The sequence below is a fragment of the Streptomyces sp. NPDC006711 genome, assembly GCF_042869775.1.
Classification (GTDB): Bacteria; Actinomycetota; Actinomycetes; order Streptomycetales; family Streptomycetaceae; genus Streptomyces.
Genome location: NZ_JBIAGO010000031.1, coordinates 1 through 52,419 on the forward strand (window position 1 = coordinate 1; position 52,419 = coordinate 52,419).

Below are 52,419 nucleotides of genomic sequence, written 5' to 3' on the forward strand. Positions count from 1 at the left end.
CCCGTCATGGGGGTCCCCCCTGGCCCTTAAGGCCTTGGGGGAGATTGAGGACGAGGCCGTTCAGGCCGAACGGGGTCTGGGGCGGAGCCCCAGGGTCTTTCACCCCCGGCGGGTTTAGGGGAGGGGCGGGGAGGGGCCAGGCCGCGCTACGGGACCGTGACGAAGTCGATCAGGTGCTCCACGGAGCCGAGCAGCGACGGATCCAGGTCGCGATAGGACCGCACCCCCGAAAGGATCCGCTGCCACGCCGCCCCCGTGTTCTCGGCCCACCCCAGCGCCCGGCACACCCCCGTCTTCCAGTCCTGCCCCCGCGGCACCACCGGCCACGCCGCGATCCCGACGGCCGACGGCTTCACGGCCTCCCACACGTCGATGTAGGGGTGCCCGACCACCAGCACGTCCGGATGCGTCACGGACGCGGCGATACGGGACTCCTTGGAACCCGGCACCAGGTGGTCGACCAGGACACCCAGCCGCGCGTCCGGCCCCGGCGCGAACTCCGCGACGATGGCGGGAAGATCGTCGATGCCCTCCAGGTACTCCACGACGACGCCCTCGACGCGCAGGTCGTCCCCCCACACCTTCTCCACGAGCTCCGCGTCGTGCCGCCCCTCGACGTAGATCCGGCCCGCCCGCGCGACCCGCGCCCGCGCCCCGGGCACGGCCACCGAACCGGACGCGGTGCGCGCGGGGCGCACGGGCGCGGGCGCGACCGCCGAGGGGCGTACGAGGGTGACGACCCGGCCCTCCAGGAGGAAGCCGCGCGGCTCCATGGGGAAGACCCGGTGCTTGCCGAAACGGTCCTCCAGGGTGACGGTCGGCCCCTGCGCCGTCTTCTCGCAGCGGATCACCGCCCCGCAGAACCCCGTGGAGACCTCCTCGACGACGAGATCGGCCTCGGCGGGAACCTCGGGAACAGGCGCCTGCTTCTTCTTCCAGGGTGGGGTCAGGTCGGGGCTGTAGCTGCGCATGCGTCAGACGATACGGGCGGCCGGCGCTACGACACGCCGAATCTGACGGCGAGTTGGTCACGCTGGGCGCGGACGAAGGACGCGTCCACCACCGCCCCGTGCCCGGGCACGTACACCGCTGCCGGGCCGCCGAGCGACAGCAGCCGGTCCAGGGCGGCCGGCCAGCGCGTGCCGACCGCGTCCGGGCCCGCCTGCGGCTCGCCCGACTCCTCCACGAGGTCGCCGCACAGGACGATCTCCGGCGACCCGCCACTCGCGGGGATGAGCACCACCAGGTCGTGCCCGCTGTGCCCGGGTCCCACGTTGGCGAGCAGCACCTGGCGCCCGCCCAGGTCGAGCGTCCACTCGCCGGACACCGCGTGGTGGGGCAGCACCAGCAGGTCGGCCGCCTCGGCCGCGTCCCGCTCGGGCACTCCCTGGCGTACCGCGTCCGAGCGCAGCTCCTCGGGGTCCAGGGCCCGCTCGATGCCGACGGCCCCGTACACCTGGGCGCCGGAGAAGGCCGCCGTGCCGAGGACATGGTCGAAATGGGGGTGGCTGAGCGCGATGTGGGTCACACGGCGGCCGAACAGGGCCTGCGCCTGCGCCCGCAGTTCGGCGCCCTCACGCAGCGTCGCGCCGGTGTCGTACAGGAGCAGCGCGTCCTCGCCGGCGACCAGCGCGGCGGTCGCGTCCCAGCCCGGCAGGCGTCTGCGCCCCACTGCGTCACCCAGGCGCTCCCAGCCGAACTCTTCCCAACGGATGTCCATGAGGCGACGCTATCCGCGATCCGGGAGCGACGCCGCGAGGTAGCGTGGTCGGCCGCCCTTGCTAGGGGCGTACCGGTCGGCCGTACACTGGCCGGGGATTGCTGGCACTCGAACACAGTGAGTGCCAAACGGACGGCTACTGGAGCTACTGGAGGTGTGCGCGATGCTCAGTGAACGCAGGCTCGAGGTGCTGCGCGCCATCGTCCAGGACTATGTCGGCACCGAGGAGCCGGTCGGGTCGAAGGCCCTGACCGAGCGGCACGCGCTGGGCGTCTCACCGGCGACCGTGCGCAACGACATGGCGGTCCTGGAGGAGGAGGGCTTCATCGCCCAGCCCCACACCAGCGCCGGCCGCATCCCGACCGACAAGGGCTACCGGCTCTTCGTCGACCGGCTCGCGGGCGTCAAGCCCCTGTCGTCGCCCGAGCGCCGCGCGATCCAGAACTTCCTGGACAGCGCGGTGGACCTGGACGACGTCGTGGCCCGTACGGTGCGGCTGCTCGCGCAGCTGACCCGGCAGGTGGCGGTCGTGCAGTACCCGTCGCTGACCCGCTCGACGGTGCGGCATGTGGAACTGCTCTCACTCGCCGCGGCCCGGCTCATGCTGGTGCTGATCACGGACACCGGCCGGGTCGAGCAGCGTATGGTCGACTGCCCGGCGCCGTTCGGCGAGGCCGCGCTCGCGGACCTGCGGGCCCGGCTCAACGCACGGGTGGTGGGACGCCGCTTCGCGGACGTGCCGCAGCTCGTGCAGGACCTGCCGGAGTCCTTTGAACCGGAGGACCGGGGAACCGTCTCGACGGTCCTCGCCACCCTCCTCGAAACCCTGGTCGAAGAGACCGAGGAGCGGCTGATGATCGGCGGCACCGCCAATCTGACCCGCTTCGGACACGACTTCCCGCTGACCATCAGGCCGGTGCTGGAAGCACTTGAGGAGCAGGTCGTGCTCCTCAAGCTGCTCGGCGAGGCCAAGGAATCGGGCATGACCGTACGCATCGGGCACGAGAACAACGCCCATGAAGGACTGAACTCCACGTCCGTCGTGTCGGTCGGCTACGGTTCCGGCGGCGAGGCGGTCGCCAAACTCGGCGTGGTCGGACCGACCCGCATGGATTACCCCGGAACGATGGGAGCGGTACGCGCAGTGGCACGTTACGTCGGACAGATCCTGGCGGAGTCGTAAGTGGCCACGGACTACTACGCCGTACTCGGCGTGCGCCGCGACGCATCACAGGACGAGATCAAGAAGGCGTTCCGGCGCCTCGCACGCGAACTCCACCCGGATGTGAATCCGGACCCGAAGACGCAGGAGCGCTTCAAGGAGATCAACGCCGCGTACGAGGTCCTGTCGGACCCGCAGAAGAAGCAGGTCTACGACCTCGGCGGGGATCCGCTGTCGTCGTCGGGCGGCGGTGGCGGGGCCGGCGGCTTCGGCGCGGGCGGCTTCGGCAACTTCTCGGACATCATGGACGCCTTCTTCGGCACGGCATCCCAGCGCGGCCCGCGCTCGCGGACCCGCCGGGGCCAGGACGCCATGATCCGCCTGGAGATCGACCTCAACGAGGCGGCCTTCGGCACCACCAAGGAGATCCAGGTCGACACCGCCGTGGTGTGCACGACCTGTTCGGGCGAGGGCGCCGCCCCCGGCACCTCCGCGCAGACCTGTGACATGTGCCGCGGTCGCGGCGAGGTGTCCCAGGTCACCCGGTCCTTCCTCGGTCAGGTCATGACCTCGCGGCCCTGCCCGCAGTGCCAGGGCTTCGGCACCGTGGTGCCCACACCGTGCCCGGAGTGCGCGGGCGACGGCCGCATCCGCTCGCGGCGCACCCTGACCGTGAAGATCCCGGCCGGTGTCGACAACGGCACCCGCATCCAGCTCGCGGGCGAGGGCGAGGTCGGCCCCGGCGGCGGCCCCGCGGGCGACCTGTACGTGGAGATCCACGAGCTGGCGCACGACGTGTTCCAGCGGCGCGGCGACGACCTGCACTGCACGGTCACCATCCCCATGACGGCGGCGGCGCTCGGCACGAAGGTGCCGCTCCAGACGCTGGACGGCATGGAGGAGGTGGACATCCGCCCGGGCAGCCAGTCCGGCCAGTCCATCCCGCTGCACGGCCGCGGCATCACGCATCTGCGCGGCGGCGGGCGCGGTGACCTCATCGTGCACGTGGAGGTCCTGACCCCGAGCAAGCTGGACCCGCAGCAGGAGGACCTGCTGCGTCAGCTGGCCAAGCTGCGCGGCGAGGAGCGCCCCACGGGCCAGTTCCAGCCGGGCCAGCAGGGCCTGTTCTCCCGCCTGAAGGACGCCTTCAACGGCCGGTAGGCCGTACGGGAAGGGGGCCGGGGTCACCACCCCGGCCCCCTTTTCGCATCCCCTCCACGTTCCGGCGACCGGCGATTCGGTGCGGGAGCGACGTCGTGGCACGATGCAAGCATGGCTTTGACCGATCTCTGCCGGTATCCGATCGTGCAGGCGCCCATGGCGGGCGGCGCCTCCGGTCCGGCGCTGGCCGCGGCCGTGTCCGAGGCCGGGGGGCTCGGCTTCCTGGCCGCCGGGTACAAGACGGCCGACGGCATGTACCAGGAGATCAAGCAGGTGCGCGGCCTGACCGGCCGGCCCTTCGGCGTCAACCTGTTCATGCCCCAGGACCCCGGCACCGACCCCGCCGCCATCGAGGTCTACCGCCACCAGCTCGCGGGCGAGGCCACCTGGTACGAGACGCCGCTGGGCGACGCGGACACCGGGGGCGACGACAACTACGAGGCCAAGCTCGCCATCCTGCGCGAGGACCCGGTGCCCGTCGTCTCCTTCACCTTCGGCTGCCCCGACCGCGCGGTCGTGGACGCGTTCGCGAAGATCGGCACCTACACGATCGTCACCGTGACCACGCCCCAGGAGGCCCAGGCCGCGCAGTGGGCGGGGGCCGACGCGGTGTGTGTGCAGGGCGTCGAAGCGGGCGGCCACCAGGGCACCTTCCGCGACGATGCGCAGGCCGGCGGCGCGGGCATCGGACTGCTCACCCTGATCGCCCTCGTACGCGACAGCGTCCAGCTGCCGATCGTCGCCGCGGGCGGCCTGATGCGCGGCGCCCAGATCGCGGCGGTGCTCGCGGCCGGCGCGGACGCGGCACAACTGGGCACCGCCTTCCTCGTGTGCCCCGAGTCGGGCGCCAACGCGCTGCACAAACAGGCCCTGACCAACCCCCTTTTCGTCCGTACGGAGTTGACGCGCGCGTTCTCCGGACGGCCCGCGCGGGGTCTGGTGAACCGTTTCATGCGCGAGCACGGCCCCTACGCCCCCGCCGCCTACCCCCAGGTGCACCAGCTGACCGCCGGCGTGCGCAAGGCGGCGGCCGAGGCCGGCGACCCCCAGGGCATGGCGCTGTGGGCGGGCCAGGGCCACCGCCTCGCCCGCGAGCTCCCCGCGGCCCGCCTCGTCGAGGTCCTGGCGGCCGAACTGGACGACGCGGCGGCCGAGTTGACCACCAACCTGCGGAACCTGAAGAACATGAGGAGTGCGTCATGACCGCCCCGGTCTTCGTCGTCGACACGGTGCCGGGCACCGGCGCGTACGTCCTGGACGGCGCGGAGGGCCGGCACGCCGTCTCCGTGAAGCGGCTGCGCCCCGACGAGGAGGTGACCCTCACCGACGGCGCTGGCAACTGGGCCCACGCGGTCGTCGTGGCCGCCGAGGGCAAGGACCGCCTGAGCGTCCGCGTCACCTCCGCCGGGAGCGAGCCCGAGCCCGCGCTCCGCGTCACCGTGGTGCAGGCGCTGCCCAAGGGGGACCGGGGCGAGGTCGCCGTGGAGACGATGACCGAGACCGGCGTCGACGCGATCGTGCCCTGGCAGGCCGCGCGCTGCATCACCCAGTGGAAGGGCGAGCGCGGCGCCAAGTCCCTTGCCAAATGGCGCGGTACGGCCCGCGAGGCGGGCAAGCAGTCGCGCCGGGTGCGCTTCCCCGAGGTGCGCGACGCGCTGAGCACCAAGCAGGTCGCGGCGCTGCTGGCCGGGGCGGACCTGGCGGTGGTCCTGCACGAGGACCGCGACGCGGCGTCGGCCGCCCTCGCCACGGTGGAACTCCCCGCCGCCGGAGAGATCGTCCTGGTGGTGGGCCCCGAGGGCGGCGTCTCACCGGAGGAACTGGCCATGTTCGCCGAGGCCGGCGCGCGGCCCCACCGCCTGGGCCCCAGCGTGCTGCGCACCTCGACGGCGGGCACGGTGGCGGCGGCGGTCCTGCTGTCGCGAACCCCCCGCTGGACCTGACCACCCCGATCCGGCGACTCAACCCCTCCGGGCCCGGGCAACTCAGCCCGTCCGGCGGGGTGTGGCCGGCTCCGGCAATTCAGCCCCTCCGGCGTTTGAGGAGCGGGGTCCGGGGCGGAGCCCCGTGCCCACCGGAGGGCGGCCGGGGGAGTGGGCGCAGCCCAAGGGGCACCGGTCCGCGCCCGGGATGGCCGCAAGGGGGCTACCGCGCCCCGGACAGCGGTGGCACCCTGGCGCCCATGGGGGCCAAGAACTCATACCGCGTCCACCGCACCCGCCACCACACCGCGCGCCGCACGGCCTCGCGCGCGCTGCCCGCGCCGGCCGCCGTCGTCCTCGCGCTCGTCGGCCTCACCGCCTGCGACCCCGTCGGCGGCCTCAACTCCGCCGCCGTCGCCGTCACCACGGAACAGGCCGCGACCGCCGAACTCGCCCACCACCACGTCGCCATCAAGTGGCTCACCTGCACCGCCGACCTCGGCCACGGCCCCTCCGCGACCCCTTCGGCGGGCAGCACCACCCGTGATGTCGCCGCCGTCGACTGCCAGGGCGAGACCAAGGACGGCAGGCCGGTCACGGTCAAGGGCAGGGTCACCGCCGAAGTCGAGGGCCGCTGCGTGAAGGGCGACCTGACCGCGAAGGCCGCCGGGAGGACCGTCCTGCGCGCCTCCGTCCTGGGCGACTGTGCGGCCCCCGCGCCCACGGCCGGCCAGGCGACACCCCGCCCGGGCGCCACCCCCACGGTCACCGTGACGGCAACCGTGACCGTGACCGTCACCGAGTCCTTCCGCGGCAAGTAGACCGGGCCCGCACCCCACGCACCCCCGTGCCGGCCCGGAACACCGCTCTCCGCGTCCTGGTCCGAACGCGTTGAGTAGCATGCGGGTTACCTGATCAACGCGACCAAGGAGACCGGACCATGGCCGGAGAGCCGCAGGCCGACTGCCTGTTCTGCAAAATCGTCTCGGGCGATGTCCCGGCGACCGTCGTGCGCGAGACCGACACGACGGTGGCGTTCCGCGACATCAACCCCCAGGCGCCCTCCCACATCCTGGTCATCCCCAAGGTGCACCACCCCGACGCCGCCTCGCTCGCCGCCGCCGAACCCGCTGTCCTCGCGGACGTCGTACGGGAGGCCGGGCAGGTCGCCGCCGATGAGAACATCGACAAGAGCGGCTACCGGCTCGTGTTCAACACCGGCAGCGGCGCGGGCCAGACCGTCTTCCACGCCCACGTGCACGTCCTGGGCGGCCGCGGCCTCCAGTGGCCGCCCGGATAGTTCCGCGCCAGCGCCCGTCCAGCGTCCCGCACAGCAAGGCGATTTTCCGTGTCCGTACGTGAATTGGTGGTGCTCGGCACCGCGAGCCAGGTGCCCACCCGGCACCGCAACCACAACGGCTACCTGCTGCGGTGGGACGGCGAGGGCATCCTCTTCGACCCGGGCGAGGGCACGCAGCGCCAGATGCTGCGGGCCGGGGTCGCCGCCCACGACATCGACCGGATCTGCGTCACGCACTTCCACGGCGACCACTCGCTCGGCCTGGCCGGGGTGATCCAGCGGATCAACCTCGACCGGGTCCCGCACCCGGTCACCGCGCACTACCCGCGCAGCGGCGAGCACTTCTTCGAGCGGCTGCGGTACGCCACGGCCTACCGGGAGTGTGTGGAGCTCGGCCAGGAGCCGGTCGAGGGCGAGGGCGCGGTGCTGGCCACGACGGCCGCGTACACGCTGGACGCCCGCAGGCTCTCCCACCCCGTCGAGTCCTACGGCTACCGGCTCGTCGAGCCCGACGGGCGCCGGATGCTGCCCGAGCTGCTGGCCGAGCGCGGCATCACGGGCCCCGACGTGGGTCGCCTGGCGCGCGAGGGCGAACTGAACGGCGTCACGCTCGACGACGTCAGCGAGATCCGGCGCGGGCAGCGCTTCGCGTTCATCATGGACACCCGCCTGTGCGAGGGCGCCCGGGTCCTCGCGGACGGCTGCGACATGCTGGTGATCGAGTCGACGTTCCTGGACGGCGACGTCCAACTCGCCACCGAACACGGACACTTGACGGCCGGTCAGGCGGCGACCGTGGCCCGCGACGCGGGCGTACGCGCACTGGTCCTCACCCACTTCTCGCAGCGCTACGCCGACCCGGGGGAGTTCGAGCGCCAGGCCCGCGCCGCCGGATACGAGGGCGAGCTGACCGTGGCGGCCGACCTCACCCGGATCCCCGTCCCCCGACGCGCCGCCTGAGCCCCCCCCACCGGCCCGCACCGAACCACCCACCCCAGCACCACCCTTAGGACCCCCCCATGCCCCTCCCCTCCTCCCTCCCCAAAGCCGAACTCCACCTCCACATCGAAGGGACCCTCGAACCCGAGCTGGCCTTCGAACTCGCCGCCCGCAACGGCATGGAGCTGCCGTACGCCGACACCGAGGAGCTGCGCAAGGCGTACCTCTTCGACGACCTCCAGTCCTTTCTGAACCTGTACTACTCCCTGATGCGGGTGCTGCGGACCGAGGACGACTTCACGGCGCTTGCCGACGCCTATCTGACCCGGGCCGCCGCCCAGGGCGTCCGGCACGCCGAGATCTTCTTCGACCCGCAGGCGCACATGGCGCGGGGCGTGCCCATGGGCACGGTGGTGGAGGGCCTGTGGCGGGCGCTGTCCGCGAGCGAGGAACGCCACGGCATCTCGACCCGGCTCATCCTGTGCTTCCTGCGGGACGAGTCGGCCCAGTCGGCGCTGCTCACGCTGGAGGCGGCGCGGCCGTATCTGGACCGGATCACGGGCATCGGGCTCGACTCGGCGGAGGTCGGCCATCCGCCGGCCAAGTTCCGCGAGGTGTACGAGGCGGCGGCGGCCCTCGGGCTGCGGCGGGTCGCGCACGCGGGCGAGGAGGGGCCGCCGGCGTACATCACCGAGGCGCTGGACGTGCTGGGGGTGGAGCGGATCGACCACGGCCTGCGCGCCCTGGAGGACCCCGATCTGGTGGCCCGCCTGGTCCGCGACCGCATCCCGCTGACGCTCTGCCCGCTGTCGAACGTCCGGCTGCGCGCGATCGACACGCTGGAGGAGCATCCGCTGGCGGCCATGATGGACACGGGCCTGCTGTGCACGGTCAACTCCGACGATCCGGCGTACTTCGGCGGGTACGTGGGCGACACGTTTCACGCGGTGCGGGAGGCGTTGGGGCTGGGGCGGGAGCGGTTGCGGGAGTTGGCGCGGAACTCGTTCGTGGCGTCGTTCCTGGACGATGACGAGGTGCTGCGCGAGCGGTATTTGGCGGAGGTCGCCGCGTACACCTTCCCGGAGTCCTGAGCCCCCCGGCCCGGGGCGGCCGGCCGCGCAGTTCCCCGCGCCCCTGACGGGCTCGGCGCTGGCCCGCATGCGCATCCTCAGCCGGTCTGCCCTGGCAGGGCTCGCGCGGGCCCGCATGGGCATACCCAGCCTGTCCCCGCGCCCCTGACTACTCGACGCTGGCCTGCATGGGCAACCTCAGCCTGTCCGGCGTTTGAGGACGAGCGCGTTCAGCGCGATCGGGGTCTGGGGCGGAGCCCCAGGGTCCTTGGGTGCGGGCCCGTGGGTGGCTGGTCGCGCAGTTCCCCGCGCCCCTGGCGGGGTCGGCGCTGGCCCGCATGGGCATACCCGGCCTGTCCCCGCGCCCCTGGCGGGGTCCGCGCTGGCCCGCATGGGCAACCTCAGCCTGTCCGGCGATTGAGGACGAGCGCCCTTCAGGCGCGAATGGGGTCTGGGGCGGAGCCCCGGGGACCCTGGCTGCGGACCGTGGGTGGCTGGTCGCGCAGTTCCCCGCGCCCCTGAGTATCCGATGTGGGCCCGCGTGCGTATCCTCAGCCCGCCGCCCACCCCTGGCAGGGCTCGTGCGGGCCTGCATGGGCAACCTCAGCCTGTCCGGCGTTTGAGGACGAGCGCGTTCAGCGCGAACGGGGTCTGGGGCGGAGCCCCAGGGTCCTTGGGTGCGGGCCCGTGGGTGGCTGGTCGCGCAGTTCCCCGCGCCCCTGGCGGGGTCGGCGCTGGCCCGCACGGGCATAGCTGACCTGTCCCCGCGCCCCTGGCGGGATGCGTGCTGGCCCGCACCGGCATAGCCGGCCTGTCCCCGCGCCCCCGGCAGGGTTGGTGCTGGCCCGGATGGGCGAGCGGCCGCGTCAGGAGGCCAGGACCTTGCGGCGGCGTCTCGCGCGGGAGACGATCGCGATCTCCGCGACCTCCTGCTCCGGCACCCCGATCTGCGGCAGCAACCCCGCCGCCCCGGCCCCCCGCCCCGCGACCACCGCCGCAGGCGTACCACCCCGGCGCCGGATGGACCCCGGCACCAGCGGCCGCCCGGACGTGTGCAGCGCCACCGCGCTCAGCGGCGCCGCGACGAGCAGCAGCAGCGCGCACAGCGTGAACCCCATCCCGCCGTACCCCGCGTACTGCGAGAGCAGGCTGCCGGTGACCGGCCCGCAGGCGACCCCGAGCGAGGACGCCGACCCCGCCAGAACCGCCCAGCGCCCGTGCGGATCGAGCGAGGCGGACAGGCCGATGAGGTAGGAGAGCACCACCGGGTAGAACAGGTTCCACAGGATCTCGCCGCCCGCGAAGGACACGAGTCCCCGCGCGGACGAACTCACCACCACGCAGCACGCGATGATCGCCGTACCGGCGCCGATCGGCACCGCCCGCCCGAGCCGCGCGCCGAGCGCACCCGCGCCGAGCACACCGAGCAGCCCCGAGCCGAGCCCGGCCGCGAAGACCATGCCGACGGTGACCTCGCTCAGGCCGGCCTGCGTGATCCCGATCCGCCCGCTGACCCCCCACAGCGCGTTCTGCGCGAGGGACCAGCAGAGCATCGTCGCGGCCAGGACCGTACCGGAGCGCCGGTGCGGCAGCCGCGCGCCCGACGAGCCGACCGCACCCGCAGCGCCGACCGCACCCACCGCGCCGACCGCCTCCCCGGGCCGCTCCGCGCCGCACGCGCCCGGAAGCCACCGCGTCGCCGGCCACGCGAGGGCCGCCACCAGGGCGATCGAGGCGAGCGGGGTCGCGTGCCCGCCGCCGAGGTGAGGGATCGTCAGGTACAGCGCGCCCGCCGTCGCGGAGACGCAGAGCAGGCCGAGCGTGGACGCGCGGTGGGGGTCGCGCTGGGCGGCGATACCGGCCGCCGCCACCGCCGTGGCCGTGCCGGACCCGAGGCCGCCGACGACCGCCCCGGCCACGACGAGCGGGATCAGCGTGGTGAGGGCCGCGACGCCGTACCCGGTGACCGCGAGCAGCAGCCCCAGCCTGGCGAGACGGCGCGGCCCGTGCCGTTCCACCCGGGAGGCGAGCGTGAACCCGGCCGTCGCCGAGCTCAACAGCAGGGCGGAGCCGACGAGTCCGGCTTCGGCGGGGGAGAGGCCGAGGCCCGCCGAGAGACGGCCGACGACGGTGGGGAGGAGATACGCGGCGAGGTAACCGGCGGTGAAGACGGCGACCAGGGGCCAGGCGGCACGAGAGCGTGCGGACATGGGCGTTCCAAGGAACAGTGCCCGTGGGGCAGGAGGCCAAAGAGGGGGGATGCGCCCGGTGTTGTGCGGGAACGCGGCCCAATTTGTATCAAGGGTCCGGAGTGCGCGAAAAGCCAGGACGGTGTGATCTGAGTCACGTTGCGTTTGGTCTGGAGTCCGTCGGGTATGCGAGCGAATTTCGCGCGCCGGGGCGGAGGTTGGACGGGCCCGCATTCGCCCGTCGGGTCCGTCCTCGACGCCACCTCGTTCACAGACGTAGTCCCAATTGCCCCTTCTGGACGGGCTCGTGAGAAGAGGCCACCGGGATGCGCGCACCACATACGTCACATACGCCACGCACGCCACGCAGACCACCCGAGCCCCATCGGCGCCGGCTCGACCACGACGGCACCCTGGCGCGAACGCGACGCGGCCGCCCCCGCCCACGGATCGGGCAGACTTGCCAGATCTGTACGCGAACGGAGAGCCCGCCGTGACGACACCACCCAGCAGAGAGCAGCCGCCCACCCCCCACGACCACCGCGCGCCCGAACCCCCCGGCGAGCACCGGCCCGGCCCGGCGGGGCCGGGCGCGGGCGTGCACACTACGGCGCCGACCGGCCGGCGGCGTCCCGGTGACCCCGGCGGGCCCCACGGCGAGCGGCGCCACGCCTCCACGGCCGAGCCGCGCCCCTCCTCGCCACTCGACCCGCTGGACGGGCTGCGCGACCCCCGCGACCCGCCCTGCGACGTCTTCCTCACCGGCACCGTCTTCCTCGACATCATCTTCACCGGCCTCGACTCCGCCCCGGTGCGCGGCACCGAGTCCTGGGCGCGCGGCATGGGATCGAGCCCCGGCGGCGTCGCCAACATGGCAACCGCCCTGGCCCGGCTCGGCCTGCACACCTCACTCGCCGCGGCCTTCGGGGACGACCACTACGGCGAGTACTGCTGGGACGCGCTGGAACAGGGCGAGGGCATCGACCTGTCGCTCTCGCGCACCGTGCGCGGCTGGCACTCCCCGGTCACCGTGTCCATGGCGTACGAGGGCGAACGCACGATGGTCACGCACGGGCACGAGGCGCCGCACGAGCTGTCCGCGCCCAGCTGCCCGCCGCGCGCCCGGGCCGCCGTCGCCTCCCTGGAGCCCGGCCGCCCCGAGGCGTGGATCGCGGACGCCGCGCGGTCCGGTTCGCGGATCTTCGCGGACGTCGGCTGGGACGACTCCGGACGCTGGGACCTGGCGGCCCTCGCCGACCTCGCCCATTGCGAGGCGTTCTTGCCCAACGCGGCCGAGGCGATGCGCTACACCCGCACCGACTGCCCGCGCGCAGCGGCCCGCGCGCTGGCCGAGAAGGTGCCGCTCGCGGTGGTCACGCTGGGGTCCGAGGGCGCGTACGCGGTGGACGCGGCGACCGGCGAGACGGCGGACGTCCCGGCCATCGAGGTGGAGGCCCTCGACCCCACGGGCGCGGGCGACGTCTTCGTGGCGGGGTTCGTCACCGGCACCCTCGCGGGCTGGCCGCTCGCCGACCGGCTCGCCTTCGCGGGGCTCACGGCGGCCCTGTCGGTCCAGGAGTTCGGCGGTTCGCTCTCGGCGCCGGGCTGGGCGGAGATCGCGAGCTGGTGGGAGCGGGTGCGCACCCTGCCCGACCAGGACCCGGCGGCCCTGCGCCGCTACGCCTTCCTGAGCGCCCTCTTGCCCGGCCCGGCCCGCACCTGGCCCCTGCGCCGGGCCCTGCCCACCCTGGGCTTCCGCCCCCCGTCCTGACCGGGCGCCCCCGCCTCGCCGGCGGGGCGGAGCCCGCCCCGGGCGCCCCCGGGCAGGACCGGGGCGTAAAACCTCTCGGCCACGTCCTCGGCAAGTCGTACGCTTGGTAACCCAGAGGCTCTCGAGCGGCGAGAACCCTGCAACGGAGGTATGTGCAGGCCACAGAGCCGGCCCATGACGCAGACACCCACACACCCGCAGGCGCACGCCCAGATCACCATCCCGGCCAAGCACCCCATGGTGACCGTCCTGGGGTCGAGCGATTCCCTGCTGCGCGTGATCGAGAAGGCCTTCCCGTCGGCCGACATCCACGTACGGGGCAATGAGATCAGCGCCGTGGGAGACGCGACGGAAGTCGCCCTCGTGCAGCGCCTGTTCGACGAGATGTTGCTGGTGCTCCGCACCGGACAGCCGATGACGGAGGACGCAGTGGAACGCTCGGTCGCCATGCTCCGCGCGAGCGGCAGCGCAGCCAACGGGGACGCCAGGGGCGAGACCCCCGCCGAAGTGCTCACGCAGAACATCCTCTCCAACCGCGGCCGCACCATCCGCCCCAAGACGCTCAACCAGAAGCGCTACGTCGACGCGATCGACAAGCACACGATCGTCTTCGGCATCGGCCCCGCCGGCACCGGCAAGACCTATCTGGCCATGGCCAAGGCGGTCCAGGCCCTCCAGTCCAAGCAGGTCACCCGGATCATCCTGACCCGCCCGGCGGTCGAGGCCGGCGAACGCCTCGGCTTCCTGCCCGGCACGCTCTACGAGAAGATCGACCCGTACCTGCGCCCGCTGTACGACGCCCTGCACGACATGCTCGACCCGGAGTCCATCCCCCGCCTGATGGCAGCCGGCACCATCGAGGTCGCCCCCCTGGCGTACATGAGGGGTCGCACCCTCAATGACGCGTTCATCATCCTCGACGAGGCGCAGAACACCAGCGCCGAGCAGATGAAGATGTTCCTGACCCGCCTCGGCTTCGACTCCAAGATCGTCATCACGGGTGACGTCACCCAGGTCGACCTACCCAGCGGCACCAAGAGTGGTCTGCGCCAGGTCCAGGAGATCCTGGAAGGCGTCGATGACGTGCACTTCTCCCGGCTCACCTCCCAGGATGTCGTCCGGCACAAGCTCGTCGGCCGTATCGTCGACGCGTACGAGCAGTACGACAGCCGCCAGGACCACGAAGGTCGGCGCGGCCGGAACGGGAAGTAGAGCAGAGCGCACCATGTCGATCGACGTCAACAACGAATCCGGAACCGAGGTCGACGAGCAGGCGATCCTCGACATCGCCCGCTACGCCCTCACGCGGATGCGGATCCACCCGCTCTCCGAGCTCTCGGTGATCGTCGTGGACGCCGAAGCCATGGAGCAGCTGCACATCCAGTGGATGGACCTGCCCGGCCCCACCGACGTCATGTCCTTCCCGATGGACGAGCTGCGCCCGCCGGCCAAGGCCGACGACGCGGCGGAGCTCCCGCAGGGGCTCCTCGGTGACATCGTGCTGTGCCCCGAGGTCGCCAAGAAGCAGGGCGAGGACGCCGAGACGCAGCACTCCATGGACGAGGAGCTTCAGCTCCTGACCGTCCACGGCGTGCTGCACCTGCTCGGCTACGACCACGAGGAGCCGGACGAGAAGGCCGAGATGTTCGGCCTCCAGGCGGCGATCGTCGACGGCTGGCGCGCGGAGAAGGGCCTGACCGGTCCCTCCCCGGCGCCGACCGTCTCATGACCGGGCAGCTCATCGCCGGCGCCGTCGCGCTGGTCGTCGTCGCCTGGCTCGCCGCCTGCGCCGAGGCCGGGCTCGCCCGTACGTCCTCCTTCGGCGCGCAGGAGGCGGTCCGCACCGGGCGGCGCGGCAGCGCCAAGCTCGCCCAGATCGCCTCCGACCCCACGCGCTATCTCAACGTGGCGCTGCTCGTGCGGGTCGCGTGCGAGATGGCCGCCGGCGTCCTGGTCACCTACGTCTGCCTGGAGGAGTTCACCCAGACATGGGCGGCGCTGCTGGTCGCCATCGCGGTGATGGTGCTCGTCTCCTACGTCGCCGTCGGCGTCTCACCGCGCACCATCGGCCGCCAGCACCCGCTGAACACCGCGACGGCGGCCGCGTACGTGCTGCTGCCGCTGGCCCGGGTCATGGGCCCCGTCCCGCAGCTGCTGATCCTGCTCGGCAACGCGCTGACCCCGGGCAAGGGCTTCCGCAAGGGCCCCTTCGCCTCCGAGGCCGAACTGCGCGCCCTGGTGGACCTCGCCGAGCGGGAATCCCTGATCGAGGACGACGAGCGCCGCATGGTGCACTCCGTCTTCGAACTCGGCGACACCCTGGTGCGCGAGGTCATGGTCCCGCGCACCGACCTCGTGTGCATCGAGCGCTACAAGACGATCCGCCAGGCCCTCACCCTCGCGCTGCGCTCCGGCTTCTCCCGGATCCCGGTGACCGGCGAGAACGAGGACGACATCGTCGGGATCGTCTACCTGAAGGACCTGGTGCGCAAGACGCACATCAACCGGGACAGCGAGGCCGACCTCGTCTCCACCGCGATGCGCCCCGCGGCCTTCGTGCCCGACACCAAGAACGCCGGTGACCTGCTGCGCGAGATGCAGCAGCAGCGCAGCCACGTCGCGGTCGTCATCGACGAGTACGGCGGCACCGCCGGCATCGTCACCATCGAGGACATCCTGGAGGAGATCGTCGGCGAGATCACCGACGAGTACGACCGCGAGCTGCCCCCCGTCACCGAGCTCGCGGACGGCTGCTTCCGGGTCACCGCCCGCCTCGACATCGGCGACCTGGGCGAGCTGTTCGGGTTCGACGCGTTCGACGACGAGGACGTGGAGACGGTCGGGGGACTGCTCGCCAAGGCGCTCGGCCGGGTTCCCATCGCGGGCGCCTCGGCGCGCGTGGCACTGCCGGACGGCCGCGAGCTGCGGCTGACGGCGGAATCCCCGGCGGGCCGGCGCAACAAGATCGTCACTGTGCTCGTGGAGCCGTCGGTGAACGAGGCCGAGGAGAAGGAGGGCGCGAGATGACACCTCAGCAACTGCGGGCGTTCTGCCGGGAGTTCAACGCCGCGACCGAGGAGTTCCCGTTCAACCCGGAGACCTCGGTCTTCAAGGTGGCGGGGAAGATGTTCGCGCTCACCGCGCTCGACGCGAAGCCGCTCACCATCAACCTCAAGTGCGACCCCGACGACGCGGTACGGCTGCGCGAGGAGCACCCCGCGATCGTGCCGGGCTGGCACATGAACAAGCGGCACTGGAACACCGTGGACGTGGCCGGGCTCCCGGACCGGATGGTCCGGGAGCTCATCGAGGACTCCTACGATCTGGTGGTGGCCGGCCTGCCGAAGGCGCAGCGGCTCCGGCTGGACCGCCCCTGACCGGCCCGCCCCGGCCCACCGGACCGAGGCCCATCAGACCTTCCCGCGGCGCCCGAGACCGACCGCCACCAGCGCGGCCGTCACCAGCACGATGGCCGCGTCGATCGCCAGGACCGTACGCACCCCGTCGAACAGCGAGGCCTGCGTGGTGGCCAGCACACCGAGCAGCGGGATGCCGACGGTGATGCCGACCTGCTGCGTGGTGGTGACAAGGCCGGTCGCGAGTCCCTGCTCCTCGTCGGGGACGCCGCTGGTCACCGTGATCCCGTACGAGATGATCGTGCCCAGGTGGCACATGCTGGCCAGCGAGACGGCGACGGTGGCAAGCAGGGCGCCGGCCCCGGTGCCGATGCCCAGGAGCGCGGCGATGAACAGACCCTGCCCGAGCAGCGAGCCGGCCAGGACGCGCCGGGCGCCGAAGCGGCCGATCAGGCGGGCGGCGCGGGTGCCGGCGAAGGCCGACGCGAGGCCCTGGACGCCGAAGACAAGACCGGTCCTGAACGGCGACAGGTGCAGGATGTCCTGGAGGTAGAGGGTCAGGACGAAGATCACCGTCGACATCATCGAGAAGGTGACGAGACCGCCCACGTTGCCCCAGGCCACCGTGCGCCGCCCCAGCATCGGCAGCGAGACCAGCGGCGCCGACGCCTTCGCCTCCACGACCACGAAGGCGGTGAGCAGGAGCAGCCCCGCGAGCAGGGTCCCCCACACGTCCACGCCGCCGAAACCGCGCTGGGCCGCCGAGGACAGGGCGTAGATCAGCGCCAGGAGGCCGCCGGTGACGGTGACCGCGCCGGGCACGTCAAGGCGCGGCCGCTCAGGGGTGCGCGACTCGGGCAGCAGGCCGGGGGCGAGCGCCAGGACGATCGCCGCGAAGCCCACGAGCAGGCCCATCGTGGAGCGCCAGCCGAGGGTGTCGGTCATGACGCCGCCCAGCACCATCCCGATGGTGAAGCCCAGCGAGAGCAGCGTGCCGGAGATGCCGAGCGCCTTGTCGCGCAGCGGACCCTCGGGGAACGTCGTGGTCAGCAGGGACATGCCGGTCGGCACGATGGCGGCCGCGCCGAGACCCTGAAGGGCGCGCCCGGTCAGGAAGGACGCCGGGTCCCAGGCGAGGGTGGCCAGCAGCGAGGCCGAACCGAACAGGGCGAGGCCGGCCAGGAACAGTTTCTTGCGGCCGAAGAGGTCGCCTACGCGGCCGAACAGGAGCAGGAAGCCGCCCGACGGCAGGGCGAACGCGGTGATCGCCCACTGCAACGCGGACCGGCTCAGGCCCAGGTCGTCGCCGAGCACGGGCAGCGCCACGTTCAGTACGGAGAAGTCGAGCGCCACCATGAACTGGGCGGCGCACAGCACGAAAAGGACCAGCGCGGCCCGGCCGCTGAGCCGGGGCGGTGTCGTGCCGGCGCCGGTACCGGTAGCGGTGTCGGTGTCCGAATGGGAGGAGAGGGGAGCGGAGGGAGCGGGGGCCGCCGCGTGGGGCCCGGGGTCAGTGGTCGGGGTGTCGATCGCCATGGCCCCACCCTCGCGGCCCGGGAATGCCCGTGGAGAGTGGGAACTTATCCTGTTGGTGGCACCACCAGGCAGCCGGTTTCTCAGGGGGAGTCAGTGGCCACACCGGTCGACAAACGCCGCCGCAGCGAACTGCGCGAGTTCTTGATGAGCAGACGGGCGCGGATCACCCCCGCGCAGGCCGGGCTGCCCGACGGCGGGGCCCGCCGCCGCACCCCGGGCCTGCGCCGCGAGGAGGTCGCGGTGCTCGCGGGCGTCGGGGTCTCCTGGTACCAGTGGCTGGAACAAGGCCGCGACATCACGGTCTCCCCGCAGGTGCTTGACGCGGTGGGCCGGGTGCTCCAGCTGACCAGCGCCGAACGCCGCCACCTGTACGTCCTGGCCGGGCTCAACCCGCCGGCCCCCGAGGTGGACCCGGCGGGCGCCGCCATGTGCGACGGTCTGCAACGCCTCATCGACGCGTGGATGCCCTTCCCCGCGCACATCATGGACGCGTACTGGAACACGGTCATGTACAACGACGCGGCCTCGCTGGTCCTCGGGATGCGTCCGGAGATCGTGCAGAACTGTCTGCTCGCGTTCTTCTGCGACCCCATCTACCGTGCCCGCGCCAAGCGTTGGGAGGAGATCGCCTGCCACGTCGTCGCCCAGTTCCGCGCGGCGTGCTCGGAGCGGCCCGACGACGAGGGGTTCCAGGCGGTGATCGAGCAGGCGATGGAGCTCAGCGAGGAGTTCGTCGAGCTGTGGGAGCGGCGTGACGTCCAGTCCGGCGGGCAGCTGCGCAAGGAGATGGAGCATCCGGTGGTCGGCGCGCTGCACGTGGAGTCCACGCAACTGCGCGTTCCCGCCCGGCCGGACCTGGTGATCGTGCTGCACACGCCGCTGCCGAACACCGGCACCGCCGAGAAGCTGGAGTGGCTGACCTCGCCGGAGGGGCGGCGCGGGTCGATGTACCCGATCGCGGGCTGAGCCCCCGGCGCGGGCGACCGGGGCACTCCTTATGCTCGGGGCATGACACAGAGCACCGAACTCGGGCCCGAGGACCGCAAGATCATCACGCTGGCACGCAGCGCCCGGGCCCGCAACGGCGTGGCCGAGGGTGCGGCCGTGCGCGACGAGACGGGCCGTACGTATGTGGCGGGCACGGTCGAGCTGCCCTCTCTGAAGCTGTCCGCGCTGCGAACGGCGGTGGCGATGGCGGTGGCCAGCGGGGCGGAGTCGCTGGAGGCGGCGGTGGTGGTGACGGGATCGTCCCAGCCGACGGAGGCCGACGTGGCGGCAGTACGAGACCTGGGCGGCCCCGCCACCCCCCTCTTCCTCGCAACCCCGTCCGGAGAAGTAACCGGAACGTTCTGACCCCCCCAAGACACCCACCCCCTACCCTCCGAACCAACCCCGGCCCGCAGGACGGGGGGTTAGGGGCGCGAGGAACTGCGCGAGCAACCACGCACGGTCCGCCGGGGGCCCGGGGGGTTTGAGGGGCGCGGGGAACTGCGCCAGCAACCACGCACGGTCCGCAGGGACCAGGGTTCAGGGGCGCGGGGAACTGCGCGGACGTGGGCCCGGGCCAACGATCAACGTGGTGGGGCTTGCAATCCCAAGAGCCCCGCGCATCAATGGACGGCAGTCGACCCGACAACCCGTCAGCCAACCCGGAACGGAACCGGCACGGGGCGCAGAGCCGCAACCCCGCACCGGCGTCGGCCACACCCCCCGCGCACCCACCACGCACCCCCTCCCCGGCAGAGCCATGCCCGCACGCCCGCGCACCCGTGCGCGTGGGCCACCGGGGCAGGCGGTGGACGCGCGGCACAGGCACCCGGCCCCGCACGCGCGGTCCGGCGCCGACGACGCGGCAGACGTTCAACTCCCTGCAAGGGGAAGGGGAATCATGCGCAAGAGCACCAGCAGGCCGGTCGCGCGGGCCGCACTCGCCGTGGGGGCGGTGGCCGCCGCAGGCCTCGCCTTCGCCCCGAGCGCCGCCGCCGTCACGCCCACCACGGCGACCGCCACGTACGACTGCGGTACCTGGGGCGGTGGCGGCGCCACCCTCACCGCCACCCAGAGCGGTACGGCCGCGACCATCACGCTGACCTCGGCCGTCACCACCCCGATCTCGGTCGGCGCCAACCAGATCAGCGCCACCCTGACCCTCGCCAGGTCCGGCGGCGGCACCAGGGTCTTCAGCGGCAAGGCCAACCCGGCCATCCCGGCGGGCAGTTCGGTCACGATCGGCCCGCTGGGCGGTACCGTCGCCGCCGGCGACAGCCTCAACTCCTACTTCGCCGGCACCGCCCTGAAGATGGTGATCTTCGGGATCACCGTCAACTGCGACGCGACCACCTCGCAGGCCCCGGGCCCGTTCGTGTTCTGACCCGGCACCCTGCTCACCCACCGCTCACCTCAGCACCGCGCGCAAGGAGCCGGCGCCGCCCCACGCGGCGCCGGCTTCCGCGCGCCCGCACCGTCGAGCGGTTCGGCGGTGCGAAGGCGTTGCGAAGAGGCGTGAAATGCCGCCAAAGCATGCGACCTTGACAGCATCTGATGGCCCATCAGTCGCTGCGCCGGGATGCCATTGACTTCTCTTCACGCCGAGCCGTCAATGGGCCCCTGCCGGCGCAGCCGAGCCGCGCTGTGCCACTTCACGAAGGGGGCGCGCCCATGTCGAACCGTCGAAGACGGCGTCTGGCCGCCGTATTGGGGGCGGTCGCACTCGCCGCCGGGACCGGCGCGCTCGCCGCACCCGCGCACGCGCTGGCCGCGACGCCCGTCGACTTCGCCACGCACTGCGTCCCGCCGGCCATCGCCGGCATCCCGCCCATCGACGGCACCACGAACGCGACCGTCGCCGTCGACAACGCCTCACCCAAGGTGGGCGACAAGGTCACCGTGACGTACACGGTGAACAAGCCCGCCGCCAGCAACCCCGTCGACATCGCCCTGCCCGCCGACATCATGACCCCGACCGGCAAGGTCGTCCTGGCGGGCGCCCAGAGCGGCACCGTGGACGTGGCGGGCCCCAAGAAGAACGACCCCGTACCCGGCAAGGGCGCCTTCCCGGCGTTCTCCATGAGCGGCAGCTTCACCGCCACCAAGGCCGGCGCGATCACCCTGTCGCCCGGCGACTACAACATCCACACCAGCTACATCATGGAGCTGGACACCCCCTGCACGGTGACCAATCCGCCGGCGCCCGTCTCCGGGACGGTCGACGTCACGGACGGCGGCGGACAGGTCAACGAGCGGGCCATCACGGCCGACCCCGCGTCGGGCAACGCGGGCGAGCGCACCACGGTGACCGGGTCCGGATTCACCCCGAACGCCGACGTCACCGTCGCGGGCTGGAACGGCACCGCCACCACCGCCGACAAGATCACCTTCAAGTCGGACGCCCATGGCGCGTTCACCGCACGGCCGAAGATCACCGACCCGGCGACCACCGGGATCGTGGCGTACGAAGGTGCGTCCTGGAACCCGGCCGCCGGGGCCGGCCCGGTGGCGTACACGGTGACCGGTACGCCGCCGCCGGCCGGCCCGAGCCAGAAGCTCACCACGGCCGTGAACGCGGGCACGCTCTCGATGTCCCAGGCCGGTGACGGCGTCGCTCTCGGCGCGGTCGACTTCGGCAAGGGCGGCGCCTCCACCGGCGCCCTGAACACGGTCACGGTCCAGGACTTCCGCGGCGGCCCCGCAGGCTGGTCCCTGACCGGCAAGGTCACCGACTTCACCGGTCCCGGCGGCTCCATCGACGCCGGCAGACTCAGCTGGACCCCCGCCTGCGCGACCAAGGCCGGTTCGCCGTCCGTGTGCGTCGCGGGCTCGGCCACGACCGTGGGCGGCGCGGGCGCGACCCTCGCCTCCACCCCGAACGGCGCGCTCACCGGCGGCGAGTTCGGCGTGGACGCGAAGCTCTCGCTGGACGTGCCGGCGTTCACCCCGCCCGGCGCCTACAGCGGCGTACTGACCCTCACCCTCACCTGATGCCCACCCGTGGGCCGGGCGCGCACCCGGCCGGCCCACCCGTCCCCGGGGGTCTCGCACCGTGCGCAAGCCGTCCGCGCTCCCAGCCCTCCTCCTGTCTGCTCTCATAGGTCTGCTAGCTCTGCTCGCCGCGCTCGCCCTGCTGTCCGCGCCCCTGGCTCGCGCCGCCGACAACGGCAACTGGTCGGTGTATCCGGCGAGTTCGGGAGCGTCCGCGCGCCCGTACTTCTACCTCGCCGCCGCCCCCGGAGCCACCCTCCGCGATCAGGTGACCGTCACCAACAAGACGGCGGCGCCCCTGAATCTGCGGCTGTACGGAGCCGACGCGTACAACACCGAGCGCGACGGCGGGTTCGCGGTGCGCGCCGAGCAGGAGAAGCAGAGCGGGGTGGGGGCCTGGGTGAGGCCCGAGCGGGGCGCGATCACCGTACCGGCCCGCTCCTCGCTCACCGTGCCCTTCACCCTCGCCGTGCCCGAGGACGCCGAGCCGGGCGACCACGTCGGCGCCCTTGTCGCGCTCGACGACCGGATCGCGCCGGGCCCCGCCGCCGGTGGCAAGGTCGCCGTCGGTCTGCGGCAGGCCGTGGGCGCCCGGGTCTATCTGCGCGTCGGCGGGCCCACCGTGCCCGCGCTCGCCGTCGAGAACGTCCGGCTCAGCCAGCACCGGCCGCTGGTGCCCGGCGCCGGAGAGAGCCGCACCGACATCACGTACACGCTGCACAACCGGGGCAACGTCACGCTCAGCCCGAAGGTCGCGCTGCGCGCCACGGGGCTGTTCGGGCGGACCCTGCTGAGCCGGGACCCGGCGGCGGTCCCCGCCGAGCTGCTGCCCGGCCAGCGGGTCACGCTCACCGAGACCTGGCGGGGCTCCCCCCAACTCGACTGGGGGCACGTCACGTTGACCGCGAGCGCGAAGGACGCGAAGGGCTCCGCCGGTGCGTCGTTCCTGGCGCTGCCGTGGCCGGCCCTGGCGGCCCTGGTGGCCGCGGCCCTCGCCTTCGCGGCGCACCGTGGCTGGCGGCGCCGGGGGAGGGGGGTGGTGGTGGCGCGGGGCCGTTTGGTATCGCTGACGTCCGCGGCTACGAGACCCCGCTGAGGTCGGGGATCCGTCCCCGATACCCACGGCGGCGCAGTTCCCCGCGCCCCTTGACGGGCTGGTGCTGGCCCGCACTGGCACCCTCAGCGCGATCGGTGTCTGGGGCGGAGCCCCGGGGGCCCTGGCTGCGGGTCGTGGGTGGCTGGTCGCGCAGTTCCCCGCGCCCCTGGCTGGGTCCATGCTGGCCAGCATGGGCAACCCCAGCCTGTCCGGCGTTTGAGGACGAGCGCCGTTCAGGCGCGATCGGGGTCTGGGGCGAAGCCCCAGGTGCCTCGGCTGCGGGCCGTGGGCGCTTCTCGCGCAGTTCCCCGCGCCCCTGAGCATCCGATGTGGGCCCGCATGGGCACCCTCAGCCTGTCCGGCGTTTGAGGACGGGGCCGTTCAGGCCGAACGGGGTCTGGGGCGGAGCCCCAGGGACTCCGGCCGCCGACCGTTCGTGGCTGAGCGCGCAGTTCCCCGCGCCCCTGGCAGGGTCCGTGCTGGCCAGCACTGGCACCCTCAGCCTGTCCGGCGTTTGAGGACGAGCGCCGTTCAGGCGCGATCGGGGTCTGGGGCGGAGCCCCAGGTGCCTCGGCTGCGGGCCGTGGGCGCTTCTCGCGCAGTTCCCCGCGCCCCTGGCGGGGCTGGTGCTGGCCCACCCGGCATACCTCAGCCCTCCGGCGATTGAGGACGAGCGCGTTCAGCGTGAATGGGGTCCGGGGCGGAGCTCAGGGGGCTGGGGGGCCGGATTGGGAGGGGCTGGGCGGCGGCGGGGTCGGGATCGGGGAGAATGGCCGCATGAGCGCTCGCACCCCTGCCGCCGACCCCGCCACCGACCCCACCCACCGGGCCGGCTTCGCCTGTTTCGTCGGCCGCCCCAACGCGGGCAAGTCCACCCTCACGAACGCTCTGGTCGGGCAGAAGGTGGCCATCACCTCCAACCGCCCGCAGACCACCCGGCACACCGTGCGCGGCATCGTGCACCGCCCCGACGCCCAGCTGATCCTCGTGGACACCCCCGGGCTCCACAAGCCGCGCACCCTGCTCGGTGAGCGCCTGAACGACGTGGTCCGCACCACCTGGGCCGAGGTCGACGTGATCGGCTTCTGCCTGCCCGCCGACCAGAAGCTCGGCCCGGGCGACAAGTTCATCGCCAAGGAACTCGCCGGGATCAAGAAGACCCCCAAGATCGCGATCGTCACCAAGACCGACCTGGTCGACTCCAAGACGCTGGCCGAACAGCTCATCGCCGTGGACCAGCTCTCCACGGAGCTCGGCTTCGAGTGGGCCCAGATCGTGCCGGTCTCCGCCGTGGGCGACGTACAGGTCAACCTCGTCGCCGACCTGCTCATCCCGATGCTCCCCAAGAGCCCCCCGCTCTACCCCGAGGGCGACCTCACCGACGAGCCCGAGCAGGTCATGGTCGCCGAGCTGATCCGCGAGGCCGCGCTCGAAGGCGTACGGGACGAGCTGCCGCACTCCATCGCGGTCGTCGTGGAGGAGATGATCCCGCGCGAGGACCGGCCCGCCGACAAGCCGCTCCTGGACATCCACGCCAACGTCTACATCGAGCGGCCGAGCCAGAAGGGCATCATCATCGGCCCCAAGGGCAAGCGCCTGAAGGAAGTCGGCATGAAGTCCCGCAAGCACATCGAGGCGCTGCTGGGCACGCCGGTCTTCCTCGACCTGCACGTCAAGGTCGCCAAGGACTGGCAGCGCGACCCCAAGCAGCTGCGCAAGCTCGGTTTCTAGTTCCCTCGCGGGGGCGGTTCAGGCGACCTTCGGGGCGCAGCGCATGCCGATGTAGCAGCAGGCCGTGCCGTCGGGCAGGGTGGCGAAGACGACCGGCATCCAGTCCGCGCTGTACGCCCCTGAGCCGGCCCCCGCGAACACCGTGTCCGTCACCGCCACGAGCTCCATCCGCAGCGGCGGCGAGAAGTCCTTCATGCCGCCGGTGAACTCGTACACCAGGTGCGGCCCGCCGTCCTGCTCGAAGACGGTGATGCGTACGCCCTCACGCTCGTAGGCGCCGGTGAGCGGCGCGAAGTCCACCGCGACCGGCTCGGCGGGCGGCCCGAACGGCGCGGGCATCCGCACGCCGGCCAGCTCGTGCAGCAGGTCGGTGAACAGGTCCTCGTACAGCCGGCGCGCGTCGCCGCCGTTGGTCAGGAGCACCACCGCGACGTCCGCGCCCGGCACCACCCGCAGGAAGCCGTACTGGCCGATCGAGGCGCCGTCGTGCCCGAAGCCCTGGACGCCGTTCCAGTCGTACAGCGTCCAGCCGAGGCCCCAGCCGTCGGCGTGGACGGTCCACTTGTCGGGGGAGTCGACCTCACGGTGTCGCATCGCGGCGACGCTCGCGGGGCTCAGGAGCGGGGTCCCGTCCGGGGCGGCGCCGCCTGCCAGGTGCATCCGGGCGAGCCGGGCGACGTCACCGGCGGTGGCCAGCACCCGGCCGTAAGGCCCCGCCGAACGCGGCATGAGGTCCCAGGCCGGAGCCGGGACGGGGTCCTCGCCGTACTCGCCGAGGTGGCCCATCGCGGCGCGGAACGCCAGCGCCTCCTCGGGCAGCGTCATCGTGTGGGTGAGGCCGAGCGGCGTGAGAAGCAGGTCCTTGAGGGCCTGGTCCCACGTCGTGCCGGTCAACACCTCCACGATGCGGCCGAGCACGTTGAAGCCGAGACTGCTGTAGGAGCAGGCGGCGCCGGGCGGGCAGTCGAGGGCGACGCCGGCGGCGGCATCCACATACCGCTCAAGGCAGTCGTCCCCGCGCCCCGAGTCGAAGGTGAAGTCGCACGTCAGACCGCTCGTGTGGGAGAGCAGCTGCCGGGGCGTGATGGTGCGGGACGCCTCGTCGTCGGCGACGGTGAAGTCGGGCAGCACCTCGCGGACCGGCGCGTCCAGATCGAGCTTTCCCGCGTCGACCAGCCGCATGACGAGGGTGGCGGTGTACGTCTTGGCCAGCGAGCCGAGCTGGAAGACCGAGTCGGTGGTGGCGGCCACGCCGGTGCCGGTGTGCAGCACCCCGCTGGCCAGCTCGTGGATCCTGCCGTGGGCGAGGACGGCCAGGGTGGCGCCGGGAACGTGGTGGGTCCTGCGCAGCTGATCCAGCCTCGCCTGCCAGGCGTCCAGGCGAAAACGCCCACCGTCCGAGTCCTGGGCCCCCCAGGCCCCCTCGGCGCGCCACTGTCCCCGCTCGTCCCAGCTGACGTTCTTCGACATCGGGTTCCCCTCCCGGCTCAACGGTGTGCGTACACCGTTCTCTCGATGCGCACACTGTACGCAGAACGGTGTGCGCAGGGCAAGAGGTGATCTTGCGGGGTCGGGGCGGGGAAGCTCGGAACGGCGCGGGGTGAGGCGGCGCGGCCCGGGCTGGCGGGCCTCGGACGCCCAACTGCCGTTAGGAACCGGCGGGTTCGATGATCAGGGCGACGCCCACCGACTGAGGCCGCTCAACTGCCGTCAGGAACCGGCCGGTTCGGCGATCAGGGCGGTGCCGACCGGGCGAAAGCCCAGGCTCGCGTACATCCGGGCCACGTCGGCGTCGCCCGCCGACAGGAAGACCGTCGCGGCGCCCGCGCCCCGCGCGTCGGCGACCAGCGCCGCTGTCACCCCGCGCCCAAGGCCCCTGCGTCGCGCGGCCGGCAGCGTGCCCACCGCGACGATCTCGCTGACCTGCCCGACCGGATTGTGCATGCCGGAACAGAGCGGCAGCCCGTTCTCGACGGCGGCCGCCACCGCCGTGCGGCCCGCGCGGATCCGCTCGCCGACCTGCTCGGCCAGGCCGTCACCGGCGTGAGCCACGATCGCGGCGGTCAGCTCGCCGACCCCGGCCCCGCCCACGTCCGTACCGGGCGCGGCGAACGCCAGCCGGGGCACGACGAGGGCGGCGTGCAGCAGCGGATCACCCGCGCCGAGCGCCCGGACCAGGGGGTGCGGCTCGGCCGGGGGCGCTTGGGGATCCAGGACCATCAGCGGGTGCTCGTGCACGCCGAGCCCGGACTCCTCGACCGCCGCGCGCAGCCCCGGATTCACCTCGGCGACCCACTCCAGCGCCTCGGGCACACCGAGCGCGCGCTGCCGGGCCCGCACCGCGTCCACGTCGTCGGCCGTCACGGGCCCCGGATGCCCCGGCGTCGGCCGCGCGTAGAAGGGCCACCCCGCGTCGCCCTCCCGGACGAACAGGGTGAGCGGACCGAAGTCCTCCACGCGCGCCGAACTCCTGGGCGCGGCATCGTAGTAGCGCTCAAGGGCGTCGAGTGAGGGGTGGAGGGACTGGGTGGTGGAGTGGGTGGTGGAGTGGGTTGTCATGGCGGCATCCAAGCAGGACGCACCGCCCGGCACCCGCCCTTTTCCGCCCGGGCGCTACGCCCCTTCCTTCAACACCCGTGTGATCAGCTCACGTTGGGCGTCCGTCAGGTCCGGGTCGGCGCAGTGCACGGTACGGCCGTCCGCCGTGATCACGTAGTGGAACCCGTCCGGCACCCCGGCCACCGGCTCGGCACACCCCGCCGTGAACGCCGCCTCCACCAGCGCCCGCCACTCCTCGGCATCGGGCAGCCCCGAGGTGTCCACCTCCGCCCGCCGCTCGATCCCCGCGAACCCGCCTGACCGACACACTTGGATACGCATGCCCTCTGTCTAGCAGCCGCCGCGAGCCCCGTCACCACATCCCCCAAGGGTGGCCGACACACGCACCCCGGCGGACGCCCACGCGGCCGTCGTAGCGGCACGAGGTGGACGCAGGGTTCGCGCGTGAGCAGGTGCCGTTCGACGGGGCCGCCCAAGAAGCTGCTCACGGAGCTCGGGGCGCACCCGGACGCAGGCGGTTACGGCACTGCCGCAAGGGGATTCAGCGTCTGCTCTAGCACGCGTTCCGGTGGGGCAAGGCCGCGCAGGTGTACCCGTACCCCTAGCAGCACTACCTCAACTCGCTGTCGCGGTCATGGGCGAACATGGCGATCCCCGTGTCCTGGACCGAAAGCAGCCTGACCAAACCAGATGTACGGCATTACGCGCCAGAGTGACAGCGAATGGCACGATGCGATGCGTCAGTCTCCGCGCATTCGCCGAGGCGGCTGTATACGTGAATGGAGCGGTCTGGCATGTCTACTCCACAGCCCTCAAAAAGGAGGTCAAAGTGCAGCAGCGCTTCCCCGCATCCCTATTTTCCGGCGGCCCGGTGCTACGGCTCCTCGATATCGCGATCAGAGCGCAGGAATCCAAGGGTGGGTCGTCTCTGGACGATGAGATTCACCGGTACGTCCGCGTGATCCGCAGTGACTGGATCGCCGGCTGGAACTGTTCCGCGTATGTGGCCTCCGGGATGTTGGAGTTGTCCGCCGAACTCGTAAAATCCCATGCCGATCTCTCACACCTTCCGCCCGACTTTCAGGAGAAGCTGAAGCGGGCGTGCGGTGACATGGAGCCTGCCGACTATCTTGATACGCTGGCCGGAATCGTTCGCATTATTGATCGCCAGCCGCCGCTCGAATACGATGAGCTCCCCATGTCGGATTGGGAATTCCGTCAAACATTCCCCTTCTTGACCGGACTGGATGCCATTCTCATGGATGAGGGGGATCGAGAATTTCGCGAAATCGTCCAAGGTGCGGTGACGGCGGAGCATCCGTACTGTCATCATCTGGCCTCGGCTTACAGTGCGGAGGCGCAGCGTGCGACGATTCTCTTTCCCGGGGCGGACGCAGTGAAAAATCGCCTCAGCTGGGCGACCAGGGGCGCCCTGCGTGAGCTGATCAATGCTGTGGACGACCACATGCAAGAAGCGCACTCATGACCGCCCGCCCGAATCGCTCCGCCTCCTACCCCGACCGCGAAACCGCTCAATGGGCCACGCAGCAGGTCGTCACGGCGAACGAGCAGCACGTCCATCGGTGGCTCGCCCAGTCGACCCGCCCCCGGCTCACGATCGAGGCCGCGTGGCCCTCGCGCCCGGATCCGGTCGGTCGGGTCCTGCTCCAGGCGATGATGCTGGCAGGCCGTGAGCCCGTCGACGTGCGCGCCGCACGGGTGGTCCTCAAGCGGGACGCCACCCGTCCGCACGGCTTCGTCGTGCACGCCTCGTTCCCCGTATACCTGTGATCACCCGTTGAGGACGCAGCACCCGTGCCCATGAACCCGCTCGAACACGACCGCCGCTACGGCGAGCTGGACCAGGTGCTGCGCGCCTACGCGGGTCGGCCCGCGGACGACACCGAGGGCGAACCCGGCGCGGCCCTCACGGCGTACCTCCGCCATACCTGGCACACCCGGCCATGGGCGCTCGCGGCCGCCGAGCAGCAGCTCCGTGCATACTCGCTCCACCCCCCGGGCCGGCTGCGCGTGCGCCTGGGCGAGTTCTACGCGATCTCGGACGTCGGGCTGCCGGAGCACGAGATCCAGGACTGGCTGCGTCTCCTCGCGGACCACATCAGGCGCAGCATCGAGGAAGGTGAGGTTCCGGCGCCCTGTGCCCCCCAGACGCACTGGGAGTGGCACGCCCGCTTCCCGGAGACCGCCCAGTTCCTCGGTGGCTGGTTCTCCCAGGACATGCCGGAGGAGTTCGCGGATCACGACGCGGCAGTCGCCGACTACATCGCCGAGACGGACCCCCAGCTGACGGCCCGCCTCGCCGGCGAGATCCACGAACTGCTCGCGATGGGCCTCGACGAGTCCGCCTGCGCCCTCGCGGCGGCGGAACTGGGCATGGAGGTCGACCCGCCCGCGCCGTACGCGCCCAGCGGCTGGCTGGCGCACGTCGCGGCCCGGCTGGGCGGGGGGTGACCGTAGGTGTGGGGTGCGGGAGGGCGCCCCCGGGGGTGAAGCCCTGGCCATGGCATATGTCACGTTCTGGGTGATGTGACTTCCGCGTCCCGCATACTGATACGGGACCCGCGCTCGCGCGGCCCCTCGGCTAGGCTGCGGCATCATGCGTATCGGGCTGCTTCTCCTTAGCTGCCGCGGCGAGGGCCTGTAGTCGTAGGCCGACCCCCTCCCCGCGGGATCTGGTGTTGCGCTCGACAGTCGGCCGTCCCTCTCACCACCCGAGGAGCCGCACGCCATGTCCCAGCCCGTAGGCCGCCCCACCCCCGTCACCAACGCCACCCGGATGCAGAAGCCGTCCGGGATGCCGGTCCACAAGTACCGCCCGTACGACGCCGTGGACATCCCCGACCGCACCTGGCCCGACCGCCGCATCACCAAGGCCCCGCGCTGGCTCTCCACCGACCTGCGCGACGGCAACCAGGCGCTGATCGACCCGATGAGCCCGGCCCGCAAGCGCGAGATGTTCGACCTGCTGGTGCGCATGGGCTACAAGGAGATCGAGGTCGGCTTCCCCTCCTCGGGCGAGACCGACTTCACCTTCGTACGCTCCATCATCGAAGAGGGCGCGATCCCCGAGGACGTGACGATCTCCGTCCTGACCCAGGCCCGCGAAGAGCTGATCGAGCGCACCGTGGAGTCCCTGCGCGGAGCCCACCGCGCCACCGTCCACCTGTACAACGCGACCGCCCCCACCTTCCGCCGCGTCGTCTTCCGCGGCACCAAGGAGCAGGTCAAGCACATCGCCGTGGACGGCACACGCCTGGTCATGGAGTACGCCGACAAGATCCTGGGCGACGAGACGATCTTCGGCTACCAGTACTCACCGGAGATCTTCACCGACACCGAGCTGGACTTCGCCCTGGAGGTCTGCGAGGCGGTGTGCGACGTCTGGCAGCCCGAGGAGGGCCGCGAGATCATCCTCAACCTGCCCGCCACGGTGGAGCGTTCGACCCCCTCCACGCACGCGGACCGCTTCGAGTGGATGAGCCGCAACCTGACGCGCCGCGAGCACGTGTGCCTGTCCGTGCACCCCCACAACGACCGCGGCACGGCCGTGGCCGCCGCCGAGCTGGCCATCATGGCCGGCGCCGACCGCATCGAGGGCTGCCTGTTCGGCCAGGGCGAGCGCACCGGCAACGTCGACCTGGTGACCCTGGGCATGAACCTGTTCAGCCAGGGCGTCGACCCACAGATCGACTTCTCCCAGATCGACGAGATCCGCCGCACCTCCGAGTACTGCAACCAGATGGAGGTCCACCCGCGCCACCCCTACGCGGGCGACCTGGTCTACACCGCCTTCTCCGGCTCCCACCAGGACGCCATCAAGAAGGGCTTCGACGCGATGGAGGCGGACGCGGCCGCCCGGGGCAAGACCATGGACGACATCGAGTGGGCCGTCCCCTACCTGCCCATCGACCCCAAGGACGTCGGCCGCTCCTACGAGGCCGTCATCCGCGTCAACTCCCAGTCCGGCAAGGGCGGTATCGCCTACGTCCTGAAGAACGACCACAAGCTGGACCTGCCGCGCCGGATGCAGATCGAGTTCTCGAAGATCATCCAGCAGAAGACGGACTCCGAGGGCGGCGAAATCACCCCCGCCGCGATCTGGTCGGTCTTCCAGGACGAGTACCTGCCCAACCCCGAGAACCCCGAGGCTCGTTGGGGCCGCGTGCAGCTGCGCTCGGGTCAGACGACGACGGACACCGACGGCCGCGACACCCTGACGGTGGAGGCGGTCGTGGACGGCGTCGACACGGTCCTGACCGGCACCGGCAACGGTCCGATCTCGGCCTTCTTCGAGGCGCTGGCCGCGATCGGCGTGGACGCGCGGCTGCTGGACTACCAGGAGCACACGATGAGCGAGGGTGCGTCGGCGCAGGCCGCGTCGTACATCGAGTGCGCGATCGACGGGGTCGTGCTGTGGGGGATCGGGATCGACGCGAACACGACGCGGGCGTCGCTGAAGGCGGTCATCTCCGCCGTCAACCGGGCCGCCCGCTGACCTGCCCGGTTCAGCCGCTCGGTGCGGGCCGCGGGTAGCTGTTCGCGCAGTTCCCCGCGCCCCTGAGCATCCGATCCTGGCCCACTCGGGTCTCCTCAACCCCGCTCGCGCAGTTCCCCGCGCCCCTGGCGGGGCTGGGGGCCGGCCCGCACCCCCCGCACATACCCGCGCCCCTGGCGGGGTTGGCGCCGGCCCGCACGGGCATGACCCGGGCGCGATTCGGCCACGGCGGACGGCTTCCCCCGCCGGGGTGCTGACGCCGCCTCAAGGATGTGGCTAACATCACGTCAACGCGGCAACGTTGCCGGAGCGTTACGGAGGTGCGCGGTGCGGCCAGCACGGGGACACAACGGTACAAACCTCAGCACCGGGCCGCTGCCCGGCTTCCGCCCCCGCCTCTGGACCACCCGCACCCTGTGGCACACCGTGGGCGACGGCGAGTTCTTCTGCCCCGACTGCGGAGGCGACCGCAACTACCAGCGCCGCACCGGCCGCAGACGCCTCACCGTCCTCGGCATCCCCCTGGTCACCCGCGGCGCCGCGGGCCCCGTGGTCGAGTGCGCCGCCTGCCAGGGACGCTTCGGCACGGACGCCCTCGACCACCCCACCACCACCCGCTTCTCGGCGATGCTGCGCGACGCCGTGCACACCGTCGCCCTGGCCGTCCTCGCGGCGGGCGGCACCTCCTCCCGTACGGTCACCGCCACCGCCGTCGCCACGGTGCGGGCCGCCGGATTCGAGGACTGCACGGAGGAACAGCTCATCGCCCTCATCGAGGCGCTGGCCGCCGACACCGGCCGCTTCGTGAACGACCCGGCCGACGAGAGCGAGACCTGCGGCGCGGCCCTCGGCATCGAACTGCACGAGGCGCTGGAACCCCTCGCCCCCCACCTGGCCCCGGCCGGACGCGAGTCGATCCTGCTCCAGGGCGCGCGCATCGCGCTCGCGGACGGCCCCTACAGCCCGGCCGAACGGGAAGTGCTCACCACGGTCGGCGGCGCGCTCTCGCTGTGCGCGGACGACACCGCCCGCCTGCTCGCGGCGGCCCGCACCCCCTCCTGAACCACGCAGGACAAGCCCCTCGGGGCGCCCCGGGCCTCAGGAGGGCCCGCAGGGCCCGTCAGTCCTTGAGCGTGTACGAGCACGGCTTGGACGAGGCGCCGTTGTCGTTGTCCGCCACCTTCTTGCCGTCCACCGTGATCGTGCACGGGGCGGCCTTGAGCTTGCCCTCCCCCGCCTCCACCGAACCGGGCACCACCGACACCGGGACACCGACCTTCAGCTGGGCGTCCTCCAGCTGAACCGTCTCCGTCTTCGTCCACGGCAGCGTCACCTGCTCGAAGTGGTTGGTGTTGCCCACCCACATCACCCGGGACGGGCCCGTGCCGCCCACCTCGAACACCACCCGGTGCGCGATGCCCTTCACGACGGCGTCGGAGTCCTTGCCTCGGGCGCTCGCGGAGGCACCGGGCGAGCCACCCGCGCCCTTGGCGGGAGCGGCGTCCTTCGTGTCGCTGCCGCACCCCGTCAGGAGCGCGGACGCCGCGAGCAGACCGAGAGTGAGCGTGGCTGTTTTACGCATGTGTAAAGACCCCCGTGGTCGAACCGATCGGTACTGGTGCAGTAGGAGACCGTAGATCATGGCCAGGGGCTCGGTCCCGCGGGGCGGCGCCCGGACTCAGCCCCCGCCCCCGCCCGGGCCCTTCGTGCCGTCGGCCGGTTCGATCAGGGAGTCCTCGGAGGGCCGGGCCTTGGCGGCGCCCCTGGCGGGGTCGGAGGCGGCGGGCAGCGGGGCGAGCTCGCTGCCGTTCCAGCGCAGCGTGGTCGCCACCTGACGGTCGCGCCCGCCGGCCGGCTCGGTGACCACCAGATCCGTGCCCAGCGTCTCCGCGCTCATACCGGGCCGCCCCGCGTACTCCAGGACGGCGTGGGCCTGCTCGCCCACAGCGGTGTACACCCACAAGATGGTGCGGCCCAAATCGTCGTAGGCCAAGACCAGTTCACGCTCGCCGTCGCCGGTCAGATCGGCGTACGCGGGCGGCCGCAGCCGGCACGAGGACTGCTGCGGGCACTCCTTGAGCCCGTTGCGCACCGCGCGGTCGGTGCCGGGATCGGCGGCCAGCAGCCGCACCCCGTCGACCTTGGTGAGGTCACCGCCCGGCACGTCCACCCCCGGCACGGGCCCACGCGCGTGGAAACCCTGGCCGGGCTTGGCGGGCGCGGCGGTGACGGTGTGGCCGGGCCACAGCGGGGACGCGGTCACCGAGGCGGAGGGACTGGGCGCGGGCCCGTCGTCGCGGACCCCCTCACCCGCCGAGCACCCCGCGAGCACCAGCAGCACACCCGCACACCCCGCCGCACGCGCGAGCGTCAGCGCGACGCGGGCACGGCGACCGGCACCGGTCGTGGGCAGCGGCATTCCGGTCCGTCCAGGAAGAGGGGGAGCCTCGGCTCACAGGGGAGTGGACCCTGCTGCCGCAATGGTGCCCCATCGCCCTGTGGGCACCCCACGAACCACCCCGCCCCACACCCCGCGACACCCCGCAAGCGCTTGGCGGACAAGGCGGACGCGGCCACCGTGATCCCTGCCACGTCGCCCCGCCGGGGCGCCGGTTCCCGGGCACGTACCGTACGTGGCCGCCCACGCGGCTCTCCGCAGCGCCCGGATGGGGCCCGGGCCACACCCCCGTGGGGGTGCAGGACAATGGGGGGCATGAGTCTGTTCCGTGATGACGGCATCGTCCTGCGCACCCAGAAGCTGGGTGAGGCGGACCGGATCATCACGCTGCTCACCCGGGGGCACGGCCGCGTGCGGGCCGTCGCGCGGGGAGTGCGGCGCACCAAGTCCAAGTTCGGCGCGCGGCTCGAACCGTTCAGCCACGTCGACGTGCAGTTCTTCGCACGCGGCAGCGAACTCGTGGGACGCGGCCTGCCGCTGTGCACCCAGAGCGAGACCATCGCTCCCTACGGTGGCGGCATCGTCGCCGACTACGCCCGCTACACCGCGGGCACGGCCATGCTGGAGACGGCGGAACGGTTCACCGACAACGAGGGCGAGCCGGCCGTCCAGCAGTACCTGCTCCTCGTCGGCGGCCTGCGCACCCTCGCCCGGGGCGAACACGCCCCCCACCTCATCCTCGACGCCTTCCTGCTGCGCTCCCTCGCCGTCAACGGCTACGCGCCCAGCTTCGAGGACTGCGCCAAGTGCGGCCTGCACGGACCCAACCGGTTCTTCTCCGTGGCGGGCGGCGGCGTGGTGTGCGGTGACTGCCGCGTACCCGGCAGCGTCGTACCCTCTGCGGAGGCCATCGGACTGCTCAGCGCGCTGCTCACGGGGGACTGGGAGACGGCGGACGCGAGTGAGCCGAGGCATGTGCGGGAGGGGAGCGGGCTCGTATCGGCCTATCTGCACTGGCACCTGGAGCGCGGCCTGCGCTCCTTGCGGTATGTAGAGAAGTCCTGAGCGGCCCGAGCGCCTTCAGTCAGCACAGCGGACACAGCACACACAGCAGTCAGAGCATCTAGGGAGAGAGCTCCACATGGCAGTACGCGGAATCCTGGGCGGGCGGTCCCGGCGTGAGTACAAGACCCCCGAGCCGCACCCCTCGGGCGCGGTGCCGCCGAAGATCCCGGCCGAGCTGGTGCCCAACCACGTCGCCTGCGTCATGGACGGCAACGGGCGCTGGGCCAAGGAGCGCGGGCTGCCCCGCACCGAGGGGCACAAGGTCGGCGAGGGCGTCGTCCTCGACGTGCTCAAGGGCTGCCTGGAGATGGGCGTCAAGAACCTGTCCCTGTACGCCTTCTCCACCGAGAACTGGAAGCGCTCGCCCGACGAGGTCCGCTTCCTGATGAACTTCAACCGGGACGTCATCCGGCGCCGCCGCGACGAGATGGACGAACTCGGCATCCGCATCCGCTGGGTGGGCCGCATGCCCAAGATGTGGAAGTCGGTCGTCCAGGAGCTCCAGATCGCCCAGGAGCAGACCGTCGCCAACGACGCGATGACGCTGTACTTCTGCGTCAACTACGGCGGCCGTGCCGAACTCGCCGACGCGGCGCAGGGCATCGCGCGCGATGTCGCCGCTGGCAAGCTCGATCCGTCGAAGGTCAACGAGAAGACCTTCGCGAAGTACCTGTACTACCCGGACATGCCGGACGTCGACCTCTTCCTGCGGCCCAGCGGGGAGCAGCGCACGTCCAACTACCTGATCTGGCAGTCCAGTTACGCGGAGATGGTCTTCCAGGACGTGCTGTGGCCGGACTTCGACCGGCGGGACCTGTGGCGGGCCTGCCTCGAGTACGCCTCCCGTGACCGGCGCTTCGGAGGCGCCATCCCCAACGAGGCGCTGGCCGCCCTGGACAAGTCGGGCGACCCCCGCCCATAACCCGGGCCGGCCCGAACGGGGTCTGGGCCCCCACCCTGGGGTTCCGCCCCGGACCCCGTCCGGGCCTGAAGGGCCAGGGGGGACCCCATGACGGGTTGACTATGCCCATGCAGGCCGGGACCGGATGCTCAGGGGCGCGGGGAACTGCGCGAGAAGCGCCCACGACCCGCGGGTGAACGAGGTTTTTGGGGGAGCGGGGAACTGCGCGGAAGGGGGCCCGCCCCGCGGCCCGGGCTGCGCGTAACCCCGGTTACGACGCGGCGCACGCCTCACACGTGCCGAAGATCTCCACCGTGTGCGCCACATTCACATACCCGTGCTGCGCCGCGATCGACTCCGCCCACTTCTCGACCGCGGGCCCCTCGACCTCCACGGCCTTGCCGCACACCCGGCACACCAGGTGATGGTGGTGGTCGCCCGAGGAGCACCGCCGGTACACCGACTCCCCGTCACTGGTGCGCAGCACATCCACCTCGCCCGCGTCCGCGAGGGACTGGAGCGTGCGGTAGACGGTGGTCAGGCCCACCGAGTCACCCCGGTGCTTGAGCATGTCGTGCAGTTCCTGCGCGCTGCGGAACTCATCCACCTCGTCCAGCGCCGCCGCCACCGCGGCACGCTGCCGGGTGGACCGGCCTCGTACGGGGGCGGTATTGGACCCGCCGAGCGGCGCTGTCGTCACAGGTGCCTCCAAGCCTTGACCCGTACAAACCTTCCTCGGGCCATTGTGCCAGCTCCCGCTCAGGCCGTGACCTCGCCGGCCTGAGGCTTCGCGGGGGCGGGCACGTCTAGACCGCACTCGCCCTCGGCCGTCTGTGCCGCCGCCGCCCGGGCGCGCCGCCTGGCCAGGGGCGTGGCGAGCGCGGTCAGGACGATGAAGATCGCGATGGTGAACAGGACGATGACGGCGCCGGGCGGCACGTCCTCGTAGTACGTGACGACCGTGCCGCCGAGCGTGACCGACACCCCGATGGCGACGGCGATCGCGAAGGTCAGGGCGAAACTGCGCGAGAGCTGCTGGGCGGCCGCGACCGGCACCACCATCAGGGCGGAGACCAGGAGCAGGCCCACGACCCGCATGGCGACGGTGACGGTGACCGCCGCCGTGACGGCCGTCAGCAGGTTCAGGGCGCGCACCGGCAGGCCGGTCACCCGGGCGAACTCCTCGTCCTGGCTGACCGCGAACAGCTGGCGGCGCAGGCCGACGGTCACCAGCAGCACGAACGCCCCGAGCAGGCTGATGGCCCACACGTCGGAGGGCGAGACCGTGGAGAGCGAGCCGAAGAGGTAGGAGTTGAGGTTGGCGGTGGAGCCGCCGGGCGCCAGGTTGATGAAGAGCACGCCGCCGGCCATGCCGCCGTAGAAGAGCATCGCGAGCGCGATGTCGCCGCGCGTCCTGCCGTACCAGCGGATCAGTTCCATCGTGACCGCGCCGAGCACGGAGACCAGCGTCGCCATCCACACCGGCGAGGTGGACAGCAGGAAGCCCAGGCCGACGCCGGTCATCGCCACATGGCCGATGCCGTCGCCCATGAGGGCCTGGCGGCGCTGGACCAGGTAGATCCCGACGGCGGGCGCGATGATCCCGACGAGGATCGCGGCGATCAACGCCCGTTGCATGAAGGGGGAGTTCAGGATTTCCATCATGATCAGGTCAGCAGTCCCGTGCGTACTGGCTCGGCGGCCGTGTGCGGATGTACGTGGTCGTGGCCGGGCAGGGCGTGCTGGCCCACGGCCCGGGGCGGCGGCCCGTCGTGCACGACGCATCCGTCGCGCAGGACCACCGCCCGGTCGATCAACGGCTCAAGGGGGCCGAGCTCGTGCAGGACGAGCAGCACCGATGCGCCGGCGGCGACCTGCTCGCGCAGGGTGGCCGCGAGGATTTCCTGGCTCTCGATGTCGACGCCCGCCATGGGCTCGTCCATGATCAGCAGTTCCGGTCCGGCCGCCAGCGCCCGGGCGATCAGGACGCGCTGGTGCTGGCCGCCGGAGAGCGCGTCCACGGAGTCCTTGGCCCGGTCGGCCAGGCCCACCGCGGCGATCGCCCGCTCGACGGCCTCACGGTCGGCCTTGCGCAGGAGCCCGAAGCGGGTGCGCGAGAGACGGCCGGTGGAGACCACCTCGCGGATCGTGGCGGGCACGCCGCCCGAGGCCGTGGTGCGCTGCGGTACGTAGCCCACGCGGCCCCAGTCGCGAAAGCGCCGGCGCGGGGTGCCGAAGATCTCCACCGAGCCGCCGCTGAGCGGCACCTGCCCGATGATGGTGCGGATCGCGGTGGACTTGCCCGAGCCGTTCGCGCCGAGCAGGGCCACGACCTCGCCGGGCCCCACGGCCAGGTCGATGCCGCGAAGGACGGGGCGTGAGCCGAGCTCGGCGCACACCTGGGTGAGCGATATGACGGGCGCCATGACGGGTGCCTCCGAGGGGGATGGGGTGGTCATCGGGTGCCGAGCGCCGTCTTCAGGGCGGCCAGGTTGGACCGCATCACCGAGAAGTAGTCGGTGCCCTTGGACCGGTCGGTGATGCCTTCGAGGGGGTCGAGCACATCGGTCCTGAGCGAGGCGTCCGCCGCCAGGGTCTTGGCGGTCTTGTCGCTGACCAGGGTCTCGTAGAAGACGGTGGTGACGCCGTCGGCCTTCGCCATCTTCTGGAGCGCCTTGATCCGGGCCGGGCTCGGCTCGGAGTCGGGGTCGAGGCCGGTGATGGCCTCCTCGGTCAGGCCGTAGCGCTCGGCGAGGTAGCCGAAGGCGGCGTGGGTGGTGATGAAGACCCGCGAGGTGAGGGCGGTGTTCTTCAGGGCGGCCGCGTACTCCTTGTCCAGGGCGTCGAGCCTGCCGAGGAGGGTGGTGGTGTTGGTCCGGTAGTCCGCCGCGTGCGCGGGGTCGGCCTTCTCCAGTGCCGCGCCGACGCCCTTGGCGACCTCGGCGTACTTCACCGGGTCCAGCCAGATGTGCGGGTCCTCGCCCGCGCCGGAGTGCTGGTGGCCGTGGCCGGCGGCGTGCTCGGACGGGCCGGATTCGCCGGCGGGGTGCTCGTCCTCGCTCGGGTGGTCGTCGTGGGCCGCCGCGTGGCCGCCGACCTCGTTGCCGTGCTTCTCCATCGAGGTGAGCGCCGAGGCGTCGACCTTCGTCTTGACGTCGGCCTGTCCCACCGCCGCGTCCACGGCGGGTTGCAGGCCCTTGAGGTAGACGACGGCGTCGGCGTCGTTGAGCGCGGCGATCTGGCGGACGCGCAGCTCCAGGTCGTGCGGCTCCACGCCCGGCTTGGTCAGGCCGGTGACCGCGACATGGGCCCCGCCTATCTGCTCGGTCAGGAACTGCAACGGGTAGAACGACGCCACCACGTCCAGCTTGCCGTCCTTGCGGGTGGCCGCCGCACCGGAACCGCAGGCCGTCAGGGCCGTGAGGCCGAGGAGGGCGGCGCAGGACAGGGCGGCCGCCGGTATGAGGCGTCGTACGTTCATGACATCCATTTTCAACAAAGATGGAAACGGTTGTCAATAATCGGTGCGGGCGGCCCCGGGCGGCGGGCCCCGCGCGGCAACCGATTTGATAGAGGGGGTGCGGCCGCCGCTAATCTGAAGGCTTCGCCGTTCCCCGTTCACGTCGTCGTTAATGAAGAGAGCACCGTGGCCGCCGACAAGATCGACACCATCGTCAACCTGAGCAAGCGCCGTGGCTTCGTCTACCCGTGCAGTGAGATCTACGGTGGTCAGCGTGCCGCCTGGGACTACGGGCCGCTGGGTGTCGAGCTGAAGGAAAACCTGAAGCGCCAGTGGTGGCGCTACATGGTCACCTCGCGCGAGGACGTCGTCGGCATCGACTCGTCGGTGATCCTGGCCCCCGAGGTCTGGGAGGCCTCCGGCCACGTCGCGACCTTCACCGACCCGCTCACCGAGTGCACCTCCTGCCACAAGCGCTTCCGCGCGGACCACCTCGAAGAGGCCTACGAGGAGAAGCACGGCAAGGCCCCCGCGAACGGCCTCGCCGACCTCAACTGCCCCAACTGCGGCAACAAGGGCACCTTCACCGAGCCCAAGAGCTTCTCCGGCCTGCTCTCCACCCACCTCGGCCCCACCCAGGACACCGCCTCGGTCGCCTACCTGCGGCCCGAGACCGCCCAGGGCATCTTCACCAACTTCGGCCAGGTCCAGCAGACTTCCCGCAAGAAGCCGCCGTTCGGCATCGCCCAGATGGGCAAGTCCTTCCGCAACGAGATCACGCCCGGCAACTTCATCTTCCGCACCCGCGAGTTCGAGCAGATGGAGATGGAGTTCTTCGTCAAGCCCGGCGAGGACGAGCAGTGGCAGGAATACTGGATGGAGCAGCGCTGGAACTGGTACACGGGCCTGGGCCTGCGTGAAGAGAACATGCGCTGGTACGAGCACCCCGCCGAGAAGCTCTCCCACTACTCCAAGCGCACCGCCGACATCGAGTACCGCTTCAGCTTCGGCGGCAGCGAATGGGGCGAGCTCGAAGGCGTCGCCAACCGCACCGACTACGACCTCACCGCGCACTCCAAGGCCTCCGGCCACGACCTGGTCTACTTCGACCAGGAAGCCGGCGAGCGCTGGACGCCGTACGTCATCGAGCCCGCCGCCGGCGTCGGCCGCGCCATGCTCGCCTTCCTCCTCGACGCCTACAACGAGGACGAGGCCCCCAACGCCAAGGGCGTCATGGAAAAGCGCGCCGTCATGCGCCTCGACCCGCGCCTCGCGCCCGTCAAGGTCGCCGTCCTGCCGCTGTCGCGCAACCCCCAGCTCTCCCCGAAGGCCAAGGGCCTCGCCGCCGACCTGCGCCAGAACTGGAACATCGAGTTCGACGACGCCGGCGCGATCGGGCGGCGCTACCGCCGCCAGGACGAGATCGGTACGCCGTTCTGCGTGACCGTCGACTTCGACACGCTCGACGACAACGCGGTGACGGTACGGGAGCGGGACACGATGGCCCAGGAACGGGTGTCCCTGGACCAGATCCAGCAGTACCTCGGGAGCCGACTCCTCGGCTGCTGAGCCGGGCCGTCCGCCGAGCCGGGCTGGCGGTTGAGCCGGGCTGGCGGTTGAGCCGGGCCGGGCGCTGTGCCGGGCTGGCGGCTGAGCTGGGCCGGGCGCTGTGCCGGGCTGGCGGCTGAGCCGAACCGGCCCCCGAGCCGGGCTGGGCGCTGTGCCGGGCCGGGCGCTGAGCCGGGCCGGGCCGGGGCGCGGGACACCGCTGATGCGGTTGCCCGCGCCCCGTCGCGTGTGGGCGCGCCGTCGGCCTGTCCGGCGATTGCGGCCGAGCGCGTCAACCGTGAACGGGCGCTCCGAGGCGAAGCCCGAGGGTTACCGCCTCCACCGCCCCGGAGGGTTTCGCTCCCTCCCGGCGGGGGCGTTGCGTCCATCGCTTCGAGGGTTTCCGTCCGCCTCCCGGCGCGCGGGGTTGTTGCGTCCGCTGCATCGGCAGGTTCCTTCCGCTCCCGGCAGGGTTGTTCCCTCCATAGCCTCGGAGGGTTTCCTCCCGCCCCGGGAGGGTTGGTCGTTCCCTGCACCCCTCGGGGGTTTTCTCCCGCCACCCGGAAGGGTCGCATCTACCGCTTCGGGGGCTTCCTTCCGCCCCCTGGCAAGGTTGGTCCCTGCACCCTCGGAGGGTTTCCTTCCGTCCCCTGGCAGGGTTGGTCCCTGCACCCTCGGAGGTTTCCTCCCGCCCCCGGCAGGGTTGTCGCCTCCACCGCCCCGAAGGGCCCCCGCAGAGTTGTTCCCCCACCCCCGCAGGGTTGTTCCCTCCCCGCAGGGTTTCTCTCCAGCCCCCGGAGGGTTTAGGGAAGGGGCGGGGAGGGGCCTCCCGGGGTCTGGGGCGGAGCCCCAGGGCCGTCCGCTTTCGGGTGCCGGCCGGTGGATGGCTGGGCGCGCAGTTCCCCGCGCCCCTGGCGGGGTTGGGGTGGGCCCGAATGACGGCTTTGCGCCTCTGGCGGGGTTGGGGCCGGAACGGGTGTCGGCTTCGCGCCCCTGGCGGGGTTGGGGTGGGCCCGAATGACGGCTTTGCGCCCCTGGCGGGGTTGGGGCGGGCCCGGATGACGGCTTCGCGCCCCTGGCGGGGTTGGGGCCGGAACGGGTGTCGGCTTCGCGCCCTGGCGGGGGCGGCGTGGGCCCGGGTGTGGCTTCGCGACCCTGGTGACCCGGGGTCAGGGGCGGGGGCGTAGGGCGATGTACGCGCACAGCGCTGCCATCGGCAACTCCGCCACCAGGGCGAGCCCCAGCGCCACACCGAACTCCGCCCCCGGCGTGGCCATCATGACATCGAACCACGCGTCCACCACCAGCACCGCCCCCGCCGCCGCAGCCGCCTGCGCCGCCCGAGGATCCCCCCGCCGCACCAGCACCCCCGTACCCGTCAACCCCACCGCGAGCAGCGCGTCAAGCCCCACCCACGCCGTCGACCAGTGCGAAACCTCCGTGCTCGCCGGCAACGTCTTGGCCAGCACCACCATCCACGGCACCAGCGCGATGCCCGCCCCCGTCAAAACCGTCGCCATCCGCGGCAGGCGCCGCGAACCCAGGGCGCCCGCGACAGTACGGACCGGCCTGCTCGTACGCGGCCCCGGGACAACAAGAGTCATGGCTGCCGGCTCCTTCCGCCCCGGCGGACCCTCCGCCCGAGCACACCCACCACACTTCCGCGCCCCGCCGCCCAGGTCAGTAACGCCGCTGTCCGAACCCGGGGTGGTGCTGGCTATACCCCCGCCCTGGCAGCAGCATGATGGAACGCCCCTGACCAGCCCAACTACGCTATGGACATGGCAACTCCCGGCCCGCTGCGGCGCGCGTACCAGTGGACCGCCGCCCACGCGCCGTGGTCGCCGTGGGCCTGGCGCAACACCGCCCTGGTGGCCGCCGCCGTCCCCGTCGCCGTCCCCACGGCGCTCGCCCTCACCTACACCGTCAACAACCCCGGGCACCTTTTCAAAACCCTCGGCTTCGTCCTCCTCATCTCCCCGCTGCTCACCCCCCTCCAACGCGGCCGCTTCTGGTCACTGACCGGCCTCGACATCCCCAAGGTCCCCTGGACCCAACCCTGGTACCGGCCAGGTGGCCTGCTGACCCGGCTGCGCGCCGAATCCACCTGGCGCCAATACGGCTACCACCTGTGCGTGTCCCCGCTCGCCGCGCTCGGCGGCGCCCTCGTCGTACTCAGCTGGGCCACCGGCGCCGCCTTCGCCCTCGTCTACTCCTGGGCCTGGGCGCTGCCCGTCGACCAGCGGCCCGTCGGCTGGAGCGACCGATACCTCGCCTTCACCGTCATCGGCGTCCTGCTGCTCCTGGCCACCCCCGCCCTCGCCGCCCTCGTCGCCCGCCTCGACTCCCACGCCGCAGGCGCCCTGCTCGGACCCAGCCGCGCCAAAGAACTCGCCCGCCGCGTCGAGGACCTGGCCGAAAGCCGCGCCGACATCCTGGACGCCGCCGACCTGGAACGCCGCCGCATCGAACGCGACCTCCACGACGGCGCCCAACAACGCCTGGTCTCCCTCGCCATGAACCTCGGCATCGCCCGCGCCACCCTCACCGACCTGCCACCCGAAGCCCGCGCCGTCATCGACGAAGCCCACCGCGAGGCCAAGGAAGCCATCGAAGAACTCAGCAACCTCGTCCGCGGCCTGCACCCCGCCGTCCTGGAGGACCGAGGCCTCGACGCCGCCATCTCCGGCATCGCCGCCCGCGCCCCCTTCCCCGTCGACCTCACCGTGGAACTCGCCGAACGGCCCACACCCACCGTCGAGGCCGTCGCCTACTTCGTCGTCTCCGAAACCCTCGCCAACGTCGCCAAACACGCCCGGGCCACCCGCTGTTCGGTCCACGTCCGCCGCCGCGCCCAACTCCTGACGATCACCGTCGGGGACAACGGCGTGGGCGGCGCCGACCCGGCCGGCGGCACCGGACTACAGGGCCTGCGCAAACGCGTAGGGTCGGTCGACGGAACCATCCGAATCAACAGCCCCCGCGGGGGCCCTACCGTCATCACCGTGGAGCTGCCGTGCGGGCTGTGATCGCCGAAGATTCGGTACTGCTGAGGATAGGCCTCGTCAAAGTCCTCGAAATGGCCGGATTCGAGGTCGCCGCCGAAGCCGGCGACGCCGAAACCCTGCTGCGCGCCGTCGAACAACACCGCCCCGACCTCGCCCTCGTCGACGTCCGGATGCCACCCGGCTTCACCGACGAAGGCGTACGCGCTGCCCTGATGATCCGTCAGCAGGCGCCGGAGACCGCCGTGTTGCTGCTCTCGCAGTACGTCGAGGAACGGTACGCCGCCGACCTGCTCGCCACCCAGAGCGGAGGCATCGGCTACCTCCTCAAACAACGCGTCGCCGACGTCGAGGAATTCATCGACGCCCTCAGACGCGTCGCCGCCGGCGGCACCGCCCTCGACCCCCAGGTCGTCGCCCAGCTCCTGCTGCGCCGAGGCGGCGGACCCGACCCCCTCGAACGACTCACCCCCCGCGAACGCGAAGTCCTCGCCCTCATGGCCGAAGGCCGCTCCAACGCCGGCATCGCCACCGAACTCGTCGTCAGCGAAAGCGCCGTGGCCAAACACATCAACAACATCTTCGCCAAACTCGACCTGCCCGTCGCCGACGGCGACCACCGCCGCGTCCTGGCCGTCCTGCGCTTCCTCGACGGCGGCCCCGCATGACGGCCACCACCCACCCACCACACGCGACACCCCCCGCCCCCGAAACCGGCGAACCACACCCCCGCCACCGCCTCGCCTGGATCGTCGTCGCCATCATCGGCGCCCTGTTCGTCGTCGTCCCCCTCGCCCTCACCCTCCTGGCCGACACCCTCAGCCGGGACGCCGGCTACACCAGCCCCGACAACAACCGCCCCCACCCCGTGCGGACCATCGACGTGGACGCCGGCGCCGCCCAGCTCACCGTCACCACCGGCCCCCCAGGACGCGTCACCCTCACCGGCGACCTGCGCTACCTCCTCAAACGGCCCCGCATCGAACGGACCTGGGACGGCGACACCCTCAAAGTGGGCGCCCGGTGCGAGGGCTTCGTCGACCAGTACGTACAGGACTGCGCGATCGACCTCCACCTGACCGTGCCCCAAGACGTCGACCTCACCGTGCGCGGCGGATCGGGCGACATCAAAGTGCGCGACCTGACCGGACGCGTCGACCTCGCCGGCGGCTCCGGCGCCGTGAAACTGCGCGCCCTCAAAGGCACCGTCCACGCCACCGTCGGCTCCGGCGAGATCCAAGCCACCCAACTCACCTCACCCGACGTCGACTTGAGCGCCGGATCGGGAACCCTGCACGCCGACTTCACCACCCCGCCCCACCGCGTCGTCGCCTCCACCGGCTCTGGCACCGTCACCCTCACCGTCCCCGCCGCCACCCGCTACCAGGTCCGAGGCGACTCCGGATCAGGCTCCCGCACCATCGCCCCCGACTTGCTCGACGCCACCTCACCCCACGTCCTGGACATCTCCAGCGGCTCGGGATCCGTCACCATCGGATACCCCACCGACTGGTGAGCCCTGGAACCCGGCCCCGCCGCCACCCGCACCCGCTGACCCCGGGCTAGCGCCTCAATCCCCGTATGAGGAGATCCGCCACCGCGCCGAAGTCGTCCCGGATCGACGGACGCGACCACTCGCCCGCATACACCGGATCATGGAAGCGGCCCGTCGCGTCGAACACCGCCCGCGCCGAGACGGCCGGCGTATCCGCGACCGCGAACTCCCCCCGCTCCACACCGAATTGGACAATCGTGGTGAGCTGCCCCACCAGCTCAGCGATGTGCTCCTCCACCACCCGGCTGTTCTCCCGCAGCAGCACCTCATACGTCCCGAAGAGCTCCGGATCATCACCGGCCTTGTGCATCTTGGCCAGGAACAGCTCGCTCAGCCACAGCCGCAGCACCACGGCCGACTCCAGATCCTGCCGGGCCGCGATGTCGCGCAGCGCGTCCGTCGAGCGGTTCAGCCACCGCTCAGTGACCGCCTCGCGCAACGCCGCCTTCGTCCCAAAATGCCGGTAGACACTGCCATGACTCACCCCGAGCTGGCGCGCGACATCCACCACCGTGGCCTTCGCCGGGCCATGACGGCGCAGCACCTCCTCGGTCGCGACGAGGATGCGCTCGGCGGTCAGCGGTTGCGTACTCATGGCTTCGACGTTACCTTTCGCTCCCGACCGCCCGCCGAGCCTGTGGACAACCCCGGCCACGGCTTGTCCACAGGCCCCGCGCGCCGCGTGAAACCGCTCAGTGCTCGCTGTCCAGATGCGCCATCTGAGCCGCCGGATACCGCTCGCCCGCCGCCGCGCCCACCGGCACCGCCGCCTCGATCGCCGCCAGATCGTCCGCGCCCAGCTCCACATCGAGCGCGCCAAGCGCCTCGGCCAGCCGCTCCCGGGTACGCGCCCCGACCAGCGGCACGATCTCCACGCCCCGCCGGCCACCCTGCGCGAGCACCCAGGCGATGGCGATCTGCGCCACCGAGACGCCCTTCCGCTCGGCGATCTCGCGCAGCGCCTCGACGAGGTCGAGGTTGTGCCGCAGGTTGTCGCCCTGGAAACGCGGGCTCATGCCCCGGAAGTCGTTCGCGGCCAGCTGCCGGTCACGCGCGAAGTGCCCGCTGATCAGCCCGCGCGACAGGACCCCGTACGCGGTGACACCGACGCCGAGCTCACCGGCGGCCGGCAGGATCTCGGCCTCGATGCCGCGCGAGATCAACGAGTACTCGATCTGGAGGTCCGAGACCGGCGCCGTGGCGACGGCCCTGCGCAACGTGGCCGCGCCGACCTCGGAGAGCCCGATGTGCCGTACGTGACCGGCCTCGACCAGCTCCGCGATGGCGCCGACCGTCTCCTCGATCGGCACGTCCGGGTCGACCCGGGCGATCCGGTAGATGTCGATGTGGTCGACGCCGAGGCGCTGGAGAGAGTAGGCGGCGAAGTTCTTGACCGCGGCGGGCCGGCCGTCATAGCCCGACCAGCCGCCGTCCGGGTCGCGAAGGGCGCCGAACTTGACGCTCGTCAGGGCCTGTTCACGGGCCGAGGCGGGCGCCGAGCGCAGCGCCTCGCCGATCAGCATCTCGTTGTGGCCCATCGCGTAGAAGTCACCGGTGTCGAGCAGGGTGACGCCGGCGTCGAGTGCGGCATGAATGGTGGCGATGGACTCGTCCCGGTCGGCGTCTCCGTACAGCGCCGACATGCCCATGCAGCCGAGGCCGAGTACGGAGACGCGAGGTCCTTTGGTGCCGAGAGTGCGGGTGCGCATGGGGGTTCCTCCTGGTGGTGGGGTGTGCTTCCACCTTGGCATGACAGCTGACAGATTTCAATATCTGTCAGCTGTCATCCGTTGGTCGTCATCCGCCCGCTGTCGCGCAACCACCGCGCCAACCGCGCCACCCCCGCCGAAATCTGGTACGAGCCACCCTCCCCGGGCGGGTACCGTCGCCCCATGGCTAAGAGTCGTAACAACCTGCTCGGTGTTGGTGGACAGCGCAAGAAGGTGTCCCGCAACGGAGACCAGGGCTCGGTCCAGGGGAGCACGGCCGACCGCAAGGCGGCCGTGGACAAGAAGGAGGAGCTGCTGCGCAAGATGCGTGAGCGCGCCAACCCCGTGACGACGGAGACCGTCGAGAGCTGATCCGCCGACGCCGAAGGGCCCGGACCGTGTCCACGACACGCTCCGGGCCCTTCGTTTCACCACTCACCCCTCACCACTCACCCCTCGCCCCTCACCGGCTCACCGCATGACACGCGGCAGCCGCAGGCTCAGGAGCGCCGTCACCACGATGAGGGCGAGCTGCGCGAGAAGCGTCACCACCAGCGCGTCCCGCATGCCCACGGACGGGGCGAGCGCGAGGAAGAGGCTGCCCAGGGTCGCCACGCCGAGGGCGAGCGCGGACTGCTGGGTGGTGACCACCACACCGCCGCCCACGCCGGCCCGGTCGGCCGGTATGTCGGAGAGCATCAGGCGGATGAGGACCGGGAGCTGAAGTCCCTGGCCGAGTCCGGCCAGCGCCACGCCGGGGGCGAGTTCGGCGACGGTCAGACCCGACCAGCCGTGCCACACGGTCACGGTGAGCAGGAGGATGCCCACCGCCTGGATGACGCCGCCTGCGCTCACCACGCGGGTGCCGAACCGGCCGATCAGGCGGGGCCCCGCGAGGGAGGCGGCGAAGAAGGCGAGCGCCATCGGCACCAGGGCGAGACCGGCCGCGACCGGGCCCATCCGCAGCCCCTGCTGAAGCACCACCGCGACGACGAACATGAAGCCGCTGAAGCCGATCGAGAACGGCACGACCATCACCAGACCGCGCCGCAGAGAGTCCGTCCGCAGCAGGCTCGGCGGCACGAGCGGCGTCCGTCCGAGCCGGTCGGCGCGCCGCTCGACCAGGAAGAACGCGCTCGCCGCGAACGGGAAGACGCCGAGCGAGACCCACGTCCACAGCGGCCAGCCGGCGGCCCGGCCCTCGGTCAGCGGAACGAGCAGCGAGACCAGGGAAAGGGCCAGCAGCAGCGTGCCCGGCACATCGATCGTGGCCGGCCGCTCCGAGCGGGTCTCCGGCACGGCGCGCATCGCGAGCACCAGGCCCGCCACCGCGACCGGCACGTTCACCAGGAACACCGAGCGCCAGCCGGTCCCGGCCACGTCGGCCGCGACCAGGACGCCGCCGAGGATCTGCCCGGCGACCATGGACAGGCCGGCGGTCGCCCCGTACAGGCTCATCGCCTTGGCGCGGCGCGGGCCCTGCGTCGTGGCCTGGATGGTGGCCAGGACCTGCGGCATCATCAACGCGGCCGCAGCGCCCTGCGCCACCCGCGCGCCGACCAGAGTCCACGCGGTGGGCGCGAGGCCGCAGGCGAGCGAGGTGAGGCCGAAGGCGGCCATGCCGGCCAGGAAGAGCCGGCGCCGGCCGGCCATGTCGCCGAGCCGCCCGCCGAGTACGAGCAGCACGGCGTAGGCGACGCCGTAGCCGGCCACGACGAGCTCCAGCATCGCCGGCCCCGCGGCGAGGTCGCTGTCCATGGACGGCAGGGCGACGTTGACGATGAAGAAGTCGATCAGGGGCAGCGCCGCGCCGAGCAGCACCGTGAACAGTCCGAGCGGCCCGATGGAGGTCGCCGCGTGGTGGATCACGGGGACGGCGGGTGCCTGCGCGGAAGCGGAAGAACCAGAGGAACCGTAAGAACCAGAGGGCCCAGAGGAACCAGAGGAGGTCGAAGAGGTGACAGGGGTGGGAGGGGTGGAGGTCGTGCGTACCGTTGTGTCGCTCACGAAGGGAACGATCCTCCTCTTCCCAGCCTGGTACCAGAGTCTGCTTATCCTGGTACAAGCACTACCCGGCAACCCGCTGACAAGCGTCGACGGGTGCGGCACGCTGAGACCATGAGCACTGTGGCACCTGCGAGCGACGTCCGCCGCCATGAGCTGGCGGAATTCCTGCGCAGCCGACGTGAGCGCATCACCCCCGAGCAGGTCGGTCTGCCGCCCGGCAGGCGCCGGCGCACCCCGGGACTGCGCCGCGAGGAGGTCGCCCAGCTCTCCGCTGTCGGTGTCACCTGGTACACCTGGCTGGAACAGGCCCGCGACATCCAGGTCTCCCCGCAGGTCCTGGACGCCCTCGCGCGGGCCCTGCTGCTCGACCCCAGCGAGCGCAGCCACCTGTTCGCGCTGGCCGGCGCCCAGGACCCGACGCCCAACGCGCCCTGCCCGCGCGTGACCCCCGCGCTGCGGGCCATGCTCGACCAGCTGGCCCCGATCCCGGCCTGTATCCAGAACAGCCGGTACGACATCCTCGCGTACAACAGCACCTACGGAAAGCTGCTCTGCGATCTCGACGCGCTGGCGCCCGAGGACCGCAACTGCCTGTGGCTGTCCTTCACCCATCCTGCCTGGCGGGCCTCGGTGGTCGATCTGGCCGACACGAACCGGGTGATGGCCGCCAAGTTCCGCGCCTCGATGGCCGAACACCTCACCGACGCGCCGTGGAAGGCGCTGCTGGCCCGCCTGGAGGGGGCGTCGGCGGAGTTCCGCGAGGTGTGGGCCCGCCATGAGGTGGTCGCCCACGGCGGCAAGACGAAGTATCTGCGCAACGCCCACGTGGGCCTGCTGTCGCTCGAGCACACCAATCTGTGGCTCGGGCCGTCGGCCGGTCCGCGGCTGATGATGTACGTGCCGTGCGACGCGGAGACCCGCGGGCGCCTGGAGGAGCTTCAGGCGCTGGCGGAGTCGGGCCGCGGTCAGGCGTTGGCGTCGGCGGGCGTCTGAGCGGCGGGCGCCTCCAGGCGTCGCGCGGTCCGCCGCGCCGACTCGCGCGCCCAGCGCCCGCTGGTGGCGAGCCCGAGGACCAGCACGCTCAGGCCGCATCCCGCGATGATCCACCAGGCGGGCCTTGCGGCGTCCGGGAAGCGATCGGCGTAGCCGGCGGAGGAGACGCCCGCCATGCCGCCGGCCAGCACCGCGCCGATCACCGCGACCCCGAGCGTCTGGCCGATCTGGCGGCTGGTGGAGGCGACGGCCGCGGCCACGCCCGCCTGCGAGCGCGGCATCCCGGAGACCGCGGTGTTGGTGATGGGCGCGTTCACCATGCCGAAGCCGAGGCCGAACAGGACGTACCCGGTGAACAGCAGCGTCGTGGTCCGTTCGGCGTCGAACAGGGCGAACAGCAGCCCGCTCGAAGCCATCGCGATCCCCGCGATCAACAGGGAGATCCGGGGGCCCCTGCTGCCCACGAGCCGGCCCGACAGGGGCGCGCAGACGAAGGTGAGCGCGGCCATGGGCAGCATGTGCAGGCCCGCGTCCAGGGCGCTCAGGCCGAGGGCGTTTTGCAGATAGAGGGTGTTGAGGAAGAGGAATCCGCTGAGCGCGGAGAAGGCCGCGACCGCTATGACGGTGGCGCCGCTGAACGGCGCACTGCCGAAGAAGCGCAGGTCGATGAGGGGTTCGGCGCGCCGTGGCTCGTACACGAGGAGCGCTGTGAGCGCGGCGACGAAGAGCGCGGCGAACGCCCAGATCTTCGGCGAGGCCCAGCCCGCGCTGGGCGTCTCGATGATCGCGTACGTCAGTGAACCGAGCAGCGCGATGACCAGGAGCTGGCCGACCGGGTCGGGGCGGCGCGGCTTGGGGGCGCGGGATTCGGGGATGAAGCGCCAGGTCAAAAAGAGGGCGAGCAGGCCGACGGGCAGGTTGAGCCAGAAGATCGAACGCCAGCCGACCGTTTCGACGAGCGCGCCGCCGACGATGGGCCCCATGGCCATGGAGATGCCGACGACGGCGCCCCAGACACCGATGGCGCGGGCGCGTTCGCGCGGGTCGGTGAAGGTGTTGGTGATGATCGACATCGCGACCGGGTTGAGCATCGAGCCGCCGACGGCCTGCACCATGCGGAAGACGATGAGCAGTTCGAGGCTGGGCGCCAGCGAGCAGAGCACCGAGCCGAGGGTGAACAGGAGCAGGCCCGTCTGGAAGACCTTGCGCCGCCCGACGCGGTCGGCGGTGGAGCCCGACAGCATCAGGAGCGAGGCGAGGACGAGGGTGTAGGCGTCGATCGTCCACTGAAGTCCGGAGACCTCGGCGTGGAACTCCCGTTGCAGGGAAGGCAGCGCGACGTTGAGGACGGTGTTGTCGAGGCTCACGATCAGCAGGCTCATGCAGCAGATCGCCAGGATGAGCATCCGTCGGCGCTGGGTCGGCTCGGGCTCGGGGGTCGGCTCGATGGTCGGGTCGGACATGGCTTCGATAGTACGCCTAACTAATGAACCCGGTCGGGGGGGCCCCGGGGGGGCCCGCCCCGGGCGCCCCCCCCCCCCCCCGCCCGGGGGGGGGCCACCCCCCCCCCCCCCCCCCCCCCCCCCCCCCCCCCCCCCCCCCCCCCCCCCCCCCCGGGCCCCCCCCCCGGTGCCTCGGCGGGGCGCTGCTCGCGCAGTTCCCCGCGCCCCTGGCGCCCCTGAGCATCGGTTGGGGGCCCGCTTGGGCACCCTCAGCCTGGCCGGGGTTGGCGGACGAGGCCGTTCAGGCCGAACGGGGTCTGGGGCGGAGCC

The 52,419-nt window shown here is 72.0% G+C and carries 50 protein-coding genes; 32 read left to right on the forward strand and 18 right to left on the reverse strand.

What is annotated here, in order from left to right; translation table 11 throughout:
- Window positions 1–146: 146 nt before the first annotated feature.
- Window positions 147–971 carry a DUF3097 domain-containing protein gene (locus ACFYM2_RS33495; protein WP_359000052.1) on the reverse strand — a complete coding sequence of 275 codons (825 nt, stop codon included), beginning with the start codon at window positions 969–971 and terminating at the stop codon, window positions 147–149.
- 26 nt (window positions 972–997) lie between these two features.
- Complete coding sequence (locus ACFYM2_RS33500) at window positions 998–1,720, reverse strand: MBL fold metallo-hydrolase (RefSeq protein ID WP_388841445.1); 723 nt, start codon at window positions 1,718–1,720, stop codon at window positions 998–1,000.
- Between the two features lie 163 nt (window positions 1,721–1,883).
- Here ACFYM2_RS33500 and hrcA point away from each other — a divergent pair, with 163 nt between their 5' ends.
- From hrcA to ACFYM2_RS33540, 8 genes are all read left to right on the forward strand, one after another.
- Complete coding sequence (gene hrcA / locus ACFYM2_RS33505) at window positions 1,884–2,903, forward strand: heat-inducible transcriptional repressor HrcA (protein ID WP_100578282.1); 1,020 nt, start codon at window positions 1,884–1,886, stop codon at window positions 2,901–2,903.
- Complete coding sequence (gene dnaJ / locus ACFYM2_RS33510; protein WP_359000046.1) at window positions 2,904–4,043, forward strand: molecular chaperone DnaJ; 1,140 nt, start codon at window positions 2,904–2,906, stop codon at window positions 4,041–4,043. It begins immediately after the preceding gene.
- Window positions 4,044–4,154: 111 nt separating this feature from the next.
- Window positions 4,155–5,246: a nitronate monooxygenase gene (locus ACFYM2_RS33515; protein ID WP_388458120.1), complete on the forward strand. Its 1,092-nt coding sequence runs from the start codon at window positions 4,155–4,157 to the stop codon at window positions 5,244–5,246.
- A complete protein-coding gene (locus tag ACFYM2_RS33520) occupies window positions 5,243–5,986 on the forward strand; it encodes a 16S rRNA (uracil(1498)-N(3))-methyltransferase (RefSeq protein WP_388841447.1) in 744 nt (247 codons plus the stop codon). Before ACFYM2_RS33515 ends, ACFYM2_RS33520 begins: the two co-directional genes overlap by 4 nt.
- A gap of 239 nt (window positions 5,987–6,225) precedes the next feature.
- Window positions 6,226–6,786, forward strand: coding sequence for a hypothetical protein (locus tag ACFYM2_RS33525; protein ID WP_388841450.1), 561 nt, complete (start codon window positions 6,226–6,228; stop codon window positions 6,784–6,786).
- A 119-nt stretch (window positions 6,787–6,905) separates the two neighbouring features.
- On the forward strand, window positions 6,906–7,265 hold the full coding sequence (locus ACFYM2_RS33530) for a histidine triad nucleotide-binding protein (RefSeq protein ID WP_359000034.1): 360 nt from the start codon (window positions 6,906–6,908) through the stop codon (window positions 7,263–7,265).
- Between the two features lie 48 nt (window positions 7,266–7,313).
- Complete coding sequence (locus tag ACFYM2_RS33535; protein WP_388841453.1) at window positions 7,314–8,225, forward strand: ribonuclease Z; 912 nt, start codon at window positions 7,314–7,316, stop codon at window positions 8,223–8,225.
- 59 nt (window positions 8,226–8,284) lie between these two features.
- The gene (locus ACFYM2_RS33540) at window positions 8,285–9,295 is read left to right on the forward strand and encodes an adenosine deaminase (protein WP_388841455.1); all 1,011 of its coding nucleotides are present in this window, start codon (window positions 8,285–8,287) and stop codon (window positions 9,293–9,295) included.
- A gap of 845 nt (window positions 9,296–10,140) precedes the next feature.
- Here the strand turns inward: ACFYM2_RS33540 and ACFYM2_RS33545 are convergent.
- The gene (locus tag ACFYM2_RS33545; protein WP_388458115.1) at window positions 10,141–11,484 is read right to left on the reverse strand and encodes an MFS transporter; all 1,344 of its coding nucleotides are present in this window, start codon (window positions 11,482–11,484) and stop codon (window positions 10,141–10,143) included.
- 691 nt (window positions 11,485–12,175) lie between these two features.
- Here ACFYM2_RS33545 and ACFYM2_RS33550 point away from each other — a divergent pair.
- The 5 genes from ACFYM2_RS33550 to ACFYM2_RS33570 all read left to right on the forward strand — a co-directional run bounded on the left by ACFYM2_RS33550 (window position 12,176) and on the right by ACFYM2_RS33570 (window position 16,611).
- Window positions 12,176–13,234, forward strand: a complete 1,059-nt coding sequence (locus tag ACFYM2_RS33550; RefSeq protein ID WP_388458174.1) for a carbohydrate kinase family protein — start codon at window positions 12,176–12,178, stop codon at window positions 13,232–13,234.
- A gap of 174 nt (window positions 13,235–13,408) precedes the next feature.
- Window positions 13,409–14,446 (forward strand): PhoH family protein, encoded by a 1,038-nt coding sequence (locus tag ACFYM2_RS33555; RefSeq protein ID WP_359000022.1) that lies wholly within the window; start codon window positions 13,409–13,411, stop codon window positions 14,444–14,446.
- 13 nt (window positions 14,447–14,459) lie between these two features.
- Window positions 14,460–14,963, forward strand: a complete 504-nt coding sequence (gene ybeY / locus ACFYM2_RS33560) for an rRNA maturation RNase YbeY (RefSeq protein ID WP_350230193.1) — start codon at window positions 14,460–14,462, stop codon at window positions 14,961–14,963.
- Window positions 14,960–16,261, forward strand: a complete 1,302-nt coding sequence (locus ACFYM2_RS33565; RefSeq protein ID WP_388841458.1) for a hemolysin family protein — start codon at window positions 14,960–14,962, stop codon at window positions 16,259–16,261. Before ybeY ends, ACFYM2_RS33565 begins: the two co-directional genes overlap by 4 nt.
- Entirely contained in the window at window positions 16,258–16,611 is a 354-nt protein-coding gene (locus ACFYM2_RS33570; RefSeq protein ID WP_359000015.1) for an MmcQ/YjbR family DNA-binding protein, read from the forward strand. Before ACFYM2_RS33565 ends, ACFYM2_RS33570 begins: the two co-directional genes overlap by 4 nt.
- A gap of 33 nt (window positions 16,612–16,644) precedes the next feature.
- On the opposite strand, the gene ACFYM2_RS33575 is transcribed toward ACFYM2_RS33570, so the two are convergent.
- Entirely contained in the window at window positions 16,645–18,126 is a 1,482-nt protein-coding gene (locus tag ACFYM2_RS33575) for an MFS transporter (protein ID WP_388841461.1), read from the reverse strand.
- Window positions 18,127–18,270: 144 nt separating this feature from the next.
- Here ACFYM2_RS33575 and ACFYM2_RS33580 point away from each other — a divergent pair, with 144 nt between their 5' ends.
- The 6 genes from ACFYM2_RS33580 to era all read left to right on the forward strand — a co-directional run bounded on the left by ACFYM2_RS33580 (window position 18,271) and on the right by era (window position 24,931).
- Window positions 18,271–19,092 (forward strand): helix-turn-helix transcriptional regulator, encoded by an 822-nt coding sequence (locus ACFYM2_RS33580; RefSeq protein ID WP_388458172.1) that lies wholly within the window; start codon window positions 18,271–18,273, stop codon window positions 19,090–19,092.
- Between the two features lie 42 nt (window positions 19,093–19,134).
- On the forward strand, window positions 19,135–19,479 hold the full coding sequence (locus ACFYM2_RS33585; protein WP_359000011.1) for a cytidine deaminase: 345 nt from the start codon (window positions 19,135–19,137) through the stop codon (window positions 19,477–19,479).
- Window positions 19,480–20,014: 535 nt separating this feature from the next.
- Window positions 20,015–20,497 (forward strand): hypothetical protein, encoded by a 483-nt coding sequence (locus ACFYM2_RS33590; RefSeq protein ID WP_359000008.1) that lies wholly within the window; start codon window positions 20,015–20,017, stop codon window positions 20,495–20,497.
- A gap of 287 nt (window positions 20,498–20,784) precedes the next feature.
- On the forward strand, window positions 20,785–22,104 hold the full coding sequence (locus ACFYM2_RS33595) for a beta-xylosidase (protein WP_359000005.1): 1,320 nt from the start codon (window positions 20,785–20,787) through the stop codon (window positions 22,102–22,104).
- A gap of 61 nt (window positions 22,105–22,165) precedes the next feature.
- Window positions 22,166–23,200, forward strand: a complete 1,035-nt coding sequence (locus tag ACFYM2_RS33600) for a WxL protein peptidoglycan domain-containing protein (RefSeq protein ID WP_388841465.1) — start codon at window positions 22,166–22,168, stop codon at window positions 23,198–23,200.
- Between the two features lie 777 nt (window positions 23,201–23,977).
- Window positions 23,978–24,931 (forward strand): GTPase Era, encoded by a 954-nt coding sequence (gene era, locus ACFYM2_RS33605; RefSeq protein ID WP_358999999.1) that lies wholly within the window; start codon window positions 23,978–23,980, stop codon window positions 24,929–24,931.
- A gap of 18 nt (window positions 24,932–24,949) precedes the next feature.
- Here the strand turns inward: era and ACFYM2_RS33610 are convergent, their stop codons facing one another.
- The 3 genes from ACFYM2_RS33610 to ACFYM2_RS33620 all read right to left on the reverse strand — a co-directional run bounded on the left by ACFYM2_RS33610 (window position 24,950) and on the right by ACFYM2_RS33620 (window position 27,811).
- A complete protein-coding gene (locus tag ACFYM2_RS33610; RefSeq protein WP_388841468.1) occupies window positions 24,950–26,401 on the reverse strand; it encodes a serine hydrolase domain-containing protein in 1,452 nt (483 codons plus the stop codon).
- 240 nt (window positions 26,402–26,641) lie between these two features.
- A complete protein-coding gene (locus ACFYM2_RS33615) occupies window positions 26,642–27,490 on the reverse strand; it encodes a GNAT family N-acetyltransferase (RefSeq protein WP_388841471.1) in 849 nt (282 codons plus the stop codon).
- Window positions 27,491–27,544: 54 nt separating this feature from the next.
- Window positions 27,545–27,811 carry a protealysin inhibitor emfourin gene (locus tag ACFYM2_RS33620; protein ID WP_388841474.1) on the reverse strand — a complete coding sequence of 89 codons (267 nt, stop codon included), beginning with the start codon at window positions 27,809–27,811 and terminating at the stop codon, window positions 27,545–27,547.
- 508 nt (window positions 27,812–28,319) lie between these two features.
- Between ACFYM2_RS33620 and ACFYM2_RS33625 the strand changes: the two genes are divergently transcribed.
- The 5 genes from ACFYM2_RS33625 to ACFYM2_RS33645 all read left to right on the forward strand — a co-directional run bounded on the left by ACFYM2_RS33625 (window position 28,320) and on the right by ACFYM2_RS33645 (window position 33,068).
- Window positions 28,320–28,976, forward strand: coding sequence for a hypothetical protein (locus ACFYM2_RS33625; protein WP_388841477.1), 657 nt, complete (start codon window positions 28,320–28,322; stop codon window positions 28,974–28,976).
- Window positions 28,973–29,281 (forward strand): RNase A-like domain-containing protein, encoded by a 309-nt coding sequence (locus ACFYM2_RS33630; RefSeq protein ID WP_358999976.1) that lies wholly within the window; start codon window positions 28,973–28,975, stop codon window positions 29,279–29,281. The genes ACFYM2_RS33625 and ACFYM2_RS33630 overlap by 4 nt, the downstream gene beginning before the upstream one ends.
- A 24-nt stretch (window positions 29,282–29,305) precedes the next feature.
- Window positions 29,306–29,962, forward strand: coding sequence for a contact-dependent growth inhibition system immunity protein (locus ACFYM2_RS33635; RefSeq protein ID WP_388458095.1), 657 nt, complete (start codon window positions 29,306–29,308; stop codon window positions 29,960–29,962).
- A 277-nt stretch (window positions 29,963–30,239) separates the two neighbouring features.
- Window positions 30,240–32,006: a 2-isopropylmalate synthase gene (leuA, locus tag ACFYM2_RS33640; RefSeq protein WP_358999971.1), complete on the forward strand. Its 1,767-nt coding sequence runs from the start codon at window positions 30,240–30,242 to the stop codon at window positions 32,004–32,006.
- A 327-nt stretch (window positions 32,007–32,333) separates the two neighbouring features.
- A complete protein-coding gene (locus ACFYM2_RS33645) occupies window positions 32,334–33,068 on the forward strand; it encodes a TerB family tellurite resistance protein (RefSeq protein ID WP_388458093.1) in 735 nt (244 codons plus the stop codon).
- 58 nt (window positions 33,069–33,126) lie between these two features.
- Here ACFYM2_RS33645 and ACFYM2_RS33650 read toward each other — a convergent pair whose 3' ends face one another.
- Both ACFYM2_RS33650 and ACFYM2_RS33655 read right to left on the reverse strand, forming a co-directional pair.
- A complete protein-coding gene (locus ACFYM2_RS33650; RefSeq protein ID WP_358999969.1) occupies window positions 33,127–33,588 on the reverse strand; it encodes a hypothetical protein in 462 nt (153 codons plus the stop codon).
- A 96-nt stretch (window positions 33,589–33,684) separates the two neighbouring features.
- Window positions 33,685–34,425, reverse strand: coding sequence for a hypothetical protein (locus ACFYM2_RS33655; RefSeq protein ID WP_388841479.1), 741 nt, complete (start codon window positions 34,423–34,425; stop codon window positions 33,685–33,687).
- A 294-nt stretch (window positions 34,426–34,719) separates the two neighbouring features.
- Here ACFYM2_RS33655 and recO point away from each other — a divergent pair, with 294 nt between their 5' ends.
- Together recO and ACFYM2_RS33665 are read left to right on the forward strand one after the other, a co-directional pair.
- Window positions 34,720–35,469 (forward strand): DNA repair protein RecO, encoded by a 750-nt coding sequence (gene recO, locus ACFYM2_RS33660; protein ID WP_350230177.1) that lies wholly within the window; start codon window positions 34,720–34,722, stop codon window positions 35,467–35,469.
- A gap of 76 nt (window positions 35,470–35,545) precedes the next feature.
- On the forward strand, window positions 35,546–36,391 hold the full coding sequence (locus tag ACFYM2_RS33665) for an isoprenyl transferase (protein WP_358999963.1): 846 nt from the start codon (window positions 35,546–35,548) through the stop codon (window positions 36,389–36,391).
- A 250-nt stretch (window positions 36,392–36,641) separates the two neighbouring features.
- On the opposite strand, the gene ACFYM2_RS33670 is transcribed toward ACFYM2_RS33665, so the two are convergent.
- From ACFYM2_RS33670 to ACFYM2_RS33685, 4 genes are read right to left on the reverse strand one after another with little or no spacing between them, the layout of a single operon-like run.
- A complete protein-coding gene (locus tag ACFYM2_RS33670) occupies window positions 36,642–37,070 on the reverse strand; it encodes a transcriptional repressor (RefSeq protein WP_358999960.1) in 429 nt (142 codons plus the stop codon).
- 59 nt (window positions 37,071–37,129) lie between these two features.
- The gene (locus ACFYM2_RS33675) at window positions 37,130–38,032 is read right to left on the reverse strand and encodes a metal ABC transporter permease (RefSeq protein WP_359000073.1); all 903 of its coding nucleotides are present in this window, start codon (window positions 38,030–38,032) and stop codon (window positions 37,130–37,132) included.
- 5 nt (window positions 38,033–38,037) lie between these two features.
- Window positions 38,038–38,796, reverse strand: a complete 759-nt coding sequence (locus tag ACFYM2_RS33680; RefSeq protein WP_358999957.1) for a metal ABC transporter ATP-binding protein — start codon at window positions 38,794–38,796, stop codon at window positions 38,038–38,040.
- A 29-nt stretch (window positions 38,797–38,825) separates the two neighbouring features.
- The gene (locus tag ACFYM2_RS33685) at window positions 38,826–39,851 is read right to left on the reverse strand and encodes a metal ABC transporter substrate-binding protein (RefSeq protein ID WP_358999954.1); all 1,026 of its coding nucleotides are present in this window, start codon (window positions 39,849–39,851) and stop codon (window positions 38,826–38,828) included.
- Between the two features lie 165 nt (window positions 39,852–40,016).
- On the opposite strand from ACFYM2_RS33685, the gene ACFYM2_RS33690 reads away from it, so the two are divergent.
- The gene (locus ACFYM2_RS33690) at window positions 40,017–41,399 is read left to right on the forward strand and encodes a glycine--tRNA ligase (protein ID WP_358999951.1); all 1,383 of its coding nucleotides are present in this window, start codon (window positions 40,017–40,019) and stop codon (window positions 41,397–41,399) included.
- A 1,148-nt stretch (window positions 41,400–42,547) separates the two neighbouring features.
- Here ACFYM2_RS33690 and ACFYM2_RS33695 read toward each other — a convergent pair.
- Entirely contained in the window at window positions 42,548–42,982 is a 435-nt protein-coding gene (locus tag ACFYM2_RS33695; RefSeq protein WP_388841484.1) for a hypothetical protein, read from the reverse strand.
- 177 nt (window positions 42,983–43,159) lie between these two features.
- Here ACFYM2_RS33695 and ACFYM2_RS33700 point away from each other — a divergent pair, with 177 nt between their 5' ends.
- From ACFYM2_RS33700 to ACFYM2_RS33710, 3 genes are read left to right on the forward strand one after another with little or no spacing between them, the layout of a single operon-like run.
- Window positions 43,160–44,407 (forward strand): histidine kinase, encoded by a 1,248-nt coding sequence (locus ACFYM2_RS33700; protein WP_358999945.1) that lies wholly within the window; start codon window positions 43,160–43,162, stop codon window positions 44,405–44,407.
- On the forward strand, window positions 44,395–45,051 hold the full coding sequence (locus tag ACFYM2_RS33705) for a response regulator transcription factor (protein WP_358999942.1): 657 nt from the start codon (window positions 44,395–44,397) through the stop codon (window positions 45,049–45,051). Before ACFYM2_RS33700 ends, ACFYM2_RS33705 begins: the two co-directional genes overlap by 13 nt.
- Window positions 45,048–45,899, forward strand: coding sequence for a DUF4097 family beta strand repeat-containing protein (locus ACFYM2_RS33710; RefSeq protein WP_388841487.1), 852 nt, complete (start codon window positions 45,048–45,050; stop codon window positions 45,897–45,899). Before ACFYM2_RS33705 ends, ACFYM2_RS33710 begins: the two co-directional genes overlap by 4 nt.
- 46 nt (window positions 45,900–45,945) lie before the next feature.
- On the opposite strand, the gene ACFYM2_RS33715 is transcribed toward ACFYM2_RS33710, so the two are convergent.
- Together ACFYM2_RS33715 and ACFYM2_RS33720 are read right to left on the reverse strand one after the other, a co-directional pair.
- Window positions 45,946–46,533 (reverse strand): TetR/AcrR family transcriptional regulator, encoded by a 588-nt coding sequence (locus ACFYM2_RS33715; RefSeq protein WP_388841490.1) that lies wholly within the window; start codon window positions 46,531–46,533, stop codon window positions 45,946–45,948.
- Window positions 46,534–46,630: 97 nt separating this feature from the next.
- Window positions 46,631–47,647 (reverse strand): aldo/keto reductase, encoded by a 1,017-nt coding sequence (locus ACFYM2_RS33720; RefSeq protein ID WP_358999933.1) that lies wholly within the window; start codon window positions 47,645–47,647, stop codon window positions 46,631–46,633.
- A 183-nt stretch (window positions 47,648–47,830) separates the two neighbouring features.
- Here ACFYM2_RS33720 and ACFYM2_RS33725 point away from each other — a divergent pair, with 183 nt between their 5' ends.
- The gene (locus tag ACFYM2_RS33725; protein WP_358999931.1) at window positions 47,831–48,019 is read left to right on the forward strand and encodes a DUF6243 family protein; all 189 of its coding nucleotides are present in this window, start codon (window positions 47,831–47,833) and stop codon (window positions 48,017–48,019) included.
- Window positions 48,020–48,118: 99 nt separating this feature from the next.
- On the opposite strand, the gene ACFYM2_RS33730 is transcribed toward ACFYM2_RS33725, so the two are convergent.
- A complete protein-coding gene (locus ACFYM2_RS33730; protein WP_358999928.1) occupies window positions 48,119–49,516 on the reverse strand; it encodes an MFS transporter in 1,398 nt (465 codons plus the stop codon).
- 249 nt (window positions 49,517–49,765) lie between these two features.
- On the opposite strand from ACFYM2_RS33730, the gene ACFYM2_RS33735 reads away from it, so the two are divergent.
- A complete protein-coding gene (locus ACFYM2_RS33735) occupies window positions 49,766–50,647 on the forward strand; it encodes a helix-turn-helix domain-containing protein (RefSeq protein ID WP_358999925.1) in 882 nt (293 codons plus the stop codon).
- Here the strand turns inward: ACFYM2_RS33735 and ACFYM2_RS33740 are convergent.
- The gene (locus ACFYM2_RS33740) at window positions 50,620–52,110 is read right to left on the reverse strand and encodes an MFS transporter (protein WP_388841498.1); all 1,491 of its coding nucleotides are present in this window, start codon (window positions 52,108–52,110) and stop codon (window positions 50,620–50,622) included. The two genes, ACFYM2_RS33735 and ACFYM2_RS33740, sit on opposite strands and share 28 nt — an antisense overlap.
- Between the last annotated feature and the right edge of the window lie 309 nt (window positions 52,111–52,419).

What these genes read in the sequence shown, in the direction of transcription:
- hrcA (WP_100578282.1), top strand. Translation starts at nt 1,884, where the DNA reads ATGCTCAGTGAACGCAGGCTCGAGGTGCTGCGCGCCATCGTCCAGGAC.
- ACFYM2_RS33585 (WP_359000011.1), top strand. Translation starts at nt 19,135, where the DNA reads ATGACACAGAGCACCGAACTCGGGCCCGAGGACCGCAAGATCATCACG.
- ACFYM2_RS33530 (WP_359000034.1), top strand. Translation starts at nt 6,906, where the DNA reads ATGGCCGGAGAGCCGCAGGCCGACTGCCTGTTCTGCAAAATCGTCTCG.
- ACFYM2_RS33520 (WP_388841447.1), top strand. Translation starts at nt 5,243, where the DNA reads ATGACCGCCCCGGTCTTCGTCGTCGACACGGTGCCGGGCACCGGCGCG.
- ACFYM2_RS33720 (WP_358999933.1), bottom strand. Translation starts at nt 47,647, where the DNA reads ATGCGCACCCGCACTCTCGGCACCAAAGGACCTCGCGTCTCCGTACTC.
- ACFYM2_RS33700 (WP_358999945.1), top strand. Translation starts at nt 43,160, where the DNA reads ATGGCAACTCCCGGCCCGCTGCGGCGCGCGTACCAGTGGACCGCCGCC.
- ACFYM2_RS33580 (WP_388458172.1), top strand. Translation starts at nt 18,271, where the DNA reads ATGAGCAGACGGGCGCGGATCACCCCCGCGCAGGCCGGGCTGCCCGAC.
- ACFYM2_RS33620 (WP_388841474.1), bottom strand. Translation starts at nt 27,811, where the DNA reads ATGCGTATCCAAGTGTGTCGGTCAGGCGGGTTCGCGGGGATCGAGCGG.
- ACFYM2_RS33595 (WP_359000005.1), top strand. Translation starts at nt 20,785, where the DNA reads ATGTCGAACCGTCGAAGACGGCGTCTGGCCGCCGTATTGGGGGCGGTC.
- ACFYM2_RS33590 (WP_359000008.1), top strand. Translation starts at nt 20,015, where the DNA reads ATGCGCAAGAGCACCAGCAGGCCGGTCGCGCGGGCCGCACTCGCCGTG.
- ybeY (WP_350230193.1), top strand. Translation starts at nt 14,460, where the DNA reads ATGTCGATCGACGTCAACAACGAATCCGGAACCGAGGTCGACGAGCAG.
- ACFYM2_RS33735 (WP_358999925.1), top strand. Translation starts at nt 49,766, where the DNA reads ATGAGCACTGTGGCACCTGCGAGCGACGTCCGCCGCCATGAGCTGGCG.
- ACFYM2_RS33565 (WP_388841458.1), top strand. Translation starts at nt 14,960, where the DNA reads ATGACCGGGCAGCTCATCGCCGGCGCCGTCGCGCTGGTCGTCGTCGCC.
- ACFYM2_RS33540 (WP_388841455.1), top strand. Translation starts at nt 8,285, where the DNA reads ATGCCCCTCCCCTCCTCCCTCCCCAAAGCCGAACTCCACCTCCACATC.
- ACFYM2_RS33495 (WP_359000052.1), bottom strand. Translation starts at nt 971, where the DNA reads ATGCGCAGCTACAGCCCCGACCTGACCCCACCCTGGAAGAAGAAGCAG.
- ACFYM2_RS33725 (WP_358999931.1), top strand. Translation starts at nt 47,831, where the DNA reads ATGGCTAAGAGTCGTAACAACCTGCTCGGTGTTGGTGGACAGCGCAAG.
- ACFYM2_RS33570 (WP_359000015.1), top strand. Translation starts at nt 16,258, where the DNA reads ATGACACCTCAGCAACTGCGGGCGTTCTGCCGGGAGTTCAACGCCGCG.
- ACFYM2_RS33545 (WP_388458115.1), bottom strand. Translation starts at nt 11,484, where the DNA reads ATGTCCGCACGCTCTCGTGCCGCCTGGCCCCTGGTCGCCGTCTTCACC.
- ACFYM2_RS33715 (WP_388841490.1), bottom strand. Translation starts at nt 46,533, where the DNA reads ATGAGTACGCAACCGCTGACCGCCGAGCGCATCCTCGTCGCGACCGAG.
- ACFYM2_RS33685 (WP_358999954.1), bottom strand. Translation starts at nt 39,851, where the DNA reads ATGAACGTACGACGCCTCATACCGGCGGCCGCCCTGTCCTGCGCCGCC.
- ACFYM2_RS33675 (WP_359000073.1), bottom strand. Translation starts at nt 38,032, where the DNA reads ATGGAAATCCTGAACTCCCCCTTCATGCAACGGGCGTTGATCGCCGCG.
- ACFYM2_RS33610 (WP_388841468.1), bottom strand. Translation starts at nt 26,401, where the DNA reads ATGTCGAAGAACGTCAGCTGGGACGAGCGGGGACAGTGGCGCGCCGAG.
- ACFYM2_RS33500 (WP_388841445.1), bottom strand. Translation starts at nt 1,720, where the DNA reads ATGGACATCCGTTGGGAAGAGTTCGGCTGGGAGCGCCTGGGTGACGCA.
- ACFYM2_RS33615 (WP_388841471.1), bottom strand. Translation starts at nt 27,490, where the DNA reads ATGACAACCCACTCCACCACCCACTCCACCACCCAGTCCCTCCACCCC.
- ACFYM2_RS33710 (WP_388841487.1), top strand. Translation starts at nt 45,048, where the DNA reads ATGACGGCCACCACCCACCCACCACACGCGACACCCCCCGCCCCCGAA.
- ACFYM2_RS33695 (WP_388841484.1), bottom strand. Translation starts at nt 42,982, where the DNA reads ATGACTCTTGTTGTCCCGGGGCCGCGTACGAGCAGGCCGGTCCGTACT.
- ACFYM2_RS33650 (WP_358999969.1), bottom strand. Translation starts at nt 33,588, where the DNA reads ATGCGTAAAACAGCCACGCTCACTCTCGGTCTGCTCGCGGCGTCCGCG.
- ACFYM2_RS33740 (WP_388841498.1), bottom strand. Translation starts at nt 52,110, where the DNA reads ATGTCCGACCCGACCATCGAGCCGACCCCCGAGCCCGAGCCGACCCAG.
- era (WP_358999999.1), top strand. Translation starts at nt 23,978, where the DNA reads ATGAGCGCTCGCACCCCTGCCGCCGACCCCGCCACCGACCCCACCCAC.
- recO (WP_350230177.1), top strand. Translation starts at nt 34,720, where the DNA reads ATGAGTCTGTTCCGTGATGACGGCATCGTCCTGCGCACCCAGAAGCTG.
- ACFYM2_RS33515 (WP_388458120.1), top strand. Translation starts at nt 4,155, where the DNA reads ATGGCTTTGACCGATCTCTGCCGGTATCCGATCGTGCAGGCGCCCATG.
- ACFYM2_RS33525 (WP_388841450.1), top strand. Translation starts at nt 6,226, where the DNA reads ATGGGGGCCAAGAACTCATACCGCGTCCACCGCACCCGCCACCACACC.
- ACFYM2_RS33655 (WP_388841479.1), bottom strand. Translation starts at nt 34,425, where the DNA reads ATGCCGCTGCCCACGACCGGTGCCGGTCGCCGTGCCCGCGTCGCGCTG.
- leuA (WP_358999971.1), top strand. Translation starts at nt 30,240, where the DNA reads ATGTCCCAGCCCGTAGGCCGCCCCACCCCCGTCACCAACGCCACCCGG.
- ACFYM2_RS33680 (WP_358999957.1), bottom strand. Translation starts at nt 38,796, where the DNA reads ATGGCGCCCGTCATATCGCTCACCCAGGTGTGCGCCGAGCTCGGCTCA.
- ACFYM2_RS33630 (WP_358999976.1), top strand. Translation starts at nt 28,973, where the DNA reads ATGACCGCCCGCCCGAATCGCTCCGCCTCCTACCCCGACCGCGAAACC.
- ACFYM2_RS33665 (WP_358999963.1), top strand. Translation starts at nt 35,546, where the DNA reads ATGGCAGTACGCGGAATCCTGGGCGGGCGGTCCCGGCGTGAGTACAAG.
- ACFYM2_RS33575 (WP_388841461.1), bottom strand. Translation starts at nt 18,126, where the DNA reads ATGGCGATCGACACCCCGACCACTGACCCCGGGCCCCACGCGGCGGCC.
- ACFYM2_RS33555 (WP_359000022.1), top strand. Translation starts at nt 13,409, where the DNA reads ATGACGCAGACACCCACACACCCGCAGGCGCACGCCCAGATCACCATC.